The sequence below is a fragment of the Hymenobacter tenuis genome, assembly GCF_054780495.1.
The window spans coordinates 57,672-115,342 of sequence record NZ_BAAGWF010000005.1; the positions used below are offsets into that span (position 1 = coordinate 57,672).

General features: G+C 53.3%; 31 protein-coding genes (2 of these 31 cut by a window edge). 17 read left to right on the forward strand and 14 right to left on the reverse strand.

Annotated features, from left to right (window positions below; genetic code table 11):
* The 10 genes from ACYVGU_RS19565 to ACYVGU_RS19610 all read right to left on the reverse strand — a co-directional run.
* Window positions 1–2,108, reverse strand: partial view of a SusC/RagA family TonB-linked outer membrane protein gene (locus tag ACYVGU_RS19565; RefSeq protein ID WP_460623458.1) — the 5' portion only. Its footprint begins 1,195 nt before the window's first position; 2,108 of the gene's 3,303 nt are visible here — the first part of the coding sequence; its start codon is at window positions 2,106–2,108; its stop codon lies beyond the left edge, outside the window.
* A gap of 187 nt (window positions 2,109–2,295) precedes the next feature.
* Window positions 2,296–3,318 carry a FecR family protein gene (locus ACYVGU_RS19570; protein WP_460623459.1) on the reverse strand — a complete coding sequence of 341 codons (1,023 nt, stop codon included), beginning with the start codon at window positions 3,316–3,318 and terminating at the stop codon, window positions 2,296–2,298.
* Window positions 3,319–3,485: 167 nt separating this feature from the next.
* Window positions 3,486–5,525, reverse strand: a complete 2,040-nt coding sequence (locus ACYVGU_RS19575) for a glycoside hydrolase family 66 protein (RefSeq protein ID WP_460623460.1) — start codon at window positions 5,523–5,525, stop codon at window positions 3,486–3,488.
* 95 nt (window positions 5,526–5,620) lie between these two features.
* On the reverse strand, window positions 5,621–6,757 hold the full coding sequence (locus ACYVGU_RS19580) for a SusF/SusE family outer membrane protein (protein ID WP_460623461.1): 1,137 nt from the start codon (window positions 6,755–6,757) through the stop codon (window positions 5,621–5,623).
* A 331-nt stretch (window positions 6,758–7,088) separates the two neighbouring features.
* Window positions 7,089–7,685 carry an RNA polymerase sigma-70 factor gene (locus ACYVGU_RS19585; RefSeq protein WP_460623462.1) on the reverse strand — a complete coding sequence of 199 codons (597 nt, stop codon included), beginning with the start codon at window positions 7,683–7,685 and terminating at the stop codon, window positions 7,089–7,091.
* Window positions 7,686–7,980: 295 nt separating this feature from the next.
* Complete coding sequence (locus ACYVGU_RS19590) at window positions 7,981–11,175, reverse strand: RICIN domain-containing protein (protein WP_460623464.1); 3,195 nt, start codon at window positions 11,173–11,175, stop codon at window positions 7,981–7,983.
* A 78-nt stretch (window positions 11,176–11,253) separates the two neighbouring features.
* Window positions 11,254–13,983 carry a glycoside hydrolase family 66 protein gene (locus ACYVGU_RS19595; RefSeq protein ID WP_460623465.1) on the reverse strand — a complete coding sequence of 910 codons (2,730 nt, stop codon included), beginning with the start codon at window positions 13,981–13,983 and terminating at the stop codon, window positions 11,254–11,256.
* A gap of 57 nt (window positions 13,984–14,040) precedes the next feature.
* The gene (locus tag ACYVGU_RS19600; protein ID WP_460623466.1) at window positions 14,041–15,750 is read right to left on the reverse strand and encodes a glycoside hydrolase family 66 protein; all 1,710 of its coding nucleotides are present in this window, start codon (window positions 15,748–15,750) and stop codon (window positions 14,041–14,043) included.
* 852 nt (window positions 15,751–16,602) lie between these two features.
* Window positions 16,603–17,091 carry a hypothetical protein gene (locus tag ACYVGU_RS19605; protein ID WP_460623467.1) on the reverse strand — a complete coding sequence of 163 codons (489 nt, stop codon included), beginning with the start codon at window positions 17,089–17,091 and terminating at the stop codon, window positions 16,603–16,605.
* A 197-nt stretch (window positions 17,092–17,288) separates the two neighbouring features.
* On the reverse strand, window positions 17,289–18,479 hold the full coding sequence (locus ACYVGU_RS19610) for a replication initiation protein (protein WP_460623468.1): 1,191 nt from the start codon (window positions 18,477–18,479) through the stop codon (window positions 17,289–17,291).
* Window positions 18,480–19,329: 850 nt separating this feature from the next.
* Between ACYVGU_RS19610 and ACYVGU_RS19615 the strand changes: the two genes are divergently transcribed.
* Together ACYVGU_RS19615 and ACYVGU_RS19620 are read left to right on the forward strand one after the other, a co-directional pair.
* Complete coding sequence (locus ACYVGU_RS19615) at window positions 19,330–20,058, forward strand: recombinase family protein (RefSeq protein WP_460623469.1); 729 nt, start codon at window positions 19,330–19,332, stop codon at window positions 20,056–20,058.
* A 488-nt stretch (window positions 20,059–20,546) separates the two neighbouring features.
* Complete coding sequence (locus tag ACYVGU_RS19620) at window positions 20,547–20,720, forward strand: hypothetical protein (protein WP_460623470.1); 174 nt, start codon at window positions 20,547–20,549, stop codon at window positions 20,718–20,720.
* A gap of 328 nt (window positions 20,721–21,048) precedes the next feature.
* On the opposite strand, the gene ACYVGU_RS19625 is transcribed toward ACYVGU_RS19620, so the two are convergent.
* The 3 genes from ACYVGU_RS19625 to ACYVGU_RS19635 form a co-directional block, all read right to left on the reverse strand.
* Window positions 21,049–21,432 carry a hypothetical protein gene (locus ACYVGU_RS19625; RefSeq protein WP_460623471.1) on the reverse strand — a complete coding sequence of 128 codons (384 nt, stop codon included), beginning with the start codon at window positions 21,430–21,432 and terminating at the stop codon, window positions 21,049–21,051.
* Between the two features lie 4 nt (window positions 21,433–21,436).
* Window positions 21,437–22,378, reverse strand: a complete 942-nt coding sequence (locus ACYVGU_RS19630) for a hypothetical protein (RefSeq protein WP_460623472.1) — start codon at window positions 22,376–22,378, stop codon at window positions 21,437–21,439.
* A gap of 434 nt (window positions 22,379–22,812) precedes the next feature.
* Complete coding sequence (locus ACYVGU_RS19635) at window positions 22,813–23,121, reverse strand: recombinase family protein (protein ID WP_460623473.1); 309 nt, start codon at window positions 23,119–23,121, stop codon at window positions 22,813–22,815.
* Between the two features lie 255 nt (window positions 23,122–23,376).
* Between ACYVGU_RS19635 and ACYVGU_RS19640 the strand changes: the two genes are divergently transcribed.
* The 4 genes from ACYVGU_RS19640 to ACYVGU_RS19655 all read left to right on the forward strand — a co-directional run bounded on the left by ACYVGU_RS19640 (window position 23,377) and on the right by ACYVGU_RS19655 (window position 30,124).
* A complete protein-coding gene (locus ACYVGU_RS19640; RefSeq protein WP_460623474.1) occupies window positions 23,377–25,827 on the forward strand; it encodes an Hsp70 family protein in 2,451 nt (816 codons plus the stop codon).
* A 38-nt stretch (window positions 25,828–25,865) separates the two neighbouring features.
* Complete coding sequence (locus ACYVGU_RS19645) at window positions 25,866–27,041, forward strand: DEAD/DEAH box helicase (RefSeq protein ID WP_460623475.1); 1,176 nt, start codon at window positions 25,866–25,868, stop codon at window positions 27,039–27,041.
* A 3-nt stretch (window positions 27,042–27,044) separates the two neighbouring features.
* Complete coding sequence (locus ACYVGU_RS19650) at window positions 27,045–28,664, forward strand: hypothetical protein (RefSeq protein ID WP_460623476.1); 1,620 nt, start codon at window positions 27,045–27,047, stop codon at window positions 28,662–28,664.
* Between the two features lie 71 nt (window positions 28,665–28,735).
* Window positions 28,736–30,124 (forward strand): phospholipase D-like domain-containing protein, encoded by a 1,389-nt coding sequence (locus ACYVGU_RS19655; protein WP_460623477.1) that lies wholly within the window; start codon window positions 28,736–28,738, stop codon window positions 30,122–30,124.
* Window positions 30,125–30,159: 35 nt separating this feature from the next.
* On the opposite strand, the gene ACYVGU_RS19660 is transcribed toward ACYVGU_RS19655, so the two are convergent.
* Window positions 30,160–31,197 carry a helix-turn-helix transcriptional regulator gene (locus ACYVGU_RS19660; protein WP_460623479.1) on the reverse strand — a complete coding sequence of 346 codons (1,038 nt, stop codon included), beginning with the start codon at window positions 31,195–31,197 and terminating at the stop codon, window positions 30,160–30,162.
* Window positions 31,198–31,337: 140 nt separating this feature from the next.
* Between ACYVGU_RS19660 and ACYVGU_RS19665 the strand changes: the two genes are divergently transcribed.
* The 11 genes from ACYVGU_RS19665 to ACYVGU_RS19715 all read left to right on the forward strand — a co-directional run.
* Entirely contained in the window at window positions 31,338–33,899 is a 2,562-nt protein-coding gene (locus tag ACYVGU_RS19665; RefSeq protein WP_460623480.1) for an N-6 DNA methylase, read from the forward strand.
* Window positions 33,799–35,106: a hypothetical protein gene (locus ACYVGU_RS19670; protein WP_460623481.1), complete on the forward strand. Its 1,308-nt coding sequence runs from the start codon at window positions 33,799–33,801 to the stop codon at window positions 35,104–35,106. The genes ACYVGU_RS19665 and ACYVGU_RS19670 overlap by 101 nt, the downstream gene beginning before the upstream one ends.
* Before the next feature lie 725 nt (window positions 35,107–35,831).
* Window positions 35,832–38,198 carry a type I restriction-modification system subunit M gene (locus tag ACYVGU_RS19675; RefSeq protein ID WP_460623482.1) on the forward strand — a complete coding sequence of 789 codons (2,367 nt, stop codon included), beginning with the start codon at window positions 35,832–35,834 and terminating at the stop codon, window positions 38,196–38,198.
* A complete protein-coding gene (locus tag ACYVGU_RS19680; RefSeq protein ID WP_460623483.1) occupies window positions 38,198–39,496 on the forward strand; it encodes a restriction endonuclease subunit S in 1,299 nt (432 codons plus the stop codon). The genes ACYVGU_RS19675 and ACYVGU_RS19680 overlap by 1 nt, the downstream gene beginning before the upstream one ends.
* Window positions 39,497–40,906 (forward strand): DUF262 domain-containing protein, encoded by a 1,410-nt coding sequence (locus ACYVGU_RS19685; RefSeq protein WP_460623484.1) that lies wholly within the window; start codon window positions 39,497–39,499, stop codon window positions 40,904–40,906. It abuts the gene before it with no gap.
* Complete coding sequence (locus ACYVGU_RS19690) at window positions 40,893–42,881, forward strand: DUF262 domain-containing protein (RefSeq protein WP_460623486.1); 1,989 nt, start codon at window positions 40,893–40,895, stop codon at window positions 42,879–42,881. The genes ACYVGU_RS19685 and ACYVGU_RS19690 overlap by 14 nt, the downstream gene beginning before the upstream one ends.
* 1 nt (window position 42,882) lies before the next feature.
* Window positions 42,883–45,972, forward strand: coding sequence for a type I restriction endonuclease subunit R (locus ACYVGU_RS19695; RefSeq protein ID WP_460623487.1), 3,090 nt, complete (start codon window positions 42,883–42,885; stop codon window positions 45,970–45,972).
* 883 nt (window positions 45,973–46,855) lie between these two features.
* Window positions 46,856–47,542, forward strand: coding sequence for an HNH endonuclease (locus ACYVGU_RS19700; protein WP_460623488.1), 687 nt, complete (start codon window positions 46,856–46,858; stop codon window positions 47,540–47,542).
* A gap of 521 nt (window positions 47,543–48,063) precedes the next feature.
* A complete protein-coding gene (locus ACYVGU_RS19705; RefSeq protein WP_460623489.1) occupies window positions 48,064–52,191 on the forward strand; it encodes a DEAD/DEAH box helicase in 4,128 nt (1,375 codons plus the stop codon).
* Window positions 52,192–56,178, forward strand: a complete 3,987-nt coding sequence (locus ACYVGU_RS19710) for a UvrD-helicase domain-containing protein (protein ID WP_460623490.1) — start codon at window positions 52,192–52,194, stop codon at window positions 56,176–56,178.
* Between the two features lie 336 nt (window positions 56,179–56,514).
* Window positions 56,515–57,671 carry the 5' portion of a zinc ribbon domain-containing protein gene (locus ACYVGU_RS19715; protein ID WP_460623491.1) on the forward strand. 406 nt of this gene lie beyond the right edge of the window, so the window shows 1,157 of its 1,563 coding nt (coding positions 1–1,157); its start codon is at window positions 56,515–56,517; its stop codon lies off the right edge, out of view.

The window sequence follows — 57,671 nt, forward strand, 5'->3', positions numbered from 1 at the left end:
AGGGAAACGGCCGGGAAATACCCCCACTTATGGTTGTAGCCGAATTTGGAGGATCCCTCCCGGCGCAGGCTGGCGGAAACCAGGTATTTGTCGTGGAAGCTGTAGTTAACCCGCCCAAAAAAGGCAATCAGCTTAGAGTCGCTTTTAAAGCTGCCAAAACCCGTCCTTCCCTCCTCCTGATTGTAGAGGCCTGAGCCGATATTGTTATACGTCAGCGCGTCGGAGGGCATGTCCCGGTTGGAAATACTGATTCCCGAGTCCGTGAAGTACTGGTATGAGTAGCCGGCCAGCAGCTGCAGGGAGTGCTGGTTCACGTCCAGAGCATAGTTGCCGATCCACTCCAGGCTGCGCTGGTCACTTTTGTTGTAGTTCCGGCTTGCGGAGTTCATGCCTCCTTCGTTCTGGGCGGCATACGTGGAAGTGGAGGGCCGGAAAAAGAAGTCGAAGTAGTCCCGGGTGAACTGCCCCCAGGTAATCTGGGTACTCAAGGTCGGCAACAGGTTTAGCTTAAGGCTGGCGTTATAGTCCAGAAACTTGCCTTCCGTGCCGCTCAGCTCAGTGGCCAGGCGCTCGACCGGGTTGTAGGGGTTGTCATAACCTGATTGAAACCGATAGTAGCGCGTTGGGTCAGTTAAACTCCGCACAGGAGTGGTCGGGTTTAACGTGAGGGCCTGCTGGTAGGCGTTATAGTCGGCGTTGCGGCTTGTGTAGTAGCGGGGGGCGAAGTTGATGCCGATGGAATACAGCTTACTGGCGGCGATGTGATTTAAAGCCAGCCGGGCGCCATACTCCTGGCGGCCGGAGCGCAGGTCAATTCCTTCCGCATCCCGATAATCAGCCGTCACACGGTAATTGCTGTTATCGCTGCCGCCGGAGGCGGTCAGTGTATGCTTGTGGGCAAAGGCCTGCTCCCGGGTAATTTCTTTCAACCAGTCCGTTTTAGCCCCGAAGTTGGTGCCCCGTCCCTGCTCGATGAATTGGTCGGCCGTCAGGACTGTCGGCTCCATTGTCAGCTTATCGAAGGTTGTGTAGGCATTGTATTCCAGCCCGCCCTCCTTGTTGCCTTTCTTGGTGGTGACAATAATAACTCCGTTGCTGCCCCGGGTACCGTAGATGGCGGAAGCGGCTCCTCCTTTCAGAACATCGATGGACTCGATATCATTTTGGTTAATGTTCTCCAGGATGCCGCCCGGTACCCCGTTGATAACGATCAGGGGGCCCAGGCCCGCTTCCCGGGAAGATACCCCCCGCAGCTGGATGCTGGGCTGAGCATTGGGGTCCGCGGCGGAGGAGTTGGCGATGGTTAGTCCCGCTACCTTGCCCTGCAAGGACATCAGCGGGTTTACGGAACCAACTGTCAGCAGCTCTCGGCTGTCCACATGGGTGATGGCGCTGGTAACTTCCTTTTTATCCAGCGTGCCGTAGCCCACCACGACTACCTCCTTTAGGGCTTCGGAATTTTCTTGCAGCACGATGTTCAGACCCACGCCGGCTTCCCTCACGCTGATTTCCTGGGGGCTATACCCAATAAAGGAAAACTGTAGGACGCTGCCCACCGGAATAGTGAGAGAAAAGCGCCCCTCGCTGTCGGTGGTAGTGCCAATGGTAGTTCCTTTCACGATAATCGTTACCCCCGGCAGGGCCTGTCCACCGGATTCCACTACCCTACCCGAAACGGAAACATCGGCTTGCGCCTGGGTAGTCTGGCTCCGACTGTCACCGCGCAATTCTGCCGCCTTGGCATTCTTAGGCTGACTAAGCAGGATGCGGTTGTTTCGTACTTCGTAGGCTACTTTACGCGGCGCCAGGAGCTCGTCCAGAACCTGCGCTAACGGCTTATTGGTTACCCGCAGGGAGATGCGGCGCTGGGCGTCAATCAGCTGGGGGCTGTAAACAAATTGAACCTGCAGCTGCTTTTCCAGCTGGCTGAGCACCGATTCAATGGTTTGGGCTTCTGCCTGCAGCGTAACCTTGCGCTCGAGCATTACCTGCGCCACCCCGGGTTGGGGCGCCGCCACGGCAGCCAGCGGCAAAACCAAGGATAATTGGAGCGCCAGCACCTTAGTAGGGCACCACGCGCGCAAGGAGCGGGAATAATGGTTTTTCATATGCTGAAAACGATTGCGGGGAGGTGGGAATGTCAGGAAAAAGCGACCGCGTGGGCTCGAAAAAGCGCATACTGTTGAAGTCAGACAAGCAGTTTCTTGTCGAGTAGATTCCGAAAGCAGGCCGTTTCAAATGGTTACATGGCGGCCACCGGGGCCGGTGGAAAGTCGGGGGTTACCCATGCTTTTATCAGATTTGACAGCCGGAGCTTTCAAAAATGATCTGAGCATCATCGGCTTTCTTGTACTGGGTGTTTAAGATGGTGCAGAGCATATCCAGCTGCTCAAACAAGGGCTCATTGTCAAAGGCAATGGTGACACTGCACCCTTCCAGCTTCCGGGGGTCATACACTATATTCACCCCATAGGCATTTTCCAGGGCAACCAGCACTTCCGCCACCGGGCGGTTGCGGAACGCCAAGGGTTGGGAAGTCAGCATAAGCGGGTTAGCAACAAGCTCCTTACGCAGGATATGGCCCGAGCGGGAGTACACTACCTGCTGGTTGGGCTCGAGAACAATCCCACCCGGGACAGGCTGTCCGGGCGTGGCGGCCAGGTTGGCGCCTGAACGCTGTTGCACGGCTACGCGCCCTTCCCGTACAGCCACCGTTGGGTCTTTATCAGCGTATGAAGTCACCATAAAGCTGGTGCCCAGCACCGTGGTTACTACGTGATCGGTGAAAACTAAAAAGGGCCGAGCCGGATTTTTAGCTACTTTGAAGTAGGCCTGCCCCGTTAATTGAACCTCGCGACGAGAACATAGCAAACCCGCTGCATAGCGTAGGGAGCTGCCAGGATGCAGAGTCACCTGACTGCCGTCCGCGAGGGTGAGCACCTGCAGTTGTCGGCCCTCATTGACGTGCCGGGTCCACTCCTGGCCTGCGGAATGGGGCAGCATAGTCTGCCAGATACCCAGCCCCACTCCCAACACTAACAATGCCGCCGCTACCCAACGCAACGCTGGAGAAAGCCAGAAGGAGGCCGGACGCGATATAACCGGCGTTTCAACTACTTGGCTTTCCCCATCGCCGGTAAGCAGGCGGATCTGCTCCCACATTGCTGCCCGCACTTCTTCGTGCTGGAACTCGGGCAGGACCAAGTTTTCTTGCAGGCCCAACTGTTCGCTCCACCCCTCCACCAGCTGACGCTCACCGAGTTGAGAGTTACCATCGAGGTACCGTTGGAGCAGGGCGTTAAATTCTTCTTGAGTCATTACGGGAAGCAAAGCGAGGCTTTCAGGTAGATGACGTGCAACTGCCCGTCACCCCCTAACCTGGAAATCATATTTTTTTCGAGAACGGATGATTGCGCAAAATGCAACCGCCGGGCCGGAACTCAGCAGCAGGCTCAGGCAGCCCACCTACTACGTTTAAGGGCGCGTCAGTCCAGCTTCACTACTCGCAGCACTGCAGTTCCCGAACTGGTTTGCAGGCGGCAGAGGTATACGCCGGCGGGCAACCCTGAGCCACTCAGCGCAACCTGGTGTGGACCGGCTGCCAAAACGCCTTGCGGCAGGGAAGCCACCAGGTGGCCGCGCAAGTCGTATAGACTCAAGATGGTTTCTTCGCGCCGGGGAAGGGTGAAGTGCACACTGGTTGATTCAGTAAAGGGATTGGGTGCACTGGCAAAAGAGAAATCAGGCATCCGTGGCTGGGATGAGGCCGTAATGGTTCCTGTTTCGGCCACAACCATGGTCCAGTAGGTAAGTTTCGGCAGCGTAAAAGCCACTTGGGGCCCATTTTGCGTGAAGGGCAGCAGCTGAGGCAGGCCGTGGTTGATATCCGGCGAAGCGGCCCACAGTCGGGTTACCGTCGTGGCCAGGGGGAAGCTCAACTTCAAATCCGTTATAGGCGTGGGCGTGGGCTGCACTTGGTTGTCGTCCCGCCAGTTTAAGGTGCGGGCATTGCGGAAATTGAGTAGGTGGAACACCTGGCTGCTTCCGACTGTACTACTGAGAGTGGCTACCTTGCCCAGAACCGGCGGCCAGGCCTGCACCTCCGCACCGGTAATGGGTAGGGAGGTGAAGCTGCGATTTTGGTCGCGCAGCAGGTTTTCATACCCCACCAGAAAGTCATAGTAAGTTGTCAGGTCACGTTGCAGCGCCGCAGACATCTTCAAGTTGTTGTTGGGAAAGTATTCGTTGCCCAGCATATGCTCCCCGAGCTCGATATGGGCTCCCCCAAAGGCAAACATGACGGCATCGGCCATTAGCACGCTGGCACTGTTGAAGGTACCCGGATTGCCCGAGCGGCCTTTGTTAATGTAGGCCGCCAGCACGTTTCGCTTACCGGGCGCGCTGGTTTCATTGGTGCGAATTACTTGGCCTAAGTTGACGTATTCTTCATTGCCCGTCCACAGCTCGGTATACAGAAAGTCCACTGGGGCCGGAGCAATCCGGGCTTGGCCATACTGATTAACGGCGTTCATCACCAAGGCCTTGCCGGGGTGCGCCGCTTTGGCAGCCGTAAGGATACCAGCGAATCCCTGGGGCTGATTTACGGCCTGCCCTTTATAGTTGTAGAGCGTGCCCCAGTCGCCCAGCTGGTCTGCATGCCAGCCATCGAAATTTAAGCCAGCCGCCTCGTACACTTTAGCGTGCTCTCCCAGCAGGTAGGCTTGCCAGGCAGTATTGGCGGGATCCATCACGCGCAGAGAGCTCGTTTCCCAGCTGCTGGGCAGACTATGCGCAAACGGAGTAACTTGGTTGATGTCCCGGTACAGCCCCCAGGTATCGCTTACCCCATCCGCGGCCGCATTAGAGTAGGCGCCATAGACGAGGTTGTAAAACATCGACTTCATGCCGTAGGTATGGCTGCGGTCAATGTACCCCTTGATCGTCGCCAAGGAAGTATAGCGGTTAGCCAGATCATTCCAGCTCGGTGCCGGTGCCTGGGGTGTACCCGCCAGGGGCCGGTGGTGCTTATCCATCCAGTCGTAGAACTGCAACCCATTTAGGTGGTAGCGATTCAGCTGCACCATGAGGGCATCCATCTCGGCACTGGTTTTCACGCCAAACTGGGACAGAAAGCCGTAGCGGGGAAAACGGGTCCAGTCCGAGGACACATCCACCCCAATAGAGGCAGTGCTTACGGTTGTGGAGCCACTTTTCAGAGTCAGCCCGACCAGATAGCCCTTGAAGTCTTCCGCCGGCGGGGTCCAGTTCCAGTTGGCGGCAGCCTCGACACTTAAGGTTTGCTCCGCTACCAGGCGGTGCGTTTGGTAATAGCGCACCTCCAGGGTCAGCCCTTCCCGAGGCTCCACAATTGCCGCCTGGAACCTAACCTCTTCCCCGGGCACATAGCGCGCTTTATTGGTAGTGAGCAGCCTCAGGGACTGGGCCTGGACTCCGAAAGCGGAAGTTAAGAACAACCCCGCGCTCAGCAGTCCACGGGCCCAGGAGCCGGTTGGAAAGGCAAGCACTCTCTTCCGGGAGGGTAAGAATCGAATCATAAAGGGAGGCAATCTACGGGAGGGGGAGAACGGCGCACTTTGCCTCTTCCCTCCCGCAGTCAGAACTATTTGATGAGTATTGTTTCGTGGAGCTGATCCAGCGTGATCGTGTAGTTGCCGGCAGTGGCTACTTTCCACTTTTTGTCCGGGCTTCCACCGGGCACGAAATCCATTCCAGTGTCCGTCAGGGGCTGTCCGTTGATCAGGGGCATAAAGAAATCCCCACCCCAATCTCCTTTCTTGGTCGGAATTTTAAACTCTCCGGCTTTAAGTGGCCCCGAGTAGGTGAAGATGTACGGGTTGGCAGTGGCTGTCAGGGGCGTAGGGTTGTCGATGTCCCAGCCAGCTGGAGTGGCATCGCCCACGAGCCACAGGTTAGCATAGGGGGTGAAAGGCACAATTTTGATGGTCATCGTGCGGGTATTCAGCGTGATCTTGTACGCCCCAGCCGTCGTAATGCGCCACTTATAGTCGGGGTCACCGGCGGAAAGCTGCACTTCCGTGCTCGACAGGGAGGGAGTGGCCGTAGTTGGCCGGTAAAATGGCGCGCCCCAGTCGCGGGCGGTAGCGATCTTGAACTCACCTGCGTTAAGGACTTCGTTAAACGTATACTCAGTGGCATCCAACGCACTTTGCTGTAGGGGAGCAGCATTGTCAATGTCCCAGCCCCGCGGGGTGGCATCACCGACAATCCACAGGGAGATCTTCGACTCGTAAGGCGTGGCTGATACCACCAGCACATTAGAGTACATAGGCGTTTTCTGCCCTTCCTGGGTTTTAAGCCGGACCTCCAACTCCTGTGCAACTCCTAACGGCAATTGCAGGCTGTCTACCAGCAGGTTATTGAAAGCATTGCCAGTGTAGGTGCGGGAGTTACTGCCCTGCCCCAGGGGAACGCGAACCGGAGCGGCAAAACTGCTTCCTTTAGTTGCCAGCTGTAGGGTGTAAGTGATGGCGGGGCCCGGAGCACCGTTGTTACCGGTTACCCATTCAAACGCAATGGCTGTGGTGTCGGCGGTGGCCTGACTAAGCTGCAGGGAGGTAGCCGAGGCGCTGAGTACCGGCGTCATGGCCGGCTTAGGGTTGTAGGCATCGTCCTTCTGGCAAGCGCTCAGAAGGCCCGCTAGGCAAAAGGCAAGCAGCGCGGTACAGCCCAGGAAAAGCGGCCGCGGCAGCCGGCGAAAAAAAGTAATTAAGTACATGCTTTATAGGTTGAGTGGGAAGAAAAAGCAGGCAAGGACGGGTAGCCGCCGGCACGGGCGCACGACCGCTGTTGGGTTGGCGGATACGGCTCCTTTCGCCGACTAGGCGTCATACTAGGTAGGGGCCCAAAGGGCGGATGAAGACCCTATTCACGGGCAAGCGCCGCGGGTACTAAGGGTTTCCCAGAAGATGACGTGCAACCGGGCCCTACCCCTAACAGGATGGACAACTTTTTTTGCTTTCTGCTAAGGACGACGCATTGGCCCGGGCCGAAATGACTGAGTCATCCTGCCCACGGGCTCGCGGAAATCAAGCCGAAGCCAGGGAAAATCAGCGGATAAAGAAAAAGCAGACCGATACAATCATGAAGTCCCGCAGGTAGACGCGTAACAGCTTCATGGATTTGGTCAGGTGGTATTCAATCGCCTTGGGCGATAAGTTCAGGCGTTCGGCAATCTCCTGAACAGTAAAGTGCTCCAGCCGGCTGAGGCGGAATATTTCCCGGGATTGTTCGGGCAGCTTTAGCAAGGCCTTGGCAAAGGCTTCGGACAAATCATCCGCCGCCAAGGTCTGTTCCGTTTCATCCGTGCTAGTGGCTTGGTGGTAGCGGCAAAAATCAGAATACGCCGCACGCACCTGATGAGCGCGCAGGTACCCGATAACCCGACGGTTGATGGCGGCGAGCAGGTAGTGCTCCAGGTGCTGAATGGAATGCTCGGCCCGCTTGTGCCACAGCGTCGCAAACAAGTCCTGCACCAACTCTTCGGCCGTTTCCCGGGACTTAAGCTTACGGTAGGCCAAGGCAAAGGTGCGGTACCAGTAACGCTGGTAAATTTCCGCGAAGGCCCCTCGGTCATCCGTTACCAAGGCCTCCAGCAAGGCTTCATCCCGCCAGGAGGCGTACAACCGTATAGGCGAAGAACTCACTTAGTAATCGGAATACGAGGGGGACAATTCAGACCAGGGTTAGTAAATATACTAGGCTAGACCCAAGAATACCAAGCTACTTCCCCGCTGCCCAGAAAGTTCAGCTGTTACGTACTCTACAAGGTTTTACTAGCTATTTTAACTGGCTGAGCCCACTATAATGCAGGAAATAGAGCTTCTTAGGCCCGTTTTTGCGGTTGACCCACCCGCTCTGAAACAGGAAAAGAGCAGACCTATGGTGCGGCCTGCTCTTTTCCTGTTTCGCTACGTTTTCCGGCAGTGAATGACCCTTAGCTTAGTGGCTGATCATTACGCGCCGGCTTACGCGGCTTCCATCAGGTAAGCTTATTCTAATCAAATACAAGCCACTTGCGAAATGCGACACATCCAGACTGGGTTCGGCTCTGGTTACCTTACCTCGGTACACGATATCACCCGCTGCATTCAGAATAACTACCTCGGCCGTTGCGAGGGGCAATTGCAGGTGTAAGGCTGTGGAGGCCGGATTAGGATATACCTCCACGCCCTCCCTTGCTACCTCGGATGTGCTGCTCTTGGTGCTAAGAATAGAGGCCCGCACCCGCTCCAGCCGCCACTGCTGGTTGGCGTTGCCGCCGTAGGTATACTGCTTTACTAGCCCCCCGTTATCGGCGGAGGCCCCGTATACATCCAGGGCCTTGCCACTGTTACGGTTTTCAATCTTATAGTAGCCCTCCTCAACCTTGCTTAGGCGCCACTGTTGGCTGGACAGAGTATAACTATCCCATTGGTGCACGCTGGCGCCCTCGTCTGTCGAGCCCCCCGCAACGTCCAGCACTTTGCCACTTTTGCCGTTCGTCAGGGTAAAATAGCCATCTCCGGCGTTGGTTAGAACCCATTGCTGGCTGGGGAAATCGTTGTAAGCGTCCCACTGATGAAGCAGGGTTCCGTTTTCCAGCGATCCGCCAATTACATCCAGCGCTTTGCCGCTGTGACGCGCCTTAAGCGTATACGCAGCCCCTGACACCAGCTCGTTGCCGGGTAGGGTTAGGACGTAGCTGCTGGATACGATGGGCGAGTTTACTTTCCCCTCAACCTGGGCGTAAGCCCTGATGGTAGCCGTAGCATTTAATGGAATAGGCTCTGTGTAAAGGGGCGATGTTCCCCCGGGTACAGTGCCATCCGTCGTATAGCGAATAAAGGCTCCGTTCGTCGTACTGGACAAAGCCACCGATTGCACCGTCGTGTACGTCCCCGAAACCAAGCTAAACGTGGGAGCACTCGCTGCAGTACCTGCCTGCCCTAGTTCCACGTGGCTAAAGGTGGCTGCGCCCAGCGTCCCTTCCTGGTGGGAGGTGAAAGCCATCCCAGCATAGGCCGTGGTTCCCACCGGCAGGGTCAGGGGTTGACCAACCGGTAGCCAGTTGGTCCCATTCACTGAACGATAGACCGTAATCTGGGTGCCTACCCGCTGAATGCGCAGCCAAACGGGGACGGCGACCCCAGACGTCACGGTCCCGGAAGTGGGCCCGACTACTTCTTCCCGCCGCTGAAAGATTACCCCATTGGTGGGCGTTACGCCGACGAATGCATTGGGGGATCCCCCGTCCAGACTGGAGCGGATCATTAGGCCAGCCTTGGCCCATTCCTGCCCGGCCGTCAGGGAAACCACCTGAGCCTGAAGGGTGGCATCACCCGTAATCGGCTGATAAATAAACCGGAAGCTATCCGCTGGACCTTCAATGTCGGCCCCTGCGGCCGTGTTGGTAAAGGTATCGCTGGCGAAAGACGCCGATCCGCTAACCCCTACCGTACCAATGTCCTGACTTTTCCAGGGCATGGGAAGTTGACCAGGCAGATTCAGCAGGTAAGTAGCCGACACTAGCGGAGAATTTCTCAGCCCATCTTTCTGGGTGTAGGCGCGAATGGTGGCTGTACCCGTTAGCCCAATGGGGCCCGTGTAGAGCTGGAACGAGGAAGCAGGCGCAGTAGCTGACAACGAGTAGTAAATCTTAGCTCCGGGCGTAACGGAGGAAAGCACAACTGTTTGAGCAGTAGTGAAGATGCCCTCGGATAAACTAAATGTCGGGGCGGTTGCCTGGGTAGGGTCACTTTTAGAGACCTTCAGGATAACGCACCCGTGCGGGGGCACGCTCACCGAATATTGCTTCATGCGGCCCAGGTCATTATGCTGCCACAAGTCCCGGGCGTTGGGGTTACCGTTGAGGCCTAGTTCAGCGGCAAAATTAATGCTGCGGGTTTGGGGAGTGGTTTCCCGGTTGAAAAGCCCTACTACCCAGTCTCCATTGGATAGCTGACCTTTCCAGATCTGGCTAAGGGGAGAGGTAGGATCATTGGAGAGGGGTTTGCCCACGAAGCCATCCCGGTTTAGAGCCAGTAGCTCCTCATTCTGGTATACCCATAGGTTATTACCGATAGTACTGTACTGGTCGGAAATCGTTACCGGGCCGCCAGCCAGCAGATTTAGGGAGACGACGGACTTCTTTTCCTCATCATTCTGGAAGGTGTTGATGCGCAGGAAGTCTCCGTCCAGAATCATTTTGCCGCGTCCTGCAATGTGCGACCAGTACACAAACCCATCAAAGGCATTGGCGTACTGCGACCAGCCGTTGCGGCGTTTGCCACGCTCCACATCGCTGAACTTCCACCACTGTCCGTCGCCGGCATCTTCGTTAATGCGTACCATGTGACCGTACTTCAGTTCCAGTTCCGCCTCCTGGTAGAGGTGGGGCATCACTAAACTCAGGAACATGCCATTGGCATCGCAGGCCTCGCGCATCCAGCGTAAGGCAGTTTCATAGTGGGCACGGGGCCGCTTTGGCCCCACTACCCCGATGTTGCGGTCATACCCATCTTCAAACCAGGACAAAAAGTCTACTCGCAGGTACTTCACGCCCATATCGGCGTAGTATTGAATGTAGCCTTTCACGTACTGCTCAGCTCCGGGGCGGTCGACCTGCACCCACTTAAACCACTGGGCATTCTCGCCCTCATTCATGATGGAAGCAAGCGGGATGTTGGTGCCCTTGATTTTCACACCCGCGTCGGCGGCCGATTTGATAATCCAGAGCGGGTTGTTGTACATACCCAGGGTCATGCCCCGGCTCTGCAGGTTCGCGGACCACCAGGCGTAGTCATGCTGCCACTGACGGGAGTGGCTGGTGCGGTAGCCATCCTGATTGAATTGCCCATCATCCCCCCAGCCGTCAATACAAATCATTTTGTAACCGGAGTCTTTCAGGTTTTTCTCCATCCAGTCGATGTTGGCTGCCCACTCAGTTTCCGGAATGTAGTTGTCGGTCTTGATATTATACTCATAAGGGCTCCAGTACAAAGGCGCCTTGAAGGGGTTTTGGGCCTGGGCTACGGCTGACAAAAACAATAGGCCGAACAGCGTCAGAGCAGAACCCAGTTGTCTCCAGTTTAAGAGTGCCGTTACGGCCACACCTACCCTGCGCTGAGGTAGGCAAAGGGGAAATGGTACTAGCATATGGTGGGAAGTAAACGTGAAACACGTAGGCTGTAGAATGTAAGTAAGGCCCTCCTGGTAGGGAGAGCCTTTCAGGGTTTAGTTGAACTTTACCATTTTGGTCGTGAGCGTACCGCTGCCCGTCGTCAGACGGCAGATGTACACGCCTGCCCGCAGCGACGAGCCATTCAGCGTTATCCGGTGCATACCCTGCCCCAGCAAAGCATGGTCAAGCAGGGTCACGACCGCCCGCCCTTTCAGGTCGTACACCACCAGACTAACTGGCCCTGACGTGGGCAGCCTAATACCTAGGGTAGTGGAAGCTGTGAACGGGTTTGGCACGTTCTGTTCGAGCTCCAGGCCGGCAATTTGGGGTGCGGGGGCTGCAGCACCCAGGGCTGGGCGGGCACTGGTAGGCGTGTTGTCCCACGTGGCGGTGGCGTAATTGTAGTATCCGGTTTTGTCGCGGTAGAGGTCCGGGGTTTTGGAAGCGAGGTCGCCATTGTTATTGAAGACCAGGTTGGTGCTGGTGGTACCCTGAGGGAAGGTGTAGCTGTACCAATCTCCCCCCAGCTCGGGGGCAGGGCTCATCACCAGACCGGGCCACAGGGAGCTGCTATTCTGGGGCTGCGTACTCCAGTGGTGCAGGTTCGGTCCTCCCCAGGCGCTGGGTTTCTTGAAATAAATGGAAATCGGAGGAATGTCGCTCCAACTGCTGGTACCATAGTCGTAGTAGCCGTTTCGGGCGCGGGCCAGGTCTACGGTTTTTGAGGCCTGGTCGCCGTTGTTGCTGAACACCAGGTTGGCACTAGTAGTACCCGCCGCAAAGGTGTAGGAGAACCAATTGGTGCCCACCTCGGGCGCGGGTGCCATGGCTACACCGGGCCAGGTGCTGTTGGTCGTGACAGGCAGGGTATTCCAGTAGTGGATAATTGGTGTAGCCCAGGTGTTTGGCTTCTTGAAATACACCTTCAGCGTGGCTGTGGCAGCGGGTGGGGTAGTGCCCGTTTCGGCCACCAGCATACCCCAGTACTTGAGCTGGGGTAACTTCAGGGTTACTACCCCGCCAGTTTGAGTAAAGGTGAGCTGCTGGGGTAAGCCGTTGTTAAAGTCGGGCGAGGCAGTCCAGAGCTTGGTCAGGGCTGTGCTGAAGGGGAAGCTCAGGCTCAGGTTGGTGAGCGTGGTGGGCACGGGCTGCACCTGATCGTTGTCACGCCAGTTTAGGGTCTGGGCCTGGGTAAAGTTGAGCAGCTGGAATACCTGCTTGCCTCCTACCGTGCTACCTACCGTGGCTACTTTGCCTTGTATTGGGGGCCAGGCCTGTACGGTGGTACCACCGGAGAGCTTAACGTTGTTAAACTGCCGCCCTTGGTCGCGTAGCAGGTTCTCATAGGCCACGGCAAAATCGTAGTAGGTCGTTACATCCTTCTGCAGAGTGGCCGACATTTGCAGGTTGCTGTTGGGAAAGTACTCGTTGCCCAGCATATGCTCCCCGAGTTCAATATGAGCCCCCCCGAAGGCGAAAATGGTTGCATCGGCCATCAGCACGCTGGCGGGATTAAACAACCCGGCGCTGCCGGACTTGGCTTTGTTGATGTAAGCGGCCAGCACCGTGCGTTTGCCCGGCGCAATACGTTCATTGGTTTGAATGACGTCGCCCAGATTGGCGTAGCCCTCATTGCCATCCCACATTTCCGTGTAGGTAATATCCACCGGAGCGGCGGCAATACCCGGCTGCCCGTACTGGTTTACAGCGTTCATTACCAGGCGCTTGGTGGTTCGCTCCCCTTTAGCGGCCGAGATGAAAGGCCCAAAGGCCTGATCTGACTGAACTTGCTGCCCGAATACGTCATACATCAAGCCCCAGTCACCCAGTTGGTCGATGTGCCAGCCGTCGAAGTGCAGGTTGGTGGCGTCGTACACCTTGCCAACTTCCCCCAGAAAGTACGCGCGCCAGGTGGCATTGCCGGGATTCATAATATAGAGACCCGCCGCCTCCCAGCTGGTCGGGAAGCCCCCGTTATACCAGGCGTTGGTGTGGGCCACGTCGCGGTACAGCCCCCAACCGCCTACATTCACGCCGTCGTTACCGGCGTCGGGGTAGGCGCCATAAATCAGGCTGTAGAATAGAGAGTTGATATTCTTGTTGTGACCCCGGTCGATATAGCCCTTAATGGTTTCAAACATAGACTGGCGGTTGGCTAAGTCGTTCCAGCTGGGCGCCGGCGCCTGGGGTGTGCCGGCCAGGGGGCGGTGGTGCTTGTCCATCCAGTCGTAGAACTGCAGCCCATTCAGGTGGTAGCGATTCAGCTTCTTTATCATCACGTCCATGTCCCCATCGGTGCGCGGCCCGAACTGCGACAAAAAGCCGTAACGAGGAAAGCGGGCCCAGTCTGAAGATACATCCACTCCAATGGAGGCAGTGCTCAGCGTCGTTGCGTTGCGCTTCAGCGTTAGGCCTATGAGGTAGCCTTTAAAGTCGGGGGTGGGCGGGGCCCAGGTCCAGGAGACGATGCCGCTGGTTGGCGTAATGATTTGCGTCGATAGTAGGGTGTTGGTCTGATAGTATTGCACGACCAGGCTTAGCCCGCTGCTGTAGGAGCCAATATTGGCCGCTAGGCTCACCGCTTGCCCGGGGTTGTAGCGGGCCTTATCGGTATGTACTTCGGTAAGCGTTTGCGCAATGGCTGCGGGGGCCAACAGCAGGAGCAGGAGCAGGTAACGGAGCACCCGCAGGATAAGTAAAGTACCGGGGCGGCGGGCCAAAATTTGGCAATTGGAGGTCTTCTCCGCGCCTGGAGGCGCGGAATGCGGGAATAGTGTTTTCATACTGGCGGGAGTTTGGTTAGGTACGCGGAGATCAGAGCGGAAGGGGGGAGCTGGGGACTACTCCAAGACCAACATATCCCAGTACTGCAGTTGCGGTAGGGTAAGGGAAAGCAGGCCGTTAGCTTGGGTAAATTTTAGCTCTTGGGGGACGCCCTGCTGGAAATCCGGCGAGGCCCACCAGGCACGGGTCACGTTGTTGGACGTGGCGATTCGTACCGCTACGTTGCGGCGCACGCTCGGAACGGGCTGCTGGGCTTTGTTGTCACGCCACTCCAGGGTGGTGGCGTCGGTAAAGTTGAGCAGATGCACCACCTGCTTGCCTTGCCACTGCGCGCCCACGGCCGCAATTTTGCCGAGCTGAGGGGGCCAGGCTGCGACCTGCGGGTTCCCGGTAAGCTTTACGTCGGAGAACGTGCGGCCCTGGCCCCGCAGCAAGTTTTCGTAGGCCACCGCGAAATCGTAGTACGCCTGTACCTGCTGCTGGAGTGCCGGGGTAAGCTGGAGCTTGTCGTTTGGAAAGTAGTCCGTATCCAGCATGTGCTCCCCGAGCTCGATATGGGCTCCCCCAAAAGCAAAAATAACGGCATCGGCCATCAGCACGCTGGCGGGGTTGAACAGGCCGGGCGCGTTCGATTTTTCCCGGTTCACGTAGGCCGCCAGTACCGTGCGCTTGGTGGGTGCCAACTTTTCGTTGTACTGAATGGCCTGGCCCAGGCTCTGGTACTGTTCGTTGCCCGTCCACAGCTCAGAGTAGAGAAACTCCACCGGGGCCTGCGCAATCTGCTCCTGGCCCCACTGGTTTACGGCATTCATGACCAGCGGGCGCGTGGCCTGGGTTTGCTTGGCCTTCTTCAAGAAGGAGCCAAAGGCGTTGCTCGGGTCGGTGCGCTGACCAGCATACGTGTATACCTTGCCTGGGTCACCGAGCTGATCGACGTGCCAGCCATCAAAAGGCAGGGCCCGGGCCGCCTTATACACCTGATCTACATTGTTAAGCAGGTAGCGCTGCCAGTCTGGATTGCCAGGATTCGTGATGTCAAGGCCCGGCGTTTCCCAGCTGGCGGGAAAGCCCGCGTAGGCATAGCGCTTAGTGTGCAGGCTGTCCATATATAAGCCCCACTCAGGCTTTACGCCTTCGGCCGTCGTGTTGGGATAGGCTCCGTAGAGTAGATTGTAAAACATGGCCTTCATGCCACGCTGGTGAGCCCTGTCAATGTAGCCCTTCACGGTGGCCAGGTAAGTTGGGCGGCTAGCTAAGTCTTTCCACTCAGCGGCAGGTCGCTCAGGCGTGCCGGCCAGTGAACGGTGGTGCGTGTCGCCCCAGTCGTAGAACTGCAGGCCGTTGATGTGGTAGCGGTTGAGCTGTCCGATTACCGCATCCATCTGCTGGTTGGAAAGCTTACCAAACTTCGACAGGAAACCGTAGCGGGGAAACTGTTGCCAGTCCGACGACACATCGACGGCCGTGGCGGCCTGGTCCATCGTCTGATTACCCTTCACTACGGCAACGTGTATCAGGTAGCCCCGGTAGTCCGTTTTAGGTGGAGCCCACGTCCACGTGGTGGAAGTACTGGTCACCGGGACCGTCTGCTGGCTAAGGAGCTTGCCCAGATGGTAGTACTTAACGACCAGTTGTTGTCCAGCGTGGGGGTGGCTTAGCGTGGCGGTGCACTGCACCGGTGTGCCGGGCGCATAGGCTGCTTTATCCACGTCAAGCGTGGTTACTACGGGGCTATCCCCCCGGTGCGGGGTGGTAGAGGCGGACACTGGAGCAACTTGCGCCTGGGTAAAAGACCACGGCAGCGAAACCAAGCAAAACAGAAGGCACGGTTGAAGGGATAAACGTGGGATCATACCGGGTGGGTAGGGGACGAGCGTAGGGGCTAAGCTTGGCAGGCGCGAAGGATCACTAGTTCCGGCTCTTCTTCTGCTACTGCGTGGCACCTGGCAAAAGGCGCCGAAGAAGTAGACGTCCAACTTCGCACTACCCCTAAATGCCCACCGCTTTTTTTGCTGGCCTTCCTATGCCACTGGTTATGATGTAGTCTTGTTTGAGCGAATAGAGTTTACCACGTAGTTTGGTAGCGGGCTTCGAAGTGACTGAGCGCCAGAAATGGTGTAAACATTAAGATGTGAGGGAGAGGTAGATAGCAGGATATTAGTTCCTCTTTCTTACGTGTAAGTACTTTTTCTACCCTGTTCAGAGCAACAGGGAGAGCCATCCCTACTGATGGCTATTGTCTTATTCCGGAATCAAACCGCTTCTTTACCTGTACCATTTTAACAGTATCGGAAGTAGAAAAGAGGATCTAAACGAGCCAAAATCAGTTCACTATACTGGTGCAGGGAGCAAAGTACAGAGTGCCTACTCTCTCGATGAGTATCCTGTACTTGTAGAACTAAGATTAGCTGGGCCCGCTTTTGTACATGTAATCACACACAACCTGATCAGGTTATTCTTCTTTTGGGTTTCTTTGTGGCTATTGTCCCCTTTCGCCATAATGGCTCGAAGCATGGGTTAGCGCGCTCTTCAGGTGTCAAATTGCAACCAGTGTTAACTGAGGCGCTCAGACATGAACAGTTCCAGCGCCCCGCCGGGATCAAGGCCCTTGGCGGGGCTTAGCGCAAGCCCACCATCTTCAAAAACAACCCCCCTGGGTTTTTATCGGCCTTCACCTTACCAGTTTTGTGCTTGTAGGTAAATGAGAACAGGGCATTAAGCTTCTTGGCGTCACCCAGGATCTGGCTGATGAGCTTAGGGTCGCGGATTTCCAGCTCTTCCAGGTTCTGCAGGGCCCGGCGCTGCTTTTCCTCCTCAGCACCGTCCTCGAAAGGAATAGGCAGCTGCTGGGGCATTTGGCCATTGACAAAAAAGCGGATGCTATGAAACGAGCGCCCTTTCTTGATGAGTTCGTAGTTGATACGCAGGTCGGTGTGCTCGTTGATCTGGTTTGTGGCCACATCGAGCACATACTTCTGCAGGGCGGATATCTTCTCGTACTGCTCCGGCTCTTGGCCTTTGGGATCCTTGAGCGAGAGCATGATTTTGAACTCGTCCAGGGTAAAAGTTTTGGTTTCTCCGATGTCCTTCCACTGCGAGGCAATCAAACCTACCCTTAATAGGATATAAAAATCAGAATATCATTTCGTTGCAAGCTATGCAAATAGAGTAAATAGCCTAAAAGGATCAGGCTGGCAGCGCATTGGTTAGGGCACTAAGCTAGCGCCTCCGCTTAAATTTTGCCCTTGGCCCCTTAACGATAGCAGGGGAGGAACCGACCGAAGGCAAGTCCTGAGCGTAGAGTTCAGGGTTTTATTAGCCATTGGACTCCCTGCGAGTCCGTTTCCTGTCGGAAGCCCGCCGAGAGCCAGACCCGCGCCAGGTTCGCCTCAAAAGTCTCATCGGTGATCAGCTGGCGCTGCCGCATGGTCTCGTACATAGCGTGCACGTCATCGAGCGTATGGCGTTCCTGTAGCGAAAGCACCGGTGCAGCGGGCCCGCGTTTCGATTCTTCGGGGGCTTTGCTTTTGCGCACCTGCCGACGGTAATCCTCCAGCAGGTACCCTTCCACCAACGCCTTGAATATCGCGCCCCCCACCTTTTTCACTTTGCCGGACGCGGCTTGTCGGCGGACGTAAGCCACAACGAAATACACGTACCCTTCGTCATAGTACCCGTTCTCCAGCTGCGTCTTAATGCCCGCAATGCTTTTGGCGGCGATGCCCGCTTCCAGCAGCGTGGCTTCCCAGCCGGCCTCAGGAACAGCCAACACAGGCAGTGCGCTGCCAGTGGGCTTAAACAGAAAACAGATGTGGGTGATAGTGCGGCCCTGTTTTTCCAACTCATAGGTGAAAGCCATGTCGGTCTGGGCTAACTCAGCCTTGGCCCGGTCCAGGATACGGGCTTTGAAATTGGTAAACCGGTCATACTCTTCCTCCACGCCCAGAATACTTTTCAAGTCGGCCACTGCCATCACCCGCTTACCGAAGGCGGCGTACTCCCGCAGCAGCAGGTAAATGCGGTAGGCGTTGCTGCTCTTGAGCTTGAGCAGCTCGGTTAGCTGCGCCTTGGTGAAGTTCTCCCGCAGCTGCAGCAGGTAGGGCATCAGCAAATCGTTGAAGCGGGCCTCGACCACGCCCTCCCGGTGCTTGTACTCGGCAAAGGCTAACAAGGGCAATATCGAAAAGTCCGGTTTGTTGTTGCGGCGGGCTGACGTGTCGAGCTTTTCAATAAGCAAGGTGCGCGAGGCAAAGTGCTTGAGGGTTTTGCGCACCAGATCATAGGTGGAGTTGCTGGAGCTGTGGCCCATCAGCTCCCGGACCGGAATCTGGCACACCTGAAACTGGGTATCATCCCGCCCGATCCGGCTGAGCAGCGCCAGAAACAAGCGCGACTCGGTGGTGTTCAGTTCGAACCGGGCGTTGATCAGGGCATTGTGCTGCACAATGAGGGGGTGGACCGCGCTATCCCCCTTTACCAGAGCATCTTGTTTCATGCCGGCAAAGTAAGTAAAGGCCGTATATTATGCTACATATTTATTGTGTTGTAGTTGTATAACCCCTTTTCTGTAGCTGTATAGGGCCCTGACCACCCCTTTTTTGTAGTTGTATAACCCCTTTTTTGTAGCAACTCACCCCTTTTCTGTAGCAGTATAACCCCTTTTTTGTAGCATTATCACCTTGTATATAATTGCTTATCAGACAGTTATAAGGCCCGTAAACTAGGTAAACTTTATAAAGAAGAAAACAACTAGTTTCTTGAGTAGTTTTTTTGAGAAAGGTTAAAGGCAAAACAGCCTCAAGCCTGATTCAGACCCGTTAAGTAACAAACGAACGGCTGGGGTGACCCCTTTTTTGTAGTCATATCTTCCCCAAAACTGTACAAGGACGTTGTAATGGGGAATCTAGCTGGGCCGAGTAACGCTAAAGGGGGCTAAGCGCGACCCCTTTTTTGTAGTCATATGCTTGCTGAGCCGGCTGGAACACCAAATCAGAGAAAGAGGGGGGATAACCGGCTGGAAAACCTCAAAAGCATATGACTACAAAAAAGGGGTGGAATAGGCTATCCATTGCGGGTAGCTGATAGGAAAAGAGGGTAGGGGATAGTACTACAAAAAAGGGGTGAGAAGGAGTTGCTTGAGTCAGGGGCCGGCTCGGGTATAAAAGTTTCGGGTGGGATGTACCGGTCGAATAGGGAGATGGTAGAGGACCAATGACTAACTCAACAGTAGTATATTTTAGCATAAGTGCTTTTTGGGGCTTGTACTAAAATATACCCCTTAGAGGCGACGCTTTGTGCTGTTAATACCAGGCATCGGCAGGAGGGGAGAGGCTAATTGGCATTTTATGAACGCCCGTTTATATAATGCCAATTGGCCGTATCTTGCCGGCATGCACTCCTACATCGCCTACTACCGGGTCAGCACCAACAAGCAAGGCACCTCGGGCTTAGGCCTGGAAGCGCAGCAGTATGCCGTCGCGCAGTACGTCCGCCCCCCCGCCCAGGTGCTCGCCCACTACACGGAAGTGGAGAGCGGCAAGAAGGATCAGCGCCCCCAGTTGCTCGCCGCCATTGCCCACGCGCGTCGGACGAATGCGACCTTGCTCATTGCCAAGCTCGACCGATTGTCTAGGAATGCGGGGTTCATCTTTGCCCTGCGCGATAGTGGAGTGGACTTTGTGTGCTGTGACATGCCCGACGCCAACACCCTCACCGTCGGCATTTTTGCCGTGCTCGCACAGCACGAGCGAGAACTCATTAGCAAGCGCACCAAGGAAGCGCTGGCGGCCCTCAAAGCGCGCGGCGTTGCCCTAGGCAAGCCGGCCAACCTGACGCCCGCAGCCATTCAGCAGGGCCAAGTGGTGCGGGAGCAGAATGCCCGCGAGAACAAGGAAAACCGTCAGGCCACGCGCCTGGCCGTGCTCCTGCGCCAGCAGGGGCATACCCTCCAGCAGATTGCCCAGGAACTCACCCAAGGGGACTATCGCACTCGTCGGGGGAAAGAGTTTGATGCTACTGCCGTGCGTCGGTTGCTCCTGCGACAGGCCGAGGCACTTTTATCGGATGTGGAATAGATAGTGACCCTAACTGCGGCCGTCGTTACATGCTAGGGAGGAAGCATCAGCCTTGTAACGAACCCGGCTCATCCTAAGTCATGAGGCATCGTTAGCCCACTTGCCTCCTGTTATATTTGCTGTTGTAGTAAATTAAAAATTATATAATAATTACTATTACAGTACATCCCCGCAATATTAAAAGGATGGGAATAGCCTAGGATAGAGGACTTTTGTACGGCATTGTTGTGGCGACTTAACTTCATTTCGTTCTATCCCTACCGTGTGTTTTCCTCCCAGCAGAGCGCGTTACTCGAATCCGGAAAAGCTCAGGGCCTACCCGCTGAACTCGTCATCCCGGAGTCTCGGCTTCCCTCATCCTTGTACAGCTATTTTCTCTACGACGAGTGCTGGCTGACTGGTTAGGAGACCCTTCACGAGCTACTAAAAGGCGTACGTATCAGCACCACAGATATATAAGGGAGATGTGGACTTAGTATCATTCCCCTGTGGTGGAACGCTTACCCAAAATGCGGGCCTTACCGGCCCAGCGGGTGCCCCTCTTCAGCGTCTATCTGCTCCAGCGCGAACGCCGCCAGATGTATCATCCAGTCGGGTGGTTGAACTACCTGACTCAGCAACTGTATCTGGCCCAGCCCGAAGACCTGGACTTCTTCCTATAGAAATCACGGCCACTCTGCAGTAGCGCTTGGTGATCCGCACAGAACCCTGTGCCTACCAGATCATGAAATGCAAGTTTTACTACCATAGCCGGAACCATACCGACCCATATATGCACCGGGAACTTGAACAGCTCAAACACCTGCTATTGGTACTTCAACGAAGCCAACCGCATGGAACTGACATTTGGCAACCGGGAGACCAACAGCTAAGGGGCATCTTGCTGCGCGGTCTGCAGATCATCAACTTCAAAAGCAGACTTTGCTCTTCATGGCCCTGCTGCTAAAGGCCTTCCGTGCCTACAAGCCCATATGTCTAAAAAACAAAGCTCTAATAATTGATCAGAATGATATTCCTTGTGCGTATATCTAAAAATACCTTCTCTATCAACTTTTCAAGCTCGTACTTATCTTCTGCTACACCAAATGGCTCGTTAAAGACATTAACTTTCACTGGGAAACCGCGTTCTACAGAGCAATCTAACTCCATTAGGTCTGCTGTATAGTTACGGTAAACGAAGCTAAGTTTAACAGCGTAACGATGCTGCACAGTTTGTTGCCCACTGTCATCTTGGTGGATGGTAATAAGAAGAACAGCTATCCTTTGACTATAGCGAGATTCAACCTGCAAGCGCATTTGCTTTAAGACATTTTCAATTTCCCAATAACGTTTTTCATCGGATCGGGAAGTAGGCAAATCTAGTTCGAGAGCCATCAACTTAGAGTTTCAAAGTGAAAGTGAGCGGAAAGTGGTCCGCGTATAGGGCCTTTTCTCGCGTGATATTGCTCGTCATTTCTTTGAGCAGAGTAGGAATTTCAATTAAACTCAACGAAGATGGTTTGAATAAGTCGACCATTTTCTGGGAAACAATTACCTGATCGAACAAGTGCCAGAATAGCCGACGTGATGAACTGCTCCCATAATAGAAACTGCCGCCCGTGCGGCGGTCAGTATGTGTAGGATGATGATCTCCAAGCAGCGCCCAACATGGATTATAGAAAATGGGGGTTGCATCATAATGTCGTAGGGTGGTGAGGTTAGCTTGGTCGCGGTTACCCAAAGCATGAAAGCCTAAAGGCTCAATCATACCAGCGTCAAAAGGATTCATATTGAAGTCGCCTACTACAATTATGCGGTTCTCATAAGGGTTAGGTATATCCATCGCTGTCGCTAACAGTTTAGCTTTATAGCTGTGAGCGATTTGTAGTTGACTCACTTCATCTTGCTCCTTTTTGCTGGGAAAATGTACGCTCGCTAATAGATAGGATTGGCCGTTCACGTTAAGATGCATCTGCACCAGCCGTGTGATACGAACGCGCGAATGCCGGACAATTCGATCGTACTCACCACCAAGTTGCTCAACGCTTTGCAGGGTTTTTTGAACACGCTTAACGGTTTTTATGGGTACAGCTATACTTAGGCTTAGTTTATGTTCTTGGTAATAAACGCGCTGCTGAAGCTTTTGACCATCTTTAGCAAGCACTGGCAATTCAACCAGATTCCATTTCACCAAAAATGCTGGTTCTAAACCACTAGGACATTCACCTAATATCAGAATATCAGCTGAACCACCGCACTTGCGAAAAAGAGCATTAAGCACCTTTTCTTGTGTAAAACCCTTCCCACCAGTATTCCAGTACAAGAAACTTATTTCTGCCATATAAGGATGATAGTAATGATCCTCTGAACAAAGCTAATGTGCTTTGGGAAAGGTGAGTAGGTTAAAATTATGATTATGTAGCATGTATAAGTTTACTTATCGGAACCTATAAACTCGGCATTAGCAGCAGTTACTACGACTTTCAAAAATAAGAGTCTGATATCACAAACTCATAAAATAATTGATTTGCGCTGCTATCACTACTTGGTAGCGCAATTTGTGGATAGTGACAAAGAAGCGATGACGAGTCGACGGACCCCAGAGGTGGTAAAGTAGTAGCCGCGGCGGGTGCGGTAGCCGGAGGCTGTGAGCCTCAATGCGGCGTAGGCTGCGGTAAAAACAAACCAACTCGGCAGCTTGGCGGTTGGCCAGACTCACCTGTGCATTGAACTAACGTTGCTGCTGTCCTTAAACCCGCGCCTCGTTGGTTAGATTCATAGGCGTACCAAATTGAAAACCTGCGCCTTTTTGGCCGCCAGCATATCTTTAGTGCAGATAGAAATAGCATTGGCTTCTACTTCAGCCACGGTGCCGAGCACGTGAATAGTAAACTCATCGGCGGCCGGCAGGTCGACCACTTTGAAGCGCATGCAGCTTTCTATCAGGGAAGTCAGGAATGCTAGGTGCTTACGCGGTAGCCGGTCGAGCTTGGCCACGAGCAGCACAGCACCCGCCTCTTTCGCCTCTTGCATAGCTACCTGCAACTGGGGTCGACTACTCTTGCGCCCCAATCTCGATTTCAATAAACTCCGAATAGATAACTACTAACAACTACTTAAACCAGTTTAGTGTACTGCAATAATTAGAAATATTTCATATAAATGCATGATCATAAACATGTTATATTTGAAGTCTGCGTGCAATAACAATTCATTTATAAATATTAGTTCTTGGTGTGACTGTAAGTGAGTTTCAGCCATGGTTTATTGCTACTTTAGCCTGAAAATTATCTTCCACGCATACTAGAGTGTGGCTAATTACAATGTTTACTTAAAAGCATGAGTTCTAACGTTACCGCACTCACTATACAAAGCTTATTTCCTGCTGTAAGGACTACAACAATTGGGCAGAATGGAGCCACAAACGGGAGAATCTTTGTAGGTATTGATTTTGGTACCTCCACCACCGTGATCAGTGTAGCTCAGATATGTAGCGGGTCAGACATACCTATTCAGGTGCATCCACTTTGGACGGAGCAGCTGCAAGCAGATGGAATTGGTTCTGAGTCAGCGGAAAAGTTGCCATCAGTTATTGCTTGGCATGCAGGGAAGCTTTTAATAGGAAACGGGGCTGCTGAGCTCAAACACCAATTGAAGCGAGGAGTGAATATGTGGTACTCCTTCAAAATGGAGTTAGGAGAAGATCTGGGATCCAAGTATTTTAATAGTGAGCTAAAGCGTAATCATCCGGTAGCTACTATTTTGAAACCTACCGATGCCGCTACGGTCTTCTTCAAGTATGTAAAGGAGCAGTTAGATCGATATCTGAATAAGCTAGAGCTCCAACCACAGGTCGAGTATGCGGTAAGCATTCCCGCTTCATTCGAAGCAAATCAACGGCGAGATTTGCTGGATTCTCTGGCCGCTGCAGGTATCAAACTGGGGTCTCAGGCACTTATTGATGAACCTAATGCAGCCTTTCTCAGCTATTTGGTAGCCAGCACAGCCACTGAACGGGGCGCACAGCTACTGCTCACTCCTGATTACCCTTTACATCTACTCGTCTTCGATTTTGGGGCTGGTACTTGTGATGTTTCGGTACTAGAAATCGGGACCGGCCTACACGGGACTTACTCTAAAAACCTGGCAATTTCCCGGTTCGAAAAACTCGGTGGGGACGATGTAGATCGTCTTATTGCTTTGCACATATTGTTACCACAGTTATTAGCCGAGAATGGCGTTAGCGCGAAGGACTTCCGCACTCCACAGATCAATAAGGGTATTTTGCCTCGGCTATTAAAGGCGGCAGAAGAATTGAAAATTCGTCTCTGCAAGCAAGTGGCCATGGAGATGCAAACTTCTTCTGTGTTACCACTCATAGCAGGCAATGAGACGGCCGTTACCCTAGGAACACCTATTGAAGTATTCTTACCTAAGCATCATCTTGTCCTACAGCAGCCGCGCTTATCTTTCAAGCAATTCAAGGAGCTGATGAGCACGTTTACCGGGCCAGCAACGAGGACAGCAGCCCGGCAAGAGGGGCAAGAGGAGTTTGTCAGCATATTCAGCCCTGTTGATTCAGCTCTGAAAAAGGCGGGCCTTGGTAAAGTGGATATTGACTATGTCTTGTTGATTGGAGGTAGCGCTAAAAATCCCTATATCCAACAGGCATTAGCCCAGTATTTCGATGAATCGGAGCTCATCATTCCACAGGATCTTCAGACGCACGTAGCAGCCGGAGCAGCTATTCATTCGCTTATCTACAATGGCTTTGGTAAAAATATCATTCAGCCAATTGTCAGTGAACCCCTACTGATTGTAACCAAGGGGGGACAGCCGGAAGTATTAGTTAAAGCAGGCACCCTGATACCATGCGAACCAGTGGTTATGAACGAATTGGTTACGCAACGAGATGGTCAGACACAGATTGAAATTCCTATCTGCGTATCGAGTACGGACAAAGTACTGCAGGTGCTGAAAGTATTTGCGCCGGCCAATAAGCCATTCCAAGCAGGCACGCCGATACAGCTAGAGTGCAGCATTAGTGCTGACAAGCTCGTGCACGTGCAAGCCACTGTCAATGGCCAGGTAGTACGGGTAGAGCCTATGAATCCGTTTGCGAACCGTGCTCTGAGCACGGCCGAGCGGATGCTTTACCAGGCGGAACGCAACGTCAACATTGCGGCCGAGCAGCAAGGCGGGAAACCAGCAGAGAGCACATTGTATAAGCTTTTTCAAGCATACGAGTTTGCAGGCAATCATTTGCGGGCGGCAGAGACCCTTGAGCTTATCCAGGAGTTGTATCCAACTAACGCGCATCATAACAGCATTGGTTACCACTATGACATGGCCGGCCACCGCGACAGGAGCCAGCCATGGTATGAACAAGCATACCAACGTAATCCGGCTCCAGTAACGGCCTTCAACCTGGGCATGAGCTTCCGGTACAAAGAACCTGCCCGGTATGAAGAACTTATGGAGGAGGTAATGCGAATGGACCCCTCTTATCCCTATGCCCCGCACTATTATGGGGAGCATTTGATGAATCGGGGCGATGCGCGGGGGAAGCCCTTGGTGCAGAAGGCGTTTAGTATTTTCAATGCGCGGTTTGAGGCTGGTACATTAGGTTCCAACGACTATCATCGACTAGCTGACTGCGCGCGCATTTTGGGCGACAAGGCTACAGCCCAACGAGTGGAGAATAGCGCACCTACACGGCAAGAAAAGGGGCTGTACGATGACCAAAACTTGGCACAGCTGCGCGACAACACCGGTATAACTAAGCTATAATCATTCACTTTTTACTACTCTACAAGCTTATGTAATGGATGGTTCAACGCACGAAGCTGGACAGCGACCAGGAAGAGTTGATTACGCGCCACATTAGGGGTGGTAGCGGCAATGTCTGGATAAAGGGGCACGCTGGCAGTGGCAAGTCAGTACTACTGGTACACGGGCTTCGTGATAAGCTTGTTGAAAACAAGAATCTGAAAGTGGGTGTCGTGTTATTCACGCGGGCCTTGGTAGATTTAATACGAACGGGCCTTAATGAGCTGGGAGTAGAGAAGGAGTTTGGCATTCAGGTGCCCGTGATGACATACTATGAATTGCAAAAGTCCAGTCAGCAATTTGACTTGCTATTTTGCGACGAAGTACAGGATTTGCCCTCCAGCATGATAACACTGCTACGGAATAGGGCGAAGCGAGTGATTGTAGCGGGCGATTCGCAGCAGTCAATTTTTACCCATGACCCACAGACTCGTGAGCCCGTAGTAAGGCCAGAGGAAATTGGCGCTTTGCTGGGCGGGGAATCTCACGAGCTGCCGACTATTTACCGGTTAACACGGTCCATTATTAAGATGGTTAGCAGCCTAATTGGCGGCACCATTCTCGGAGCACGTCGGGATGCTACTAAGCTCGATGTACAAGTACGCCTAGGCTACACCAATGATGTTGCCCGGGAAATCAAGTATGTGTGGCGTGAATCCAGTAAGCGGGCTCAAGCGAGCGAGTCGACTGTTATTTTGCTGCCTTTCAGGGAAAACATCGCAGCGTTTTGTAACGCCATATTAACGCTCAATGGCAAACCCATTTGGACTGTTGTTCCTGACCGGTGGGGCAAAAACGTAGATTTTGCGGCCATGAACCGGCATTTGGAAGCACAAGACATCAAGCTCGAATACATCGGTAATGGGGTTGGTACACTTGATGGAGCTTATAAAAACCATCGGGTGGCTTTCATGACCTATCACAGCTCCAAAGGATTGGATTACGAAAACGTGTTTTTGCCATGGGTATCAGCAGGGCTGCACTTGAACGGTGGTGGCAAAGACAAGACCCTGTTCATGGTGGCCATGACTCGCAGCCGCAAAAATTTGGTTCTAACTTATTGTGGTACTCGCAGCAGCATGGTAGACACTCTGGCCGGCGACTGCACTATGTTTGAAATCACAGATGCTACAACAGCCTCGACTCAAACACAGGCTGCTACTTACGACTTCTAATTTATGGCTGCTCAACGTGCCTTACTGCCTATTTACAGGCTTCGGTTCAACCTGCTGTATCAATTTGGTTTCATCGAGGTTAGTCCGGATGAGTGGGTCCCTTATGACAAGGATACGACTGCAGGACACCCTGATGTATCTGAGGCAAGCTTACTCGTTAAAATACCAGCCTTCAGCACAGCTGACGAGGTAATTCTGTTGGATATTGAATTACCAGAGCAGAGCTACGCTGCTCTACAAGCTGCCAGTGTATCTACTATAGGCGCACACTATCCTCACCTCAGCTTAGTGGCCCAAGCAGCTTTTGATACCCTGGCTGCGGAATTAAGTAAGCAGCATTCTACTAGTGGGAAAACTCGGTTGAACATTGCGCACGTTCGGCGTCTGTATCCACTCACTGCACAAGCTGGACAATTACTAGGTTCTCGTTTAGACCCGCGTATCAAGAGGCAGCCAGCGGTTTTTGAAGCCGTAGCAGAGCAGGCCGACCACCGGCTATTGGCATCGGAAACCCGATTAGGCAGTGAGGCACTTTTGGAAATAGCTGGATACCCTAGTGAACATCTTGACGAAGGACTATTGCAAGATGTGGAAAAGGCTGTTGCAGTACGGCTCGAGCGACGCGAAATTCAAACCAACGATTCGTTCTGGGTGCATTTAATCGTCTATGGCCGGTATGAGCCTTTCCCCAAAAACGATTATGGGTACCTATATGACCTCTGTGTAGTTTTTCATCGCAGCCTAAGCGCCCGCGATGGTCGTCGAGGACATGATAACAGCTACGAAGCTACAAGATTTTACAAAGCACTAGAAGCTAACAGAGTAGCTTCTGCTCGCGAGAGAGTAACCCAATTGCTTCTCAACGCTGAATGGGCCGAGAAGCTGCGAAATGAACTAACAGACCCTCGCACTAGTCTCAGAATGTACCTGAGCGCATTCATCTACCTTAAATTCCGGGGTGAATTTGAAGCAGAAGACTATCAGTTCAGCGGTAAACTACTCGATTTAATTCGTCTGACGGCCGACCACTATCCATCAGAAACGAGGGTTGCACTGCAATTACTTGGTGGTTTTTTAACATTCAATAAGATTTCAGGGGCTTACTATGAAGTAAGGCAAATCTCCTTGTTTCAGGAGCGAGGGCAAAAATATACGAGGCTTGCTGACTCTAAAACAAAGTCCAGCCGCAAGCCTGAATCATTTGTTGGGCCATCAATGGCTCACATCATTCCAGAGCCAATTAAAATGGTAGTGCCTGATGAACAGGCACCTGTATTCGAGTGGGACTTGACGGCCGAACAGGATGAGAGGAAGAGAGAGCAAGCATTGCAGCAGATAGAGAATCCTGTCCAAGAATCCGAGTCAGTTGGAGTAGAGGAGTTGCAATCGGAACCTATTATTGTGCCTCTTCCAGAAGCATCTGCAGTCAAACCAAAGCGCTCATACCAGAAGAAAGGAAATACTTCAGCCGTTCCTAAAGCTGAGAAGCCAGTTAAGGTTAAGGAGTCAACTAAAACTAAAAATAGGAGAGGGCTACTTGATTCCATCTCTGGCCAGCTAACAATATCTTCAGAGGAATTGCATACCGAAGCACCAGCACCTGATTCTACGTCCGAGTTGTAGGGGGCTTTTCCCAAAAGAGTTCAATGAAAGTTAACTAGCTATATAGCAGCATATTTTCTCTTCTTTATCCTATGATTTTTATTCCCGGCGACATTACCTCGCCAAGTGTTCGCGCCCGGCTCAATGCAAGTATTGCCCAAGCGAAAGCCCTACGTGGCAGCATTGCCTACTGGACTATCCCACCATCTTTTCTTGATCAGAATTTCGTAAAGCTACTTAACAGTGGCTCTTCCTACTGCTGTGTCGATCTGCAGCGGCCAACTAAGATTGATCAGCTCGGTCACTTCTTTGCACTCGGTGCTCATCAGTTTCACTTGCACTGCCGCCGTCTAAAAACGAACGGCAAGTACCACAGTACCAATCGACTCCTACACACAAAGCTGCTATTATTTGATTTTCCTAACGGTGAAGCGGAAATATGGATTGGTAGCCACAACTTCACCGGTGCGGCCCTTACCGGCTTGAATCTGGAGGCCTCCATCGTGGTTCCCAGCGCACCCGGTACTGACCTCTACGAGCAGGTACGCACCTATCTGGACCATATCCGTTCAAAGTGCCACCCGTTTGATCCAGCCCGTATAGCCGATTATGAGGCGTTGCAGGGCTTACCCGATGATTTTACGCCAGTCGACGATCTGCATCAGGTACTTGACCTCATCACGGACGATATACTAAGCCTGCCTGGCAAAACTGTCTTGCTGCTGGGCGATGACTCGAACGAATTAGCCCGGTTTAAAGTAGCTGGTACCAACAGTAGTCATCCATCCTTAGTAGAAGTAGCGGACCGTCGTACTGGCCATACCCGACTGATTCGCGTAAGAGTACAAAGCACCGGATACGTTCATGGTGACAACGCTGCGTCCTATGGCATTACATTCACCCCTCGCCCTTACGCTATTCGCCTGGGGGGCCTACCAGCCTTTATTAACACCCGCGAGAAGGAGTTCGGCCGCGCTGAACTCCGCCGTTTTAAATTTTGGGTGAATTTGGAACTGCTGGAGTTACTCCCTGAATCAGCCTACCTGCTTCCCCCTACGCCGCGTCCCCAGCGAGCTAAGTGGGTAGTCGATCCGGTAGGTACTCAGCAAATGTACGCCTTGGCGGAATCATTGCCACTGCTCGTAGAGGAGCAACAATCCGCCCTGCTAATTTCTGGCAAGCCTGAAAAGCAAAGCCGGCTGCCTGTCATTGAAGAGCCCGATTTCCTTGTTAACGGGAGCTTGGGCCGCGAACGGGTGCTGCGTGGGGAGGATTATTCTCTAACTCTGGAACAGGAGTTGCGAAGCGTCAGCATATCTGATGTGCAGTCCTTCTATGAGGAGTGGTTTCAACGCCCATACTTCAGCCCCGAAGCCCAGCGGGGCAGTCTGGCGTTGCCAGCAGGGGCTACCCAGGTTCCAGAAAGGTTACAGTCCCTCAAGCGTAAATTGCTTCGCCGACAGCAGCTGCGGTTGGAATAAGTCAACAGCAAGGTCTCAGCCACACCACGGACAACTCAGCAAATACTTCTAGCCGGAGTTTCGGGATAATTCATCATCAGGGCTCGCTTCAGTTCCTCCCGAATCTGTTCGCGTAGCGATGCAGGTTCAAGCACTTCTACATCCGCACCGAAGCTTAGCAGCAGTGTCACTAACTCTCGCGTGGGCACAAGCTGCAGCCACACTATTGCACCTGCTTTCGATTCTTCTACCTGCTGAGTAAGATGCAGCGGCTTCGTTAGTACGTAGGGCAACCGTGTCTGCGAGAAGCGTAATCGGATGTCCAGCAACTCAGCTTGCGGCAGTATAGAAACGCCGATGAGATGATTAAAGTAAGAAGCAGGATCGGACCTGCTTGGTTGATAACTCTCCATCGCTGTTTCCACACTTTGTATCCGATCAAGCGCAAAAACGGAAGCTTCACTAGTTCGACCATGTCGTTGTGCCACTAAAAACCAGCGTCCACTATACTGCTTGAGCAAATATGGGTGCACAACTTCCTGACTTTCTGCTATAGCATTGAAAGGCCGATATGTAAGCGACAAAGTCTGCTCTTGTTTGACGGCAGAATATAACTGGTTCAGCCACCTTTGTCCTGAGTAGTTAGCAGGTTGTTCAAACTGTAAGATAGATCTGTTATCATGTTCATTCAGATAACTCAAGCGCAGTTCCAGCCTTTGCACTAAGGATTCCATCTCTTCTGCCATTCCTAAGCCCTGTAATTGCTTCAGGGTTCGCAGTACCTCTTGCAGTATTATTAAGTCCTCAATGGTAAGTGGATTATTAAAAATTGAATAGCTGGTTTCAGAATAATGATACCCTTGCTCAGGTGTAAACTCAAGCGGAGCATCGTATCCAGTAGCACCGCCTGGTCTCATGTTTTTTAAGTCTTCACGTAGGGTTCGCACGCTAACCCCTTCGCTAGTGCCTAGCTGCATGTTGACACGGTCTGAAACAGCTTCCCGTAGGTTTTCAAAAGTCCAGTGCCGTGCCTTCCGCTGTAAGCATTCGTCTATTGTAGCATAGCGTAGGAGGGCGTTTTTACTTGGAGGCATAAAAAAAATATCGCTGTGCAGTTTGACTGCACACCAAGGTATTTGCTTTGTGACAACTTAGCGGCCAGAAGTTGAAGTTAATGTTTGGCAGCCTTTCTTAAATACCTGCTTCACTGTACACAAAGCGTTAAATTTCATATATGAAGAAACCTGTGTATCCCTCTCCAGAAACCCGGAAAGCCGTTTTTTATTTATTCAATTGTGTTCGTGGCCAAGCCAGCGTAGAGGAATACACCGTAGTACTCGCGCTTCTAATAATTAGCCGTGAGCCTAGCTTTCAGAGTTTGTTGAAAGAATGGACTTCATTTCCAGATGATGCCACGCGCCAAATTGAATTGTTTAACCGAGCCGCATATGGGAGCCACCTTATAGTGGTACGCTCATATGTTCAAGTGTTTACTAGATTTCACGCAGATACAAAGCATCAGTTGCTTGAAGGCATACGCTCTATCAACCTTCATTCTTTGTCTCAAGAAGAGTTTGAGAGCCTTTTCGATTATGCGCTGGAATTTTGTCTGCAGACTTGGGGCCGAAATTCGGGCCAATGGTCCTTACCTGCTGAAGTATTAGAACTCGTTGCCGGAATCGCTGAAATTAAGCAAGGTGAGCGTGTTTTTAATCCAAATGCTGGCACTGCTCCATTAATCTCCTGGATTGACCCTTCAGTAGAATATATGGGAATGGAGGAAACCGTTCACATACGCGAATTGGCTAAGCTACGCTTGATTGCACATGGTCGCTCTCCTGAATCTGTGTTAGAAGACACTGTTTCAGGTCAATGGTCACATATCAGCTCTTGGGATGTGATTTGCTGTCCCCAACCCATTTTCCCCCGGCGTGCATTTTCTAACGCTTCTAGTAGGCCGCACGCCGCTGCGGTAAATATACAGACCGATGTATACACAATCGGTCAAGCTCTACAATGCTTAAAAGAAAACGGGCGGGCAATAATAGCGGTATCACCGAACTTCTTATTCCGAACTGACAGAAACACCATGCAGTTTCGGAAAAAGCTTCTGGAACAGGATAGTCTCGAGAGTATTATTCAGCTGCCTGCTGGCTTACTATTGCCCTATACCTCGATTCCTTTCTCGCTTCTCACATTTAAGGTGAATAAAGGACGACCTGGCGAAGTGCTATTCGTTGACGCTGAGCAATATGCTGTTGTGGGCCGAGATCGTCGTCGAATACTGCTGGTAGAAGGTATTCTCAACGCAATCCGTCGCCCTGAAACCAGTGCCCATACTCGATATGCAACTCATGAAGAGATAGCTGTTGGTGAGTATAATTTTAATGTTCGTCGTTATCTCACCCAGTTAGAAGCTCATCCCGATGATATAGACTTTGGTGAGATTGCAGTCCCTATCAAGAAGAGTCGTGCCTTTCCGTCCCAGCTAGGGCGCTATGTGAGTATTCGTCATTTGCAAGGTGAGACCAGCAATTTCGAAACCAATTGGTATAAGCTCAAATGGACGGATATAGAAGTTGAACCTATTGAAAAATCTGCTTCGCCACTTTCGGAGGATGCGTTACTAGTAGCCACTCAATTTGGATCACTAAAACCCACTTGGTTTGAACATGACTCGAATGCTAAACTGTTGATTTCGTCTAGCATTATAGCACTGCAACTTGACTTAAGTCGTGTAGATGTTGAGTACTTATTAACAGAGCTGAATTCTGAACATGTGCTTCAGCAGCTTAAAAACATGCAGGTTGGTTCGACCATTACTTCACTTCCTCGACAAGCATTGTTGAAGTTGCGGATTCGACTACCTAAAGAGCTCTCCCAGCAGCGAGCTATTGTGGATGGCATCCGCGAACAGCTTGCCAAACAGAAGCAGAAGGAGGTAGATGCTTTACGCGCCAACATTGCGCAGAAGGCAGAGAACGTCCAGCAATTTGCCACTATGAAGCATGCGCTTGGGGGCCCTCTTATGCGAATGGAATCCGGCTTGGCGCGGCTCGAACGTGTCATAGCCCGCTACAGCCAAAACAATGTCGTACTTACCCTCGACAGTCTGATGAATCCAGCTGACCCCAATGTTACCGTGGCCCATACGCTCACAGCCCTCAAGCAGGCGCAGCAGTTTATTTTCGATACGCTCGACCGAAATGAGGATCGATTGATAGTCGAGGAATATCCACGAAAGCTTGTAGAGCTGATAAGTTTTCTGCGTGAGTTTGTGAAAAGCTCGAATGCTACTTATCGCAATTTCACGACTACTTTTGAAGGTTCGTTTGAGCTTATGCTTGCAGAGGTTGTTTCTGATACAAAGGCGACACACTGGGTTTTGGCGAATGAAACATTACTACAACGAGCATTTGAAAATATCTTAGAAAATGCGAACAGGCACGGCTTTCAAAATGAAAAAGCTGATAAAAACAGAGTGGCAATCGAAGCTTCTTATGGATACTTTGATGATAATGTGGCCCCTAACATTAACATCTTCGTTCGGAATAATGGTTTTCCTTTCCCGCTAAACTTCAACCCTGAGCAGCTTTTCCAAAAAGGGGAATATGCTGGTGATACAGGGCGTTCCGGTATCGGTGGCCATGAGGTTCGCGATATCTTCAACTACTTTGGAGGAAGCGTTGAGGCGTATGGAACTCTCGACGGTGAAGATTTTACTGTCACTTACGCTATTAACTTACCGCTTTCCGAAGCCGAAAACACCGCGCCTGATGCCACCGAAGACCTATAAAGTACTGTGGATTGATGACGAATGCGATACCTGGGGTGTAGACCTGCAAGGCGATGCGCTGGATAATGAGATTATACTCAAAGGGTTTACATCTGTCGAGGCAGGTTTCGAGCACTTGCGTGAAGATTTGTCGCGCTACGATGCAATTCTGCTGGATGTGATATCCTTTGAAAAAAAAGAGCAGAAAAAAGGGACTGAAAGTGAAACTGCACTTGACCAAGCGCGAGACCATATAATGTCCCTAAAGCACGAAAAGGTGTTCCCATTTTTCGTGCTAACTGGTCAAAAAACTAAGCAGGACGATAAATCCTTTGTACAACGGTATGAGGGGAAATTATATAAAAAGGGATCTACAGAAGACAAAGCAAAGCTTTTCGCGGCCATCAAGCTAGCGGTGGATGAGCAACCCGAAGCCCAGCTTCGTGAGCGACATGCTCAAGCTTTTGCAGCTTGCACTGAGCAATTACTTGGCGAAGCAGCTGGCCGCTTACTTGTGAAAGTGCTTCTTGATGTCGAGAAGTCAAAATCAAACCACGACGATGACGCCCAGTTCAATAACTTGCGACAGTTGGTAGAAGCCTTTCTTTATGCGGCTCATCGCCATCAGCTCCTTCCAACTCAATGCTTGAAGGCTGGTCAGGTGAACCTTACTTCTTCAAGTATCTTCTTTTCTGGCAGGCAGGTTGACCCACCTCAAGGGGGGGACAGCATAAAAATGCTGCGGCCTATACTACCGGCTGTACTTGCCCAATCTCTACGAGCTCTTATTGACCTGACAAATAATGGTTCACATTATCAGCAAAGCCAACAAATAACTCAAATAGACAGGGAGACAACCAGAAAGAAACTACAGGAGTTGCGTGAACAAGTTAAGACTCCCTACTTACTTGCCTCGCTTACCTATCAGTTGCTTGATTTGCTGGTTTGGATGAAAAATATACTGGCTGACACGCAGGTCTTGAGCCAACTGCAAAACTCTTGGGAAATAATTTCACCATCTACCGGAGGCTATATATCCGGTACTATTTCGCACCTATTTACTACCGGTGGGGGAGTATTCAAATCGGCGGATTCAGAGGAATCATTCATGGGTAAGACTGTGATGAGCGCACGCGTACTACAGGTGGGAGATTCTATTGAGGTAATACTTAAACCAAGTTCTAGAGCTGGTGGCCGCTATGCGAAAGAGGTCGCTAACTTGAAATAACTAGATTACTTCGGCTATCCATAGCAATACTATGATTTGGACCACTTTCTGCCGCTCAGTGTGTACCCTGTGAATAAGCTTTGGAACCTGTAGCCTGTAGACCGGCAGATCAACCAGCATATAAAGCGTGATTGGATGCCCAATGCTACGTGAATTTTAGCCACCAAGCCCTTTTTGCCCAGGCATACGCTACGTTCCAGCAGTCAGCGTCCCTTCGTAACGCCCTAATGGAAGATGCCGCTTTACGGTTTACGAGCCTTATTCATGATGAAATATATGCAGCCCAACTAGTCCGCAATGCTGTTCATTTTATAGAGTACGTATCCTGTACTCGTTACATTTCACGTTTTTAAAATCCACCACTTTATACCCATTATCATTAGGCTTGCTTGGTAAAAAGCTTAAGTCGGCATGCGCCAAGCGGTGGCAAGGCCACGCTACCATATTCCAGGGCCCTACCTACATAGGTGAGTCGCACCATGCCCACATTGTTCGTAGCCGGTATGACACGTCGCTAACAGTTAAACAGGTATTACGACTTGTGCTAAGGCGACCCAACGTGCGGGGCTCAGCCACCTTCTGTTCGCGTTCAGGGCGCATAGAGAAAGCTACAGCCCTTACTATCCACATACTCTAGATAGTTGCGGTCTTTTGGATAGCCGGACCTACCTTGCAAGGTTATATTCTTATGCTTCTTTTGGTTTCTTTTCCCCTCTTTGCTTTAGATGAACACTGCCGTCCATAACAAACTTGTTTCTTTCATCTGGTCCATAGCAGACGACTGCCTGCGCGACGTCTATGTCCGTGGCAAGTACCGTGATGTAATTCTACCCATGGTGGTACTGCGCCGTCTCGACGCGCTGCTGGAACCGACCAAGGACGCCGTCATGGAAGAGCTGGCTTTCCAACGCGATGACGCCGGCCTGACTGAGTGGGACGAAGCCGGCCTGCGCCAAGCTGCCGGTTACGTGTTCTACAACACCAGCCCCTGGACGCTACAGCGCTTAAAAAACACGGCTACCAACAATCAGCAGATCCTGGTCGCCAACTTCGAGGAGTATCTGAACGGCTTCAGCAGTAACGTCAAGGAGATTATTGACAAGTTCAAGCTCAAAGCGCAGGTGCGCCACATGGCCGCCAAAGACGTGCTGCTGGATGTGCTGGAGAAGTTCACCTCACCTTACATCAACCTCACGCCCTTTGAAAGCAACGACCCCGATGGCCGTAAGCTGCCCGCGCTGAGCAACCTGGGCATGGGCTACGTATTCGAGGAGCTAATTCGCCGCTTCAATGAGGACAACAACGAAGAGGCTGGGGAGCACTTCACGCCACGGGAAGTCATCGACCTAATGACCCACCTCGTGTTTGAGCCGATCAAGGACACGATGCCCTCGGTTATCACCATCTACGACCCGGCCTGCGGCTCGGGGGGGATGCTGACGGAGTCGCAGAACTTCATCAAGGACGAGGAAGGCATTATCCGCGCCTCTTCCGACGTGTACCTGTTTGGCAAGGAAATCAACGACGAAACATACGCCATCTGCAAGAGCGACATGATGATCAAGGGCAACAACCCCGAGAACATCCGCGTCGGCTCGACGCTGGCCACCGACGAGTTTGCCGGAAAGCAGTTCAACTTCATGCTCTCCAACCCGCCCTACGGGAAGAGCTGGGCCTCCGAACTCAAGCACATCAAGGACGGCAAGGACGTCATCGACCCGCGCTTCGTCATCAAGCTCCGCAATTATTGGGGCGAGGAAGAAACCGTGGATGCCACTCCGCGCTCCAGCGACGGCCAACTGCTATTTCTGATGGAAATGGTGAGCAAGATGAAGCCGCTGGACCAGAGTCCCGTTGGTTCCCGCATCGCCTCGGTTCACAACGGCTCGTCTCTCTTCACCGGCGATGCGGGCGGGGGCGAGAGCAACATCCGCCGCTACCTTATCGAAAATGACTGGCTCGAAGCCATCATCCAGCTGCCTAACAACCTGTTCTACAACACGGGCATCAGTACCTATATCTGGCTGCTGAGTAATTGCAAGCCGGCCCACCGCCGCGGCAAGGTACAGCTAATCGACGCCAGCCTGCTGTACCGTAAGCTGCGCAAGAACCTGGGCAACAAGAACTGCGAGTTCTCGCCCGAGGACATCCGCGAAATCGTGCGTGTGCACTTAGAGATGAAAGCGGTGGAGAAGCAGGTGAACCCGGAAACGGGGGAGGATCAGGGCATTGGTTCCAAACTCTTCGACAACCGCGACTTTGGCTATTACAAAGTCACCGTGGAGCGGCCCAAGCGCCTGATGGCCCAATTCACGGAGGAGCGTATTGCTACGCTACGCTTCGAAAAAGGTCTGCGCGAGCCGATGGAGTGGGCCTACGCACAATACGGCGAGGCCGTTTACACCGAGCTGGCCCAGCACGAAAAGGAGCTGTTGCACTGGTGCGAGCAGCAGGAGTTGAACCTCAGCGCCAAGCAGGCCAAGGCTCTGTGCAGCTCCGGCACCTGGGACCGTGGGCGGCTACTGCTGCAAACGGCTACCCGCCTGATGCAGCGTGTGGGCATGGATACCTGGCGCGACTTCAATAAGTTTACCGACGCCGTACACGAAGGCCTCATGAGCTTTGGCTCCAAACTGACGGCCGCCGACCGTAACGCAATTCTCAACGCGGTGAGCTGGTACGATGCCGCAGCTGAGAAGGTGGTGAAGGGAACGGCCAAGCTGAACGGCCCCAAGCTGGACGCCTTACTCGAGCGCCTGGGCTGCACCGAAGCCCAGCTGCCGGACTTTGGTTATTACCCTACCAGCCGCAAGGGCGAGTGGCTGCAGTACGAAAGCGAGTCGGACCTGCGCGATACCGAGTCGGTGCCGCTTAAGGAGGAGATTTATTCCTTCTTTGTGCGCGAGGTGCGGCCTCACGTCGAGGAAGCCTGGCTGAACCTGGAAACCACCAAAATCGGCTACGAAATATCCTTCAATAAATATTTCTACCGTCACAAACCATTGCGCGAAATCGAGTTGGTATCTCAGGAAGTTCTTGAGTTGGAGCGCGAAAGTGAAGGTCTTATCCACGATATTCTAACTCTTGCATAATGGAATCTGCTGTTGCTGAAATTGAGATTCAGAAGTACGAGTCGTCCAAAGACTCGGGAGTAGAGTGGCTTGGGGAGATTCCTGATCATTGGCTCCTTCTGCCCGGATCAAGGGTCGTAAACGAGCGTTGTGAAAAGAACAAAGGAATGGTTGAAAAAACCGTACTGTCTTTGAGCTATGGGAAAGTTGTAATTAAGCCAGAGGAAAAGCTGGTGGGGTTAGTTCCTGAATCATTTGAAACATATCAATTAGTTTATCCTGGCGACATAATTATCCGTCCGACGGATTTGCAAAATGACAAAACAAGCTTGAGGACAGGCTTGGCGAAAGACAAAGGCATCATCACAAGCGCTTATATCAACTTACAAGTACATAAAGAGTATTCGGGTAGATATTATCACTACTTTCTTTATGCTCTAGATATTACAAAAATGATTTATTCTCTCGGTTCAGGGCTGAGACAGAATTTGAGCTTTGAAGATTTCAAAAGATTTAAATTTTTGGTACCACCCTCAGTAGAGCAAACTGCCATTGCCAACTTCCTTGACCGCAAAACCGCTCAGATAGATCAAGCCATTGACCAGAAGGAGCGTCTAATTGAGCGGCTGCAGGAGCGGCGACAGATTCTCATCCAGCGGGCCGTTACGCGTGGCCTCAATACTGATGTACCGATGAAGGACAGTGGGGTGGAATGGATTGGCGAGGTGCCGGCACATTGGGAGATAGTTAGAAGTAAAGCACTGTTTCAAGAGCGCAAGGAGAAGGCGAGGAAAGATGATAAGCAATTGACCGCCTCACAGAAGTATGGGATGATCAGCCAAGAGGAGTTCATGCAAAGAGAGGGGCGGCGGGTCACGGTTGTTCTACTTGATAGGGACATTCTGAAGCATATTGAGGCCAACGATTTTGTAATCAGTATGCGTAGCTTTCAAGGGGGCTTAGAACATTCAAATCTCTCAGGTTGCGTAAGCTCAGCCTATATCCCCTTGATTCCAATCAAGCATATTGTGCCTGAATACTTTAAATACCTGTTTAAATGTGAAGGTTATATTAAAGCTTTAAGTAGCACGTCCAACCTTGTAAGGGATGGGCAGGCTATGAGATTTGAAAATTTTGCTGCTGTTCCTTTATTAGTTGTTCCTGAAGAAGAGCAGGAATCCATCGCCGAATTCTTAGATAAACAACATGTTCAACAGCAGCGGACAACAGTCCGTCTAGGAAGGCAAATCGACAAACTTCGCGAGTACAAGTCTACCCTCATCTATGCCGCCGTAACGGGCAAAATCAAGGTGTGCTAGATGAAGGACGTGGATGTATTGGAAAGCCCGGCGGTAGCGGCTGCTCGGGCGAGTAAATCCGTGGCCGAAATTATTTCGGTTAAACAGCTCCTCGCCAAACCCAACCTGCGGATTCCCATGTATCAGCGCCCCTACAAGTGGAGCCTGAAAAACGTGGGGCAGCTGCTGGACGACGTGCTGCAGCATAAAGGCAAATCGGCCTATCGTCTGGGTACCGTCGTCCTGCACCAGGATGAGGCCGGCAACCTTAACCTGGTGGACGGACAGCAGCGGACGGTTACGCTGGGGCTGATTGCCCAGGCGCTGTACGAGCAGCGTCGCGGTGAGGGAGATGCGCGGGCCTTCCGGCCCGACCTCAGCCAACTCCGCTTTACTGGCCCCGTGTCGCGCGAAAACCTGCACCGCAACTACCAGGCAATTCGCCGCCGCATCGGCGCCTTTGACGAGGCAACCACCCGCTTTTTTTTCGACCAGTGCGAGGTGGTGCTAGTTGTTATCGACAACCTCTCGGAAGCTTTTCAGTTCTTCGATTCGCAGAACGCCCGCGGCAAGGAGCTGGCGCCCCACGACTTGCTCAAGGCGTTTCACCTGCGCGAGATGGGGCACCTGCCCCAGCCCGTTCGCATGGCCGCCGTGCAACCTTGGCAGGACGCCGACCAGCAGGCGTTGGCCCGGCTTTTCCACGATTACCTGTTCCGCATCCGCAGCTGGGCTAAAGGCCGTTCGGCCCGTGACTTTACTAGAGCCGATGTGGCCGTTTTCAAGGGCGTAAACCTGCACGGCCCGCAGGCCCACCCCTACGAGCGCCTGCACCGCATGGCCGACGTGTACGTGGCCGGCTACCTGCAGCACCCCGACCGGCAGATTGATGGCCAGCAGCTGGCATACCCCTTTCAGCTCGATCAGGTAGTGGTAAACGGCCAGCGCTTCTTCGAACTGGTGACGTACTACCAGGTCCAGGTAGCTGCCATGTGCCAATTCCAGAAGCTGCGGAAGCAACTACCTGAAAACAGCAAAGCCTGCCGGATTCTGAAGGCCCTCGACCAATACGACGGCCGCCACCGCACTGGCGACCAGTACGTGCGTACCCTGTTTGAGTGTGCGCTGCTCTACTACATCGACCGGTTCGGTCACTGCGAGCTGGGCCGCGCCATTGAGGTGGTGTTTGCCTGGGCTTACCGGCTCCGGCTGGGACTCCAGTCCGTCCAGCCGGCTTCCATCGACAACTACGCCCTGCGGGGTACACTGCTCCAAGAGGAAACCAACGTGCGGCTGTTCCAGCTTATCCGCGAGGCCCTGGGCCCGGCCGAAGTGCTGGCGGCCCCGCTGCCTCCCGTCGTTATAGCCAAAGCCAGCCGGGTAGAAAGCCTGAAGGATATATTCACGCAATTACACTATGAAGTCCGCTAGTATTCCCAAAGAGTATTCTATCCGCGAGCTGTTTGGCTCCGGCCACTACGTTATTCCCCTCTATCAACGCAACTACGCCTGGACGGAGCAGGAAGTACTGCAGCTGATTCAGGACGTTGCGGACTACGCGGTCAATAAACCGGATACCAGGTATCGCATCGGAACGCTCATTGCCTATGAGCGAGAAAGCGGGCACGGTACCGTGCGCGAAACCATCGACGGACAGCAGCGACTAACCACCCTCAATATCCTGTTGTGCGGGCTGAAGCGCGAATTTCGCCGCCACTTAACGGAGCATCAGCTGAACCAGCTTAACGCTTGGTTCCAGCTCAACCTACAGTACGACAGCCGGCCCTCGGCCACGGAAACCCTGCGCGTGCTGTTTCAGGACGGCGCACTGCGGTTTTCCCCGGATAAAACATACAACACCGAAATCAGGCAGGCCTACGAAGTTGCTGTCCGGGGCCTGCGCCATCTCACGGCCGAAAGGGGGCTTTTGGTGAGTGACTTCTACACGTACTTACTTCATAAGGTCTCCATCCTGTTCGTAACGGTGCCCCCTGACACCGACTTGAATCACTATTTCGAGATTATGAACAGCCGGGGGGAGCAACTCGAAAAGCACGAGGTGCTCAAGGCTCAACTGCTCAACGTTCTGAAGAATGACCACCGCGCTAGCCACTGCTTTAATCGGATCTGGGAAGCCTGCGCCCATATGGAGCGTTACGTGCAGTATGGGTTTGAGCCTCGCGTGCGGGACGTGCTTTTCGGCAATGACTGGAGCCACCTGCAGGCCGAAGATTTTGAGGCCGTTGCTGAAAAACTCTATTCCGGTCAGGAGCCCGGGCCGCACCTCGACGAGTACGATCTAGACAGCATCCTGAGTGAGAGTGCGCCCTCTCTCCAATCCGGCTCCGCTAAGTCAGATAACGACGACGCCTCGCGGTTTACTGCCGTTGTCAACTTCCCCAATTTCCTGCTGCATATCCTGCGGATACAAGTGGCCGACGAGGAGTTGAAGCACGACAGGCTTTTCGCCGAGTGGAGCGAAGTCAGGCTGGACGATAAGAATTTATTGGACTCCTTTGAGGAGCACCTGAAGCAAGCTGCGGACCAGCAGAAATTTGCTCGGAATTTTGCCTATAACCTGCTTAGGGGCCGCAACTTGTTCGACACGTACGTGTTGAAGCGCGAGTACGACAACGCGGGTGACGGCTGGAGCCTGAAAACCCTGAAAAAGAGTTCGTCGGGTTCGGCGTACTACGCGGATGCCTTCGGCGATGATGCGGCGGGCCTGAACCGGGAGATTTTGATGCTGCTGGCCATGTTCCACGTGTCGAGCCCCACCCAAATTTACAAGCACTGGCTAAGTGGGGCGCTCAAGTACCTGTTTGACCAGGAGCGCGTAACAGCCCAGGAGTACCAGGATTACCTTCATCGACTGGCTAACAGCTTCCTATTCAACCGATACCTCACGGATGCGAAACAGGAATACTACGAGATGCTCTTTCAACCCCAGGGCCTGAGCCGCCGGACAATTCCGAACGAGGCCCTCCTGCATCAGGGCACGGCAGTGGAGAATTTCGTTTTCAACTACCTTGACTTCCTGCTCTGGCAGCAAGACAAGAAAACGTACACTGATTTCGAGTTCACCTTTCGCACATCGGTTGAGCATTATTACCCCCAGCATCCGCTTGGCGCGGAAGCGCTGGACGATGAGTATCTGCACCACTTCGGTAACCTCTGTCTGATCAGTTCCGCCAAGAACTCAGCACTACGCAATTACCTACCAACGGCAAAAAAAGAACATTATCACCTCGTCAAGTCTGACAGCCTTAAGCAGCGCCTGATGATGGATGTGAAAGGTGACTGGAACGTCGAAGCAATAAAAACGCACGGCCAAGCCATGAGGGACTTGCTCTGGAAGCAGTTATACGAACCCGATACCTTGTTGTCGATCCTAACACTTTTCTAATATGCCTACCCTTACAAACGAACAAGCGTTAGAAGCATCGATTCAGAAGAGGCTCACCGGAACCTGCCTAGAAGAGCTGGCCGCCCCTGTTCTCCCGGCCTTGGCGGCTGAACAGACCGAAGCCTACCGGGGCGGTAACGGCTACTATATTAGCTACGCAAATGACTTTGAGGCCCGATACGCCATCGACGAGCACCGCTTCTGGCACTTCTTGGAGGCCACGCAGGGCAAAGAGCTGGACAAGCTTCGCAAGCAGCCCGACTGGAAGCTCAAAATACTCGAACGCTTGGACCGGCTCATCAAGAAGTACGGACTGCTGCGGGTGCTGCGCAAGGGCCTGGAAGTAGACGATGCCCACTTCACCCTCTTCTACCCGCTGCCCTTAGCCTCGAGCAGCCAGCAAATCAAGGACGCCTTCGAAACAAACGAGTTCAGCGCCACGCGTCAGGTACGCTACAGCTTGGCCAACAAGGGAGAGGAAATCGACCTGGTGCTCTTTGTTAATGGCTTGCCTTTCAGTACGCTGGAACTCAAAAATGCCTGGACGGGCCAGAATGCCAAGGTACACGGGCAAAACCAATACCGGTACAAGCGCGATGCCCAACAACCTCTGTTGCAGTTTGGCCGCTGCCTGGTGCACTTCGTCGTGGATACCGACGAGGTGTACATGACCACCCGCTTGGAAGGCGCTAAAACCTTCTTCTTGCCCTTCAACCAGGGGCATAACCACGGTAAAGGGAATCCACCTAATCCCTTCGGCCACCGGACCTCCTACCTGTGGGAGGAAATTCTGACGCGCCACAGTGTGGCCAACATCCTCCAGCACTTTGTTCGCCTTGACGGGCGCGACACCGATCAGCTCAGCAAGCGCACCCTATATTTTCCCCGGTACCACCAGTTGCAGGTGGTGCGGAAGCTGGTTAAGCACGCGTCCAGTCACGGAGTCGGGCAGCGTTACCTGATCCAGCACTCGGCGGGCTCGGGCAAATCTAACTCCATTACTTGGGCGGCTTACCAGCTCATCGAAACCTACCCGCAGCACGCGCAGGTAGCTGGGAGCAGGGGAGTGGACAATCCCCTGTTCGATTCGGTGATAATAGTCACGGACCGCCGCTTGCTTGACAAGCAATTGCGCGAGAACATCAAGGACTTCTCTGAAGTCAAGAACATTGTGGCCCCGGCGCACTCATCTCGCGAGTTGAAAGAAGCCCTAGAGCAGGGTAAGCGCATCATCATCACCACGATTCAGAAGTTTCCCTTCATCGTCGACGGCATCGCCGATCTGAGCGAGAAGCGGTTTGCCGTCATCATCGACGAGGCCCATAGTTCGCAGGGCGGGTCCACAGCCGATAAGATGAACCAGGCCATGGGTAATACCACCGATGAAGATGCGGATGCGGCGGATCCTCAGGACCTGATTCTGGGGGCTATGCAAACCCGCAAGATGCGGGGTAACGCCTCCTACCTAGCCTTCACGGCAACTCCCAAAAACGCTACGCTCGAGAAATTCGGCATTAAAGGCGAGGACGGCAAGTTCCGTCCGTTCCACCTGTATTCGATGAAACAGGCCATAGAGGAAGGCTTCATTCTCGACGTAGTGGCCAATTACACTACTTACAGGAGTTATTATGAAATTCAGAAATCAGTAGCTGAAAATCCGCTATTTGATACGGCCAAGGCGCAGAAAAAGCTTCGGGCCTTCGTCGAGCGCCATCCGGAAACCATCGCCACTAAGGCGGAGATTATGCTCGACCACTTTTTGAGCGGCGTGGTGAACACCAAGAAGCTGAAGGGCAAAGCCAAAGGCATGGTCGTCACCCAGGACATTGAAGCGGCTATACGGTACTATCAGGCCCTACGCACTCAGCTCCAGCACCGCGGCCACCCCTTCCGGATTGCCATTGCCTTTTCGGGGAAAAAGAAAGTGGACGGCATTGAGCATACCGAAGACTCGCTCAACGACTTCCCGGAAAGTCTGGACACTGCCAAGCCCACCGACCCCGGATACATAACGGACCGCATCGCCCGGTTTTTCGACCATGACGAGTATCGCCTGCTAGTGGTAGCTAACAAATACCTTACGGGTTTCGACCAACCCAAGCTCTCAGCCATGTACGTGGATAAAAAGCTGCTAGGCGTGTTGGCCGTTCAGGCCCTTTCCCGCCTGAACCGGTCGGCTAACAAGCTGGGAAAGAAAACGGAGGATCTGTTTGTACTCGACTTCTGGAACTCGACTGAAGACATCAAGAAGTCCTTTGACGACTTCTACACTGCCACAACTCTGAGCCAGGCGACGAACGTAAACGTCCTGCACGAGCTGAAAGGTAACTTAGACGATGTCGGCGTGTATGAGTGGCACGAGGTTGTGGAATTTGTCAATCGGTACTTCCTAGGTAAAGATGCCGAGAAGGAGCTAAGTCCCATTCTGCAGCTGGCGGAGGACCGCTTTAGCCACGAACTTGACTTGGAGGAAAAGCGAAAGGTTGACTTCAAGATCAAGGCCAAGCAGTTCGTCAAGATTTACGGGCAACTGGCTTCCATTATGCCGTTTGACATCGTCAAGTGGGAGCAGCTGTTCTGGTTTCTGAAGTTCCTGATCCCTCGCCTTAAGCTTCAGGACCCCAACCAGGACACGCTGGATGCACTGATGGACTCGGTTGACTTAGCCACCTACGGGTTGGAGCGAGTCAAGCTTAATGCCTCTATTGGCTTAGACGATTCCGAAACAGAACTTGATCCGCAGAACCCAAACCCTCGCGGAGCTCATGATCCGGACTCCGATAAGGATCCACTTGATTTAATAATCAAAACTTTCAATGAGCGCTGGTTTCAAGGTTGGGAAGCCACGCCTGAAGACCAACGGGTCAAGTTCCTGAACATCGTCCGCGGTATGCAGGCGCACCCTGATTTTAAGGCTAAGTTTCAGGACAACCCCGACAACCAGACCCGAGAAATAACCTTCAACCGAATCTTCGAAGAGGTAATCAACAGCCAGCGCCGCACAGAACTGGACCTTTACAAGATGCTGGCTAAGGATGACTCCTTTAAGCATGCTTTTGTGGAAACCGTAAAACGACTTTTGGCCGCTTAGAAGAGATTTGAGCGCCGATCTCTAGTCGCAACTTTATACACAAATAATAGGGGATCATTGACTTACGCATAGATACTGTCCGCAGATCCTGACCCAATTCACATTCGTTGTGGGACCTTCGCGTCTTGGTCACATACAGAGAGCACTACGACCATCTTCTAGATGCGTGCCGATAGGGTCACCCTCCCCAGATCAATTGTAGTGGCGGTGCTATTAGCGCCGGTGTCACCTTTACTAGGAACCCATGATAACATATACTTCCTGGGTGGCGCTGACCAGCGCGGATATAGCTCTCCAAGATTGCCTATGTCCGCAAGTTGTGATTAGGCGCAAGAGTAATAATATTGGTCATTAAATGTGGTGGCCGAGTTGTCGACTACGGTAGCGGTGCGGTCAGTCGAAGGAAAGTTGTTACCTCGGTCAAAGCCTGATTACGAATAGTTGTTGCCTTGCACCGGTTACCAACCCACCGGCAGCTTCGCGTCAGCTGGAAAGTCATGTTGGCGGTCGGCGGACCCTAAGTCAGCCGCGTCCAAGTGCAAGCTGAATCAAGTAGGGGCACTACAGTCCGGGTGGTAGGGAAAGCGTATTGCTTCTTTACCAACAGGCAATTGGTAGGCTGGTTGATATCCATCGTCGCGCCCCCAAGATTGCCTAACGCTAGGAGCTGACTCACGACTCTCCCTAACTCAGGCGATGAATTGGAGGTAGTGTCCTTATGCAGCTTGTGGATAACGCAAATAAGGCAACGGAAGCTACTAGCCGCGCATAGGAAGACAAAGCATTATGATGTAAAGGTACTGCCGGAGAAAAGCTAGAGTGATGCTCCGCCAGCCCTACCTTGCACAGGCAATTATATCTTACTACAGCAGCAACGTTTGGAATGGCCAATTGGACAATGGAAGAATTAGCGGCTTCGGTTGAAGCCTACGTTGACTTATTAGAAAGGCAGAATAAAGGGGAGAAAGTAAACAAAGCAGCTCTATACCGCTCCCTCAAATCGCGGTATGGCAGGGATGTTAATGCCCAAGAGCGAAGGATGCAAAACATCTCCTTCGTCTTGTCCACTATGGGTGTAGCGTGGGCAAAAGGCTTAGTGCCGCTAGAAAATGTAGCGCCCTATTATGCGACTATTCGAGGCATGCTGGAAGCTACCCCCTACATTCAGCTACAGCTTCCCACGGACGACCCACTCTTCTTAGCGGAACGTACTGCGGCCCTGTTACAAGAAGGTGTCCCGGAAAATCCAGTAGGAATTCAAAAGCCCCGACTTATACAGTCGGCCGGAACAGTACGCTATGAGCGAAGCCCTGCTGTGCGCGCAAGGGTGCTTGAACTAGCCCAGGAGCATTGCGAACACTGCCGCCAAAAAGCTCCTTTCTTCACGGAAAATGGGTTGCCCTACTTGGAAGTACATCATGTGCGGTGGTTGTCACAGCAGGGCAGTGATTTGATTTCAAATACGGTCGCTCTCTGCCCAAATTGCCATCGGCAGTTCCATTACGGTCCGAACAGAGAACAGCTAGCGGTAGAGCTCATCCATCAAATTTCCCGCCTAGTAGCTGAGTGAATACCCACGACTCAATACTTCTCTGGTTTCACTTTATGCGTTAGCAGCTTAATGCATAACTCCCTTCTGCATGAGGATAGTTAGGAGGGCAGCGCAAAAACTAATTATGGATAAAAACAGGAAACATAGTCGTTTCTTATAGCTTCGCAGTCCTGCTTAACCATAGCGTGCTTTATACGTTCTTTTTTGCCTCTTAATAGCCTAAAAAGCTCTTTATGGGAAAGCATCCGCGGTAGGGGAGGGCTTTTCCCCAGTTAAGATATCCTAGTGGCTAGTACCTAATGCAATTACCCCAACTACTGAAGTTATTTAACCTTACTGTCTCCCAACTACAAGTAATCCTAAGCCGGCACATCACAGTGCCTGACTTGCGGATGGTACGAGAGGTGCCAAGCGATTGGGAAGCTATTTTAAGGCGGGAAGTGGGGGCTGGTCCTGCAGTGACACCCATGTACGCTACGGTAGGTGAAGCGCTGGCCGCTGCTGATGCTAAAGCGGCTCAGACTGCAATCCCCGCTAAAGTGGATCTCATAAACTCGCCGGTTACAGCGAACCCAACGGGCAAAGGCGTCGTGCTCGTTGATTTGAATTTTCCCGTGCGCCCCTTTTCTAGTCTTCAGGAGCTAGAAGAAATACTCCCGGAGAAGCCCCCAGTACCTCGGGAAGCTATAGCTGCCCCGGCTCCCCGGAAATCTACCCGGGCAGCTTCGACCAATAGAAAGCCGTTATCGCGCATTCCGGCGGAGGCGGAGCTGGACTTCGGGCAAGTAACCACGGTATTTGCGGATAAAGGATATGGCTTTCTCTGGTGCGCGGGTTCAAACGATGAAATCTTTTGGAATATCAAGCAGCTGCAGGGAGTGCTGCCGGGAGAAAAAGACTGGCTACTAGTAGCTGACCAACCCAGCTCCCGGCATGCCGGCAAAAGGGAGGTGCGCTGGGCCCAGCCGCTGGTTGCCGACTTACCGTTGTTGGTCCGGTTGCTGCGTGGAGTTTCACTGGATTTACTGCTTCGACTGCTTAATAGCCCTCTGCCAGACGAATGCCGGGCCGCTGTGATAGAGGCATTAATTGCCCAGTTTCGGCCTATAACCGATAGTGAGCGGCTGACTTCCGCTACCCGGTTGCTAGATGCTATTCTTCGAAATGCTCCAGAATCTGGTGCGCAGGCCATTGAAACCTATTTAGGTATTGCTGACCCTGAATTCGCCTGGCAGCTGTGGGTGCGCTATCGCTCCCCCCTGCGCGAAGTGCCTGCTGTAGCCGCGCGAATCATTCAGCTCTTCCTTCCTCTACCCGTAGTAGTTGCTTCCTGGTGGCCCTTGGCGGAGGAGACTGGAATAACGGACTTGTACTTGGGATTTGTACGTCAGCAGCCAGCCCAAGAAATGGTCACCGCATGGCAACAGCTCAAAGCAGCCTTGGGGAAGGAGCAATATCCCGTCTTCGACGCTATCCTTCTCCAATGGGTGCAGCAACTGCCCGAGGTTACTTCTCTGCAGGACTACCAACAGGGTAAGCAGGCCATCGCGCTGACTTGGGGTGACCAAACAGGAGCTCTGCAGCTCTTGGTTGCACGCCTTAATAAGGCCACCCTTCTGGAGGCCTGGCTGGTGGGAGATCGGGCGGTGCCATTTCCCCATGACCCGGCTGTTGCTCAATTCGCGGCGTTGTCGCCAGCCAATCAGAAAAAGGTAGCGGCCCAGTTATCAGATGAAGATTTTCTAACGATAGCCCGCTTTCTAACGGCTGCCAGCCCCGAGCTCCTGCACACACGAGCTCAGCAGATGCTGCCTGGGCTGATTGGCGATACGTTTGCTGTCATTGCCGTCGATCTGGAGAGCGATCAAAAAACCATTCGGGAGATGGCCTGGGGACGGCCTGGGGCTTGGCGCACGGGCAAAGGAGAAACCGCTGTAAGCACTACGGTCGCTACGCTGGCCGAGCATACGGCTACAACCTCTTACTTAGCCGTCGGACATAATGTGCGCGACTTTGATGCGCCTATCTTAGCAGATCATGGTGTGACGCTGGCTGCGGAAAACCTGTGGGATACCCTGCTCGTGGAAATGGCCCTCAGCCCTGAGCTGCAGGTGTACGCGCTCCGCACGAGCCACACGGCCGCTGCCGATGCGGAGCTAGCCTGGCACCTGTTTCTCAACCAGGTGCAGCGCCTCCTATTGGCCGAACCAACGGAATGGGAGATGTTGCAAGGACTTTTTTCTCATTCCGTGAGCACCGCGCTGGCCGGCTTGCGTAGCCGCCTCGTCGGAACTGCTTGTTTGGCTATGGACGACTTCGAACTGCGTCAACAGCGCCTGGAGTGGTTCCGACCGCAGCCGGTTGCATCGCCCCTCCTGGTCGAAATGCAGGCCACCTTAGCCGAGGAAGGGCTCCCGCCAGTGCAGTTAGCCCTGGCCCCTTCGTCCGCGTGGGGAGAGCTCAGCCGACTGCCCGGCCTACGGTTTTTTGCCAATAAGGAAACGGATCCCGAATACCGCGAGCTTGACGAGGACGCCGTCCAGCAGCAGCTAAGCGCTTATCCGACGGAAGCCATATGGGCTGCCCGCTTTTTCGCTTACTGCCGGCAGGCTAGCCTCGTGCCAACCGCCGCGGCCATGGCGCCCGCCGTGCGGGTGCGCCTCCGGCAATACCTTGTTCTGGCCGAATGCCAAGCTGAAGCCCTGGCGCCGGACTGGAGCGTCCCCGGCTGCTGCTGTCTGACGGCGGAACAGCTGCTAGCTGCGTATCCTCTCCTGAAGGGGCAGCCCAGCATGGCTCTGCTGATCATCAGGTCAGACTTGCTGACGCTCACCCATAAAAAGCTCTTGCGCGATGCGTTAGGGATCCACGACCTGCTGGCTAGTCCCAGCACTCGTTCTGAATGGCTGAAGTTTTCGGGAGGCCAGAGCTTTGTGGGGTTGACCCACTCGCAAGCAACCGAGCTGCGGGCGGAAATCCCGGTTGGCTACGAGCATTTCTGGCTGGAGAAAAGACGCTATGGCAGTTTCCGGGTGTGGGGGAGCTTCAGCTGGGAAGCCTTGGTCGCCCAGCTCCCGGGCCTCGTTACGCGGCTTATAGAAGCAAAGGAGAAAAGCGCTCCTACAGGACAGCTGCATATAGAAGGAATTGAGCAGAGCGCTCCTAAAGGGCGGCTGCGTAGCATTGCCGTCGATGCTTTCCGGCTGCAGCAGCGCTTGGGAGTTACCCCTTTCTACCCCGAAAGCATTTACCGAGCCCGCTACTGGCTGCTGCAGGCCGAACTGGTGGATAGCATCAGCCGCCGCCAGCAAGGCCCCCTGGTGCTGCTGGCTACGCGATCGGAGGAGGTGGCCGTGCTGGCCCGCTTCTTCGAGCAACGCGGCTACTTTGTTCCCGACTCTGATGCACCGGTAGCGCGGCAGCTGGAGCTACTGCACGATAGCCGCCATGAACGCCGTCTGTTGGTGGCTTCAGCTCACCGCGGCGCGGCCCTGTTGCGGGCCAACTATCGGGGACCCATTGAGCTGTTGCTGGATGGCTTCGCCCTGGGCGAGAATTATTTTCTGGCCCAGAACACCGCCTTATTTGAGCGGGCTCGGCTGGCATCGGGAGGAAAAAACGGGGCTACCATGAACTCCTACTCGATCCAGGGGGAATCCATTGACGGTCAGGTATATGACGATAAAGCGGCCGAAGAAGACGATGAGGCTTCCGTTCATGGTTCAGAGCCGGCGGACTTCGAGTACTTAACCCGCGACACGCACTTTTTGCTACAGCTGCAACGCCCGGTGGTGAATCACTGGCAGGAGCTAGCTCTCCATAATCACGTCGATAACCGGGTGTGGTTGCTTGACCCACGCTTGAGCGAAACGCCAGGAATCGTGGCCTCCTGGGGCTTGCAGGTGGATGTGCTCGATACCCCCTGGCATGCTGTGGAGGATTACCAGCAGGCAGCCAACAAAGCAGAGACAGTATTCGGCAGTGGGCAGCCCGATGCGGAGTTTGAGTTGGATATCGACGAAGCTAAAGAGCTTCTGCAGCTAGTCTTTCTGCAATTCTGGGACACGCAACAAAAGCAGCTGGTGCAGCATGAATGGCGGGCAGATCAGTTGCCGTACCTGGATCGCATCTTGCCGGCCCCCGCTAATCTAAGCCTCCTGGTGTCGCTGCCTACGGGGGGCGGTAAGTCCCTGCTATTCCAGGCTCCCGCGCTCTACCGCAGTGCCTATACCAATCGGCTGAGCATCGTGGTCACGCCCCTCAAGGCCCTGATGGAAGACCAGGTGTCTGCCCTTTGGCAACGGGGGTTTTACAGTAGCGTTGAGTACCTCAACCAGGACAAGCAAGATGAGGTGCAGCAGATTTACAGCCGCCTGGCGGGGGGCGAAATTATGCTGCTCTTCATCACCCCCGAGCGGTTTCGAAGTCGCAGTTTTGCCCGTGCTTTTGCCCAACGTCTAGCTGCCGACGGCGGGCTAGAATATGCCATCTTCGACGAAGCCCACTGCATTTCCCAGTGGGGCCATGAGTTTCGCCCCGACTACTTGCACGCTGCCCGCATGGTGCAAGGCCACCGCGACACTAGCGTGCACAAATTTCCAGTGTTGCTGTTTTCGGCTACCGTCACGGAAAAGATTTACGAAGGCTTCACGCAACTATTCGGCTAAATGGAACGCATTGGTGACCTAGCCTATAATCCCGTGCGGGAGCACATTGAGATGGGCTTTCGAACGGTGAAAGACGATGCCCAGCGGGTGCAGGCAGTAGTAGATAACCTAGAAGAACAGCAGTTCAATCCCGCCCTCAGCCGAGTGCTAGTATTTGTGCGCACCCGGCAGCAAGCGGAGGATACTGCCTTGGCCCTGAATCAGCTGGCTGAGCGACGTGGCCTGCCCTGGGCCGGCCACGTCGACTACTTTCACGCTGCCCTCGACGGCGCGGAGCGCAGTGCCAAATACGAGGCCTACAAGGCTACCCTGGACCCTGGGATAGATGTTGAGGCTACCGACGAGGAGCCCACGCACACCCTAGTGCTGGTGGCAACCAAGGCCTTCGGCATGGGGATGGATATTCCCAACATTCATTATCTGTATCACCTAGGGCCGTCGGGCACCTTCGAGGACTTTCTGCAGGAAGTCGGTCGCGCGGGCCGCAATGCGGCCCAGCGGCAGCAGGCCGGATTTGCCGGTGAGCGCCGCATTCAGTCGTTGTGCATACTCACCCGGGCCGACTTCGGGGTATTGCGTGACCTGCTTCACAAAAGTGATCTGAGCTGGCAGTATGTGTTCAATACCCAGCAGCAGCTACACCAGCACCTGGCAAAAATGGGTAAGCTCCAGGTGCCCATGACTGAGCCCTATGCCCTGCCCCTCGATTTAAGCCGGAGTGGGTTGGCTAACGCCGCCGAGGATGAGGTGCGCTTCCGCCTGTCACTGCACTGGCTGGAAGAATTAGGCCGCCTTCACCTGGGAATGTACACGCTCACCCACTTGCCTCTTACCCTGGGGCAGCACCCCAATTATGCTCTTATCTGGCAGGCTGACGAGCGGCAGCAGGTACAACAGTTTGTAGAAGCCCTGCACTCGTCGCCTCACCGAGAAGCCAATGCCCCCAGCCTCAACCTACCGCTGGATGAATTGCTGCGTCTTACCGGCCAGAAACAACTTAGCGTGGCCTTTCGCCTGCTCTTCAAGGCTCAACGGGCGCGAGCCCTGTTCATTGATCGTCCCTTATGGCTGCGCTCCACTAAAACCCGCAAAGCCGAGCTACATGCCTGGCAAGAAGCGCAGTTTGCGGATCACCGGCTTCCGCTGGTTGAGGCTCTATTCGATTTGGCCCGTCGCCTGTTACGCCTGCTGCCGGCGGGTGGTGGGCAGCGCCGCATTGAATCCTCAGAGTGGGACGAGCTTGTGCGCGAGGTAGCGGCTGAATACTTCACCACTGATCATGTGCACTGGGCGGAAATTGGGGCCAAAAAGCAGCCCTTAGGTGCCCCCGCCACGTGCCGCAAGCTTAGCAAGGACTGGCAGCAGAAGCGCGCCCGTTTTGCTCTCAGCCTCATCCGCTTGCTGCCGGGCGTGAAAACTAAAACCCTGCTCGACGTGAAAGGCCCTGAACGGGGTATGCGTATTCAGGTGATAAGCAGCGAACAGGGAAATGCTCGGCAGCTGGAAGCTCCTCTCGCCGCCCTGCGTGAGCGCCTACAGGCCCTACTGGAGCACGTGGTCCGCGCTGGGCAGACTCAATTTAACTACGCCGACGTTGTGCTGGTACTGGAGCTGGAAGCCGAAGGCACCGCGTATGTGGACAATCTGCTGTTTCTGGCCCGGTCACTGGCTTATCTGAACACGAGCGGGACCCTGCTGCCCACGGGCATTGAACTCTTCGTTCAGGATCTTACCCCACCTGATCAGGATGACCACACGGCGGCGCTCAACCGCTCTGTCTCGGATGCCCAGGTGTACCAGAAGTTCGAGGAAGGACGCCAGCTAAAGCAGCTGCGATTGTTGGCTCTCGAATGTCTTAGCCATCTGGCAACGGAAGCCCAGGATGGTTTTATCAAGCAATACTTTGGTTGTGAGGGCAGTGCGGCACTCGTGGGTCTGCTCGGCCAGGAGGACTACCTGGGCGAAGACCACCCCAAGCTGCAGGCCTACCGGGGAGAGGCCCTGAAGGAGGAAGAAGCCAAACTCAACGAACAGCAGCGGCAGGTGTATGACGCGCCGCTCAACCAGCACCTGCAGGTAATTGCGGGCCCTGGCAGCGGCAAAACGCATACGCTTATTCTTCGGGTGGCCCGACTCATTCATCAGGAAAATGTAAAGCCCGAAGAAATCATCATTCTGGCTTACAACCGCGCGGTGGTGGTGGAGTTGAAAGAGCGCCTAAGCCGATTATTTCAGCGTTTAGGCTATGGCCGCCTCATTAACCGGCTGCATGTATACACATTTCACGGCTTTTGCCAGCGCATCCTGGGGGAACGGCTGCAGGGTAAGGCATACGACCAATGGGTCCCCTGTCTAACCCAGGCCCTCGCCACTAATCCCTCATTACTTCAGGTAGAGCTGCGCCAGTCGATTGCCTATGCTTTTGTGGATGAGTTTCAGGACATCACCACGGAGCGCCTGGAACTACTCCGCATCATCGCGCCGCCGGACCAGACGAAGCTTTGCGTTATCGGCGACCCCAATCAAAGCATTTATGGCTACGAGAAAGCGAATGTCAATGAGCCCCGGGACCCGTACCCTTACTATAAGAAGCTGTATCAGCTGTACCAGCACGGCAAACCTTTCTACCTGAGTGATAACTACCGTTCCTACCCCGCCATCTTGGAAGCAGGTACCCAACTGCTAGCCGCCAACCCCCGCCGTTTTAAAAACTTACCCTCCCTTCGGGCCCGGCGGGAGCCAGTCCCCACCAGTACTTACTGTGAGATCATCGATGTCCGCACTAGCGAGGCCCCCCATTGGCATAAAAAGCTGGAACAGTTGCTGAAAGAAACCTACCAGCCGGGACCCGATGCACAAGGCCGACCTCAAGCAGCAAAGCGATACCAACAGGTGGCCGTGATGCTACGCTCCAATGATGAAGTGTTCAGGGCCTATACCGAACTGGATAAAAACAGCTTGCTCGAGGGTGTAACCTTGCGAGTGCAGGGGGCTAGCACCTCGCCGGTGGCCTCTCGGGAATTTCGGGAGTTGCTTCAGCCCTTTTACGCCGCCCCTGAGGCCTTGCTGGCCCCCGATTTTATGGAGTCCTTCGCGCAGGAAAAAGAAGCTTGCTTGGCCCGCCTCGGCCACGTGTGGGATCCCTATCTACTGCATCTGGTCCATTGCCTGCTGTACGAGTTCCGAGCTGAATGTGAGCGCCGCGGCGAGCCCCTGGAAGAAGCTACCCAGCAGGAGCTGCTGGAGTTCATTACTGACCTAGCCCGCCACGACGACGGTCACTTCGCCAGGCTCTACGAGAAGCACATCCGGGCCGTAGCCCCCCACGAGCCGGAACGGCGCGAGGTCATTCTCACTACCATGCACAAGGTGAAAGGCTTGGAGTTTGACGCCGTGCTGCTGCCCCCTTCGTTCATGGACTTTGGGCAGAGCGAAACCGAAGCCAGTTTGCCCGAAGTGGTGGAAGAAGAACGACGGTTGCTGTACGTGGCCTATACCCGGGCCCGCTACCGGCTGGCAGTGTTCAATTATGAGCGGGAGCTGGCAGTGGCTGAGGGCCGTCCTTTTACTCTGGGTGACCAGCAGCGCCAGCAAATCGGCAATTCAGTAAAAGATGAGATGGGCAAAGTGCAGCTATCTTGGGGGGCAGATGAATGGGAAGGCAAGGCTGCCACCTATGCCTTGATCCGCGACCAGATCAAAGTAGGCAGCCCTATCACCATTGGCCATGACCGCTGGGGTGCCAGGGTACTAGAATGGGAGGGGCGCGTCGTTGGAAAAATTGGCAAGGATGCCGCCGCTAAGCTGCCATCACTAGGGAAGCTAACTGGCCTGGTGGTCTCGCATGTTACCTGCTATACCCTAGCCGATTCACTAGCTTACGACGCCGCGAAAAACAGCAACTACTCTGCGAAATGGGGGCCAACGGCCCGAGACCGAGGCTATATATACGTCGTTGATTTCGCCGGCTACTACAAGGAAATGTAGGAGTAGCTACTTATACAACGCCCAACAGCCTTCTGGGTTGACTACGCAGTGGATGGCCATAACAACCATTAGGTGGACTATCCTCACTTGAATCAGCATCATGTGCCCTTTGTCCTGAGCGCACTCTTTGGCACTAGGGTGGCAAGATCCACCCCATTGGCTTACTCAACATCATCGTCGATAACCAGATAACTCAGCCGCACTCCTTAGTCGAGCTGTACGAAACCAAGGTCCCATTCGCAACTTAGGAGCAGATCATCCGCCGAAATGCTCCACGATCCTGATTGTACACCATTATTCTCTTCAACTACCACAACTCTCGCATTAACATCTACTATGGCATCGGGCAAATCGAAATCGAAGTCCTTTAGTCTTTTCTGCCTACGCACCGTAGCTCAGAAAGAAGGTTATCCTGAACAAGAGCTATTTAAATGGTTGAAAATAAATGGTTATGCTATTCCTCGACACAGTAAGCTGCCCTTCGCTACAGAGTTTCAAGGTCGACTGTTAAGCTGCATTCAAGAGGGCATAGCTTGCCGCTTTAATGCTTCTAAAGTTGAAACTCATGAGCAACTCCACCAACGTAGACTCAGCTTCGAGCAACAGCTGCAGATCTTAGAGCACAAACAAGAGGAGCAAAAACATATTCTTGCCCAATGTCGAGAGGAAGAACAAAAAAGTCCGGGACCGGACTTACTGTCTGACGAGTTGGCAAGAATAGAGCAAAAGCTCACCACCGTACGGCAACAGCTAAGTCCAGGCAGCAAGTTAAATCTGCATAGCGTTTCCAGTGACTACCAAGAATTGCAGAAAAAGAAAAAAGCGATAGAAAGTCAGTTGAATAAGAAACGGAGCATTACGCTTCAGTTAACGCAGCAAAGAAAAAAGTTGGCGGAAGAGGCCTTGGTGGCCTTAACGGGCAAGCAGCAGCAGTTGGAGGCAGCCAAAAGAGATGTCATCAAAAAAATAGCGCTGTCGAAGCGCCGACTTCAAGAAACTGAAGAGGCAATTAACCAGGCTCAGAATCCTACTAGTGTCTTCCTCAAGGCTACAACTGCACCGCGCCAGCGGCTAGCATTACCGATTCCCCCGTCTGTCTCTGCTTCCCTAAACTCATTATCGTCCGTCCCAGAGCAGTTGATTACCGTTGACTGGAAAGACATTCAGTTTTGTGATGGTGGCTTGTTAATCCGCCACGGCGGCACTTTTCTCAACCGCTATTACTTCCCGGAGGCCCGCCAATCCCTCAATCTGATCAAAGCCCATTACACCTTCCGCCAGGCACCACCCTTGCAAGTCAAGGTCCACCAGCGTACAGTCAGTGCCATCTTGAATCGGGAAGTTGTACTCTATTACATCCGGTTTCTCTCCAACACAGGTCAGCTAACCATCGATGTTGATTCAGACAACTCGCAGTTAGTTATTAATAAGTTCTCCCAGTACACTAAACAATATTACCGGACGCATCTACCCAATTTCTTTCGGTCAACAAG

What these genes read in the sequence shown, in the direction of transcription:
- ACYVGU_RS19570 (WP_460623459.1), bottom strand. Translation starts at nt 3,318, where the DNA reads ATGACTCAAGAAGAATTTAACGCCCTGCTCCAACGGTACCTCGATGGT.
- ACYVGU_RS19580 (WP_460623461.1), bottom strand. Translation starts at nt 6,757, where the DNA reads ATGTACTTAATTACTTTTTTTCGCCGGCTGCCGCGGCCGCTTTTCCTG.
- ACYVGU_RS19590 (WP_460623464.1), bottom strand. Translation starts at nt 11,175, where the DNA reads ATGCTAGTACCATTTCCCCTTTGCCTACCTCAGCGCAGGGTAGGTGTG.
- ACYVGU_RS19595 (WP_460623465.1), bottom strand. Translation starts at nt 13,983, where the DNA reads ATGAAAACACTATTCCCGCATTCCGCGCCTCCAGGCGCGGAGAAGACC.
- ACYVGU_RS19610 (WP_460623468.1), bottom strand. Translation starts at nt 18,479, where the DNA reads ATGAAACAAGATGCTCTGGTAAAGGGGGATAGCGCGGTCCACCCCCTC.
- ACYVGU_RS19615 (WP_460623469.1), top strand. Translation starts at nt 19,330, where the DNA reads ATGAACGCCCGTTTATATAATGCCAATTGGCCGTATCTTGCCGGCATG.
- ACYVGU_RS19625 (WP_460623471.1), bottom strand. Translation starts at nt 21,432, where the DNA reads ATGGCTCTCGAACTAGATTTGCCTACTTCCCGATCCGATGAAAAACGT.
- ACYVGU_RS19630 (WP_460623472.1), bottom strand. Translation starts at nt 22,378, where the DNA reads ATGGCAGAAATAAGTTTCTTGTACTGGAATACTGGTGGGAAGGGTTTT.
- ACYVGU_RS19640 (WP_460623474.1), top strand. Translation starts at nt 23,377, where the DNA reads ATGAGTTCTAACGTTACCGCACTCACTATACAAAGCTTATTTCCTGCT.
- ACYVGU_RS19645 (WP_460623475.1), top strand. Translation starts at nt 25,866, where the DNA reads ATGGTTCAACGCACGAAGCTGGACAGCGACCAGGAAGAGTTGATTACG.
- ACYVGU_RS19650 (WP_460623476.1), top strand. Translation starts at nt 27,045, where the DNA reads ATGGCTGCTCAACGTGCCTTACTGCCTATTTACAGGCTTCGGTTCAAC.
- ACYVGU_RS19655 (WP_460623477.1), top strand. Translation starts at nt 28,736, where the DNA reads ATGATTTTTATTCCCGGCGACATTACCTCGCCAAGTGTTCGCGCCCGG.
- ACYVGU_RS19660 (WP_460623479.1), bottom strand. Translation starts at nt 31,197, where the DNA reads ATGCCTCCAAGTAAAAACGCCCTCCTACGCTATGCTACAATAGACGAA.
- ACYVGU_RS19665 (WP_460623480.1), top strand. Translation starts at nt 31,338, where the DNA reads ATGAAGAAACCTGTGTATCCCTCTCCAGAAACCCGGAAAGCCGTTTTT.
- ACYVGU_RS19670 (WP_460623481.1), top strand. Translation starts at nt 33,799, where the DNA reads ATGGAACTCTCGACGGTGAAGATTTTACTGTCACTTACGCTATTAACT.
- ACYVGU_RS19675 (WP_460623482.1), top strand. Translation starts at nt 35,832, where the DNA reads ATGAACACTGCCGTCCATAACAAACTTGTTTCTTTCATCTGGTCCATA.
- ACYVGU_RS19680 (WP_460623483.1), top strand. Translation starts at nt 38,198, where the DNA reads ATGGAATCTGCTGTTGCTGAAATTGAGATTCAGAAGTACGAGTCGTCC.
- ACYVGU_RS19685 (WP_460623484.1), top strand. Translation starts at nt 39,497, where the DNA reads ATGAAGGACGTGGATGTATTGGAAAGCCCGGCGGTAGCGGCTGCTCGG.
- ACYVGU_RS19690 (WP_460623486.1), top strand. Translation starts at nt 40,893, where the DNA reads ATGAAGTCCGCTAGTATTCCCAAAGAGTATTCTATCCGCGAGCTGTTT.
- ACYVGU_RS19695 (WP_460623487.1), top strand. Translation starts at nt 42,883, where the DNA reads ATGCCTACCCTTACAAACGAACAAGCGTTAGAAGCATCGATTCAGAAG.
- ACYVGU_RS19700 (WP_460623488.1), top strand. Translation starts at nt 46,856, where the DNA reads ATGGCCAATTGGACAATGGAAGAATTAGCGGCTTCGGTTGAAGCCTAC.
- ACYVGU_RS19710 (WP_460623490.1), top strand. Translation starts at nt 52,192, where the DNA reads ATGGAACGCATTGGTGACCTAGCCTATAATCCCGTGCGGGAGCACATT.